The 56,984-nt window shown below is 60.6% G+C and carries 45 protein-coding genes and 1 tRNA gene; 29 read left to right on the top strand and 17 right to left on the bottom strand.

The window, feature by feature from the left end; genetic code table 11:
• Positions 1-25 precede the first annotated feature (25 nt).
• The 3 genes from DWX39_RS05600 to DWX39_RS05610 form a co-directional block, all read right to left on the bottom strand.
• The gene (locus tag DWX39_RS05600) at positions 26-2,707 is read right to left on the bottom strand and encodes an RNA helicase (RefSeq protein WP_117758781.1); all 2,682 of its coding nucleotides are present in this window, start codon (positions 2,705-2,707) and stop codon (positions 26-28) included.
• 311 nt (positions 2,708-3,018) lie between these two features.
• Entirely contained in the window at positions 3,019-3,858 is an 840-nt protein-coding gene (locus DWX39_RS05605) for a tRNA (guanosine(46)-N(7))-methyltransferase TrmB (protein WP_117758782.1), read from the bottom strand.
• A gap of 117 nt (positions 3,859-3,975) precedes the next feature.
• Positions 3,976-4,848: a hypothetical protein gene (locus DWX39_RS05610; protein WP_117758783.1), complete on the bottom strand. Its 873-nt coding sequence runs from the start codon at positions 4,846-4,848 to the stop codon at positions 3,976-3,978.
• A 267-nt stretch (positions 4,849-5,115) separates the two neighbouring features.
• Here DWX39_RS05610 and DWX39_RS05615 point away from each other — a divergent pair, with 267 nt between their 5' ends.
• The 4 genes from DWX39_RS05615 to DWX39_RS05630 all read left to right on the top strand — a co-directional run bounded on the left by DWX39_RS05615 (position 5,116) and on the right by DWX39_RS05630 (position 9,619).
• Entirely contained in the window at positions 5,116-5,838 is a 723-nt protein-coding gene (locus tag DWX39_RS05615) for a helix-turn-helix domain-containing protein (RefSeq protein ID WP_117758784.1), read from the top strand.
• Positions 5,838-6,734, top strand: coding sequence for a DUF4097 family beta strand repeat-containing protein (locus DWX39_RS05620; protein ID WP_158562939.1), 897 nt, complete (start codon positions 5,838-5,840; stop codon positions 6,732-6,734). Before DWX39_RS05615 ends, DWX39_RS05620 begins: the two co-directional genes overlap by 1 nt.
• 98 nt (positions 6,735-6,832) lie before the next feature.
• Entirely contained in the window at positions 6,833-8,740 is a 1,908-nt protein-coding gene (locus DWX39_RS05625; protein WP_117758786.1) for an elongator complex protein 3, read from the top strand.
• The gene (locus DWX39_RS05630; RefSeq protein WP_117758787.1) at positions 8,741-9,619 is read left to right on the top strand and encodes a spermidine synthase; all 879 of its coding nucleotides are present in this window, start codon (positions 8,741-8,743) and stop codon (positions 9,617-9,619) included.
• A gap of 26 nt (positions 9,620-9,645) precedes the next feature.
• Here the strand turns inward: DWX39_RS05630 and DWX39_RS05635 are convergent, their stop codons facing one another.
• The 9 genes from DWX39_RS05635 to DWX39_RS05675 all read right to left on the bottom strand — a co-directional run bounded on the left by DWX39_RS05635 (position 9,646) and on the right by DWX39_RS05675 (position 19,367).
• Positions 9,646-12,090 carry a DEAD/DEAH box helicase gene (locus DWX39_RS05635; protein WP_117758788.1) on the bottom strand — a complete coding sequence of 815 codons (2,445 nt, stop codon included), beginning with the start codon at positions 12,088-12,090 and terminating at the stop codon, positions 9,646-9,648.
• 116 nt (positions 12,091-12,206) lie between these two features.
• The gene (locus DWX39_RS05640) at positions 12,207-13,511 is read right to left on the bottom strand and encodes an ATP-binding protein (RefSeq protein WP_117758789.1); all 1,305 of its coding nucleotides are present in this window, start codon (positions 13,509-13,511) and stop codon (positions 12,207-12,209) included.
• Positions 13,504-15,258 (bottom strand): TerB N-terminal domain-containing protein, encoded by a 1,755-nt coding sequence (locus DWX39_RS05645; RefSeq protein WP_233508868.1) that lies wholly within the window; start codon positions 15,256-15,258, stop codon positions 13,504-13,506. The genes DWX39_RS05640 and DWX39_RS05645 overlap by 8 nt, the downstream gene beginning before the upstream one ends.
• Before the next feature lie 88 nt (positions 15,259-15,346).
• Positions 15,347-16,063: a DUF554 domain-containing protein gene (locus tag DWX39_RS05650; protein WP_199411451.1), complete on the bottom strand. Its 717-nt coding sequence runs from the start codon at positions 16,061-16,063 to the stop codon at positions 15,347-15,349.
• A gap of 118 nt (positions 16,064-16,181) precedes the next feature.
• Positions 16,182-17,594, bottom strand: a complete 1,413-nt coding sequence (locus tag DWX39_RS05655; RefSeq protein WP_117758790.1) for a hypothetical protein — start codon at positions 17,592-17,594, stop codon at positions 16,182-16,184.
• Between the two features lie 41 nt (positions 17,595-17,635).
• The gene (locus tag DWX39_RS05660; protein WP_117758791.1) at positions 17,636-17,893 is read right to left on the bottom strand and encodes a hypothetical protein; all 258 of its coding nucleotides are present in this window, start codon (positions 17,891-17,893) and stop codon (positions 17,636-17,638) included.
• On the bottom strand, positions 17,877-18,476 hold the full coding sequence (locus DWX39_RS05665; protein ID WP_117758792.1) for a hypothetical protein: 600 nt from the start codon (positions 18,474-18,476) through the stop codon (positions 17,877-17,879). The genes DWX39_RS05660 and DWX39_RS05665 overlap by 17 nt, the downstream gene beginning before the upstream one ends.
• 88 nt (positions 18,477-18,564) lie before the next feature.
• Complete coding sequence (locus DWX39_RS05670; protein ID WP_117758793.1) at positions 18,565-19,074, bottom strand: hypothetical protein; 510 nt, start codon at positions 19,072-19,074, stop codon at positions 18,565-18,567.
• Positions 19,071-19,367: a hypothetical protein gene (locus tag DWX39_RS05675; RefSeq protein WP_117758794.1), complete on the bottom strand. Its 297-nt coding sequence runs from the start codon at positions 19,365-19,367 to the stop codon at positions 19,071-19,073. Before DWX39_RS05675 ends, DWX39_RS05670 begins: the two co-directional genes overlap by 4 nt.
• A 345-nt stretch (positions 19,368-19,712) precedes the next feature.
• On the opposite strand from DWX39_RS05675, the gene DWX39_RS05680 reads away from it, so the two are divergent.
• From DWX39_RS05680 to DWX39_RS05690, 3 genes are read left to right on the top strand one after another with little or no spacing between them, the layout of a single operon-like run.
• Positions 19,713-21,314 carry an FAD-binding oxidoreductase gene (locus DWX39_RS05680; RefSeq protein WP_117758795.1) on the top strand — a complete coding sequence of 534 codons (1,602 nt, stop codon included), beginning with the start codon at positions 19,713-19,715 and terminating at the stop codon, positions 21,312-21,314.
• A 2-nt stretch (positions 21,315-21,316) separates the two neighbouring features.
• On the top strand, positions 21,317-22,132 hold the full coding sequence (locus DWX39_RS05685) for an electron transfer flavoprotein subunit beta/FixA family protein (RefSeq protein ID WP_117758796.1): 816 nt from the start codon (positions 21,317-21,319) through the stop codon (positions 22,130-22,132).
• Positions 22,133-23,338 (top strand): electron transfer flavoprotein subunit alpha, encoded by a 1,206-nt coding sequence (locus DWX39_RS05690; protein ID WP_117758797.1) that lies wholly within the window; start codon positions 22,133-22,135, stop codon positions 23,336-23,338.
• On the opposite strand, the gene DWX39_RS05695 is transcribed toward DWX39_RS05690, so the two are convergent.
• Positions 23,335-24,147, bottom strand: coding sequence for an HD domain-containing protein (locus DWX39_RS05695; RefSeq protein ID WP_117758798.1), 813 nt, complete (start codon positions 24,145-24,147; stop codon positions 23,335-23,337). The two genes, DWX39_RS05690 and DWX39_RS05695, sit on opposite strands and share 4 nt — an antisense overlap.
• A gap of 137 nt (positions 24,148-24,284) precedes the next feature.
• Between DWX39_RS05695 and DWX39_RS05700 the strand changes: the two genes are divergently transcribed.
• The 4 genes from DWX39_RS05700 (at position 24,285) to DWX39_RS05715 (ending at position 27,786) form a co-directional block, all read left to right on the top strand.
• Complete coding sequence (locus tag DWX39_RS05700) at positions 24,285-24,977, top strand: AzlC family ABC transporter permease (RefSeq protein WP_158561622.1); 693 nt, start codon at positions 24,285-24,287, stop codon at positions 24,975-24,977.
• Positions 24,967-25,290 carry an AzlD domain-containing protein gene (locus DWX39_RS05705; protein ID WP_117758800.1) on the top strand — a complete coding sequence of 108 codons (324 nt, stop codon included), beginning with the start codon at positions 24,967-24,969 and terminating at the stop codon, positions 25,288-25,290. The genes DWX39_RS05700 and DWX39_RS05705 overlap by 11 nt, the downstream gene beginning before the upstream one ends.
• 142 nt (positions 25,291-25,432) lie before the next feature.
• Positions 25,433-26,455, top strand: a complete 1,023-nt coding sequence (locus DWX39_RS05710) for a 2-keto-3-deoxygluconate permease (protein ID WP_055250648.1) — start codon at positions 25,433-25,435, stop codon at positions 26,453-26,455.
• A 188-nt stretch (positions 26,456-26,643) separates the two neighbouring features.
• The gene (locus DWX39_RS05715) at positions 26,644-27,786 is read left to right on the top strand and encodes a diguanylate cyclase (protein WP_117758801.1); all 1,143 of its coding nucleotides are present in this window, start codon (positions 26,644-26,646) and stop codon (positions 27,784-27,786) included.
• A gap of 100 nt (positions 27,787-27,886) precedes the next feature.
• Here the strand turns inward: DWX39_RS05715 and DWX39_RS05720 are convergent, their stop codons facing one another.
• A complete protein-coding gene (locus tag DWX39_RS05720) occupies positions 27,887-28,822 on the bottom strand; it encodes a DMT family transporter (protein WP_117758802.1) in 936 nt (311 codons plus the stop codon).
• A gap of 98 nt (positions 28,823-28,920) precedes the next feature.
• On the bottom strand, positions 28,921-32,667 hold the full coding sequence (locus tag DWX39_RS05725; RefSeq protein ID WP_117758803.1) for a phosphoribosylformylglycinamidine synthase: 3,747 nt from the start codon (positions 32,665-32,667) through the stop codon (positions 28,921-28,923).
• Between the two features lie 184 nt (positions 32,668-32,851).
• Here DWX39_RS05725 and DWX39_RS05730 point away from each other — a divergent pair, with 184 nt between their 5' ends.
• Positions 32,852-34,414, top strand: a complete 1,563-nt coding sequence (locus tag DWX39_RS05730; protein ID WP_117758804.1) for a cation:proton antiporter — start codon at positions 32,852-32,854, stop codon at positions 34,412-34,414.
• 270 nt (positions 34,415-34,684) lie between these two features.
• Here the strand turns inward: DWX39_RS05730 and DWX39_RS05735 are convergent, their stop codons facing one another.
• Positions 34,685-36,028, bottom strand: a complete 1,344-nt coding sequence (locus tag DWX39_RS05735) for a homoserine dehydrogenase (RefSeq protein WP_117758805.1) — start codon at positions 36,026-36,028, stop codon at positions 34,685-34,687.
• A gap of 250 nt (positions 36,029-36,278) precedes the next feature.
• On the opposite strand from DWX39_RS05735, the gene DWX39_RS05740 reads away from it, so the two are divergent.
• The 8 genes from DWX39_RS05740 (at position 36,279) to DWX39_RS05775 (ending at position 44,351) form a co-directional block, all read left to right on the top strand.
• Complete coding sequence (locus tag DWX39_RS05740; RefSeq protein WP_117758806.1) at positions 36,279-37,445, top strand: ABC transporter substrate-binding protein; 1,167 nt, start codon at positions 36,279-36,281, stop codon at positions 37,443-37,445.
• 271 nt (positions 37,446-37,716) lie between these two features.
• The gene (locus DWX39_RS05745; protein ID WP_117758807.1) at positions 37,717-38,904 is read left to right on the top strand and encodes an ABC transporter substrate-binding protein; all 1,188 of its coding nucleotides are present in this window, start codon (positions 37,717-37,719) and stop codon (positions 38,902-38,904) included.
• A 139-nt stretch (positions 38,905-39,043) separates the two neighbouring features.
• Positions 39,044-39,925 (top strand): branched-chain amino acid ABC transporter permease, encoded by an 882-nt coding sequence (locus DWX39_RS05750; RefSeq protein ID WP_099432746.1) that lies wholly within the window; start codon positions 39,044-39,046, stop codon positions 39,923-39,925.
• Positions 39,926-39,934: 9 nt separating this feature from the next.
• Positions 39,935-41,014, top strand: a complete 1,080-nt coding sequence (locus DWX39_RS05755) for a branched-chain amino acid ABC transporter permease (protein WP_117758808.1) — start codon at positions 39,935-39,937, stop codon at positions 41,012-41,014.
• The gene (locus tag DWX39_RS05760; protein ID WP_055287178.1) at positions 41,004-41,864 is read left to right on the top strand and encodes an ABC transporter ATP-binding protein; all 861 of its coding nucleotides are present in this window, start codon (positions 41,004-41,006) and stop codon (positions 41,862-41,864) included. The genes DWX39_RS05755 and DWX39_RS05760 overlap by 11 nt, the downstream gene beginning before the upstream one ends.
• Positions 41,865-42,578: an ABC transporter ATP-binding protein gene (locus DWX39_RS05765; protein ID WP_199411351.1), complete on the top strand. Its 714-nt coding sequence runs from the start codon at positions 41,865-41,867 to the stop codon at positions 42,576-42,578.
• 294 nt (positions 42,579-42,872) lie between these two features.
• Entirely contained in the window at positions 42,873-43,550 is a 678-nt protein-coding gene (locus tag DWX39_RS05770; protein ID WP_117758809.1) for a copper homeostasis protein CutC, read from the top strand.
• Positions 43,551-43,553: 3 nt separating this feature from the next.
• Positions 43,554-44,351 carry a DUF4931 domain-containing protein gene (locus DWX39_RS05775; protein ID WP_117758810.1) on the top strand — a complete coding sequence of 266 codons (798 nt, stop codon included), beginning with the start codon at positions 43,554-43,556 and terminating at the stop codon, positions 44,349-44,351.
• Between the two features lie 30 nt (positions 44,352-44,381).
• On the opposite strand, the gene DWX39_RS05780 is transcribed toward DWX39_RS05775, so the two are convergent.
• On the bottom strand, positions 44,382-45,380 hold the full coding sequence (locus tag DWX39_RS05780; protein ID WP_117758811.1) for a bile acid:sodium symporter family protein: 999 nt from the start codon (positions 45,378-45,380) through the stop codon (positions 44,382-44,384).
• A 276-nt stretch (positions 45,381-45,656) separates the two neighbouring features.
• Between DWX39_RS05780 and recJ the strand changes: the two genes are divergently transcribed.
• The 9 genes from recJ (at position 45,657) to rplT (ending at position 56,696) form a co-directional block, all read left to right on the top strand.
• Positions 45,657-48,944 carry a single-stranded-DNA-specific exonuclease RecJ gene (gene recJ / locus DWX39_RS05785; RefSeq protein ID WP_117758812.1) on the top strand — a complete coding sequence of 1,096 codons (3,288 nt, stop codon included), beginning with the start codon at positions 45,657-45,659 and terminating at the stop codon, positions 48,942-48,944.
• Positions 48,945-48,959: 15 nt separating this feature from the next.
• Positions 48,960-51,320 (top strand): bifunctional (p)ppGpp synthetase/guanosine-3',5'-bis(diphosphate) 3'-pyrophosphohydrolase, encoded by a 2,361-nt coding sequence (locus tag DWX39_RS05790; protein WP_117758813.1) that lies wholly within the window; start codon positions 48,960-48,962, stop codon positions 51,318-51,320.
• 88 nt (positions 51,321-51,408) lie between these two features.
• Positions 51,409-52,092: an MBL fold metallo-hydrolase gene (locus DWX39_RS05795; RefSeq protein WP_117758818.1), complete on the top strand. Its 684-nt coding sequence runs from the start codon at positions 51,409-51,411 to the stop codon at positions 52,090-52,092.
• Between the two features lie 194 nt (positions 52,093-52,286).
• The gene (fba, locus tag DWX39_RS05800) at positions 52,287-53,153 is read left to right on the top strand and encodes a class II fructose-1,6-bisphosphate aldolase (protein WP_117758814.1); all 867 of its coding nucleotides are present in this window, start codon (positions 52,287-52,289) and stop codon (positions 53,151-53,153) included.
• Between the two features lie 352 nt (positions 53,154-53,505).
• Positions 53,506-54,939, top strand: coding sequence for a transglutaminase-like domain-containing protein (locus tag DWX39_RS05805; protein WP_117758815.1), 1,434 nt, complete (start codon positions 53,506-53,508; stop codon positions 54,937-54,939).
• A 39-nt stretch (positions 54,940-54,978) separates the two neighbouring features.
• Positions 54,979-55,065 (top strand) — tRNA-Leu (locus tag DWX39_RS05810).
• Positions 55,066-55,496: 431 nt separating this feature from the next.
• Positions 55,497-56,066, top strand: a complete 570-nt coding sequence (gene infC, locus DWX39_RS05815; protein WP_089573296.1) for a translation initiation factor IF-3 — start codon at positions 55,497-55,499, stop codon at positions 56,064-56,066.
• A gap of 32 nt (positions 56,067-56,098) precedes the next feature.
• Entirely contained in the window at positions 56,099-56,290 is a 192-nt protein-coding gene (rpmI, locus tag DWX39_RS05820) for a 50S ribosomal protein L35 (protein ID WP_006234422.1), read from the top strand.
• A gap of 46 nt (positions 56,291-56,336) precedes the next feature.
• On the top strand, positions 56,337-56,696 hold the full coding sequence (gene rplT / locus DWX39_RS05825) for a 50S ribosomal protein L20 (protein ID WP_006234421.1): 360 nt from the start codon (positions 56,337-56,339) through the stop codon (positions 56,694-56,696).
• Positions 56,697-56,984: the final 288 nt, after the last annotated feature.

A 56,984-nucleotide genomic window follows, 5' to 3' on the forward strand; every position in this document is an offset into this window, starting at 1 on the left:
GCTTCGTTTCGTTCCATTATGTTGGCTAGTCTTCGAGCAAGTCCTCGATAAAGCCGACGCGGTAGTTCTTGAAGATGACCTCGCCACCGTCTTGCGTGGCGTCCAGATCGACATCGCCCATGATGCCAAAGTCGTGGTCGCCGTCCTCGTCGGCAAAAATCTGGTGCACGTGCCACACGTGGAGCGCCTTCTCGTCGGACTCGTCGATCGAGAACATAGCAGAGGAGCGCGCGTCGCCGTCGGTGAGAATCTCCTCGTGCTGCTCGTGGTAAGCGTCGAGTGCTTTTTGCCAGCGGATCTCGCTCATGCCCCAGTCGTCGTCGAGTTCGCCCAGGTCGCGCACATGCTCGCGGGCGGCAAGAGTCACGCGGCGGAAGAGCGCGTTGCGCACCAACAGCGTGCAGCCGCGACGGTCCGCCACGACCTCGTCGATGCCCTGCGGCGGCGCGGCGTCGAGGGCTGCCGGGTTGCCAGCGTTTTCCCACTCGTCTACCAAGCTCGAGTCGACCGAGCGCACCACAAAGCCCAGCCACGAGATAATGTCGCGCAGGCGCTCGTCGCGCTTCTCGATGGGTACGGTGCGGTCGAGCGAACGGTAAGCCTCTGCCAGGTAGCGCAGCAAAATGCCCTCGGAGCGGGCGATGCCGAGCTTTTGAATGTAGCCCTTAAAATCGCTCGCGCTTTCCAGCATATCGCGCAGGACGCTCTTGGGAGAGAGCTGGTAGTCGTTTGCCCAGGGTACTTCCTGGCAGTACTTGTCAAAAGCGGCGTCGAGCAAATCCTCGAGCGGCTTTTCGTACGTGACGTCTTGAATGCGCTCCAGACGCTCCTCATACTCGATGCCGTCGGCCTTCATCTCGGCCATAGCTCGATCGCGTGCGGCACGCTCCTGCGCACGCAGCACTTGCTTGGGATCTTCGAGCGTCGCCTCGACCATTGAGATTAAATCCATGGTATAGGTCTCACTCTCGGGGTCGAGCAGCTCCAGCGCGGCAAGCAAAAACGGCGAGAGCGGCTGGTCGAGCGCAAAGTCCTCGGGCAGGTCGACCGTCAGCGCGTAGTCGATATCCGGCGCGGCGTCAGTCGGGGCGTCGGGTGCGGGCGGCACCTCGGTGCGCACGACGACGCCGGAATCGATGAGCGTGGCGAAGATTTCGTCGGCGCGAACCTCGAGCTTTTCCTTTTCCTCGGGCGTTTGCAGGCTTGTCTCGATGAGGTCGTGCACGCGGGCGCGAGCGTTGCCGCCCCGCTCGACCACGCTAATCACCATGGAGTGCGTGATGCGCAGGCGCGGCTTGAGCGTTTCGGGCTGCGTCTCGATCAGGCGCTCGAACGTCTGCTTGTTCCAGGTGACAAAGCCCTCGGGGGCCTTCTTCTTTTTAATCTTGCGGAGCTTTTTGGGGTCGTCGCCCGCCTTGGCCATAAGCTTGGCATTCTCGATCTCGTGCTCGGGTGCCTCGGCGATGACCATGCCCTCGGTATCGAAGCCCGAGCGACCGGCGCGACCGGCAATCTGATGGAACTCACGGGCGCGCAGGCGACGCATCTTGTAGCCGTCGAATTTGGTGAGCGCGGTGAGCACCACGGTATGGATGGGCACGTTGATGCCGACGCCGAGCGTATCGGTGCCGCAGATGACGGGCAACAGGCCCTGCTGCGCCAAGCGCTCGACCAGCAGGCGATAGCGCGGCAGCATACCGGCGTGGTGCACGCCGACGCCGCAGCCGAGCAAGCGCTTGAGGATCTTGCCAAAAGCCGTGGAGAAGCTCGTGCCTTTGGCGGCTTCCTTAATAGCCTTGCGCTGCTCCTTGCTGGCAATGCCAAAGTTGGCGAGGGATTGCGCCGTTGCAAGGGCGGCATCCTGGCTAAAGTGTACGATATAGAGCGGGGCCTCGCCGCGGCGCATGGCGAGCTCGACGGTGCCCTCGAGCGAGGTCGTCACATAGTCGTAGCTCAGCGGAACAGGACGCGGGGCATCGACGACCAAGTCGCAGGTAGCGCCGGTGTGTTCCTCGAGCGAAGCGGCGATCGCGGTGACATCGCCGAGCGTGGCGCTCATGAGCATGAATTGCGTGTGAGGCAGGGTGAGCAGCGGCACCTGCCAGGCCCAACCGCGATCGGGGTCGGCAAAGTAGTGGAACTCGTCCATGGCCACGCAGCCTACGTCGGCGCCCTCGCCCTCGCGGAGTGCATCGTTGGCAAGGATTTCGGCCGTGCAGCAGATGACGGGCGCCTTGGTGTTGATATGCGTGTCGCCGGTGATCATGCCGACGTTATCGCGGCCGAGCACCTGTACCAGATCGAAGAACTTCTCGCTGACCAGAGCCTTGATAGGAGCCGTGTAATAGCAACGTTTGCCCTGCGCCATGCCCATAAAGAGCATGCCCAGCGCGACAAGCGACTTGCCCGATCCGGTCGGTGTTCCCAAAATGACGTGATCGCCGGCAGCCAGGTCCATGAGGGCCTCTTCTTGGTGGTCCCACAGCTCAATACCGCGATTGCTCGTCCATTCAAAGAATCGCTCGAAGGCCTGGTCGGGCGTGAGCCATGGCTCGGGCTCGCTGCCGTCTTCGGGTTCCCACCAGGTGGGGGAGAGCGCGCCGAGCGAACCGAACTCTGCCTCGGTTCCCGTGCCGCCCGAGAATGAACTGGCAGCGCCGGCGCCGGAAACGGTGTTGGCAGCGGTATCTGTCGTGGTCTGTACCATGTGTGGTTGCTTTCTCTCGCGTTTGTCCGCCAACTATTATGGCGTAGCAACGATGCAGGGCGCCGGCACGCGAGAAAATGCAGGAAATGGGCGTTCTGCCCAGCCGTTTGGTGCAGTTGCCAGCTAAGTGAGTAGGCTTTTTGCAATATCGCGAGCACATGGCTTTTGCGCAAGCGCTCTACCTGCGGTTTTAGTTTTCGCTATGCGGGTTGTGCTTGGCTATTGCAAAAAAGTCTACTCACTTAGGCTCGAGGGTCGTTCGTTGGCGCCTATTCGCGCTTGTTTGCCGACGCCGCGACCATCAGAAGCCCCTAGGACTCCTGCGGTAAGCGCTTCTTGCCCTTGCGGGCGCGGTTTCTAAAGTTCTCGACGGCTTCTTCCATGCCCAGAGGCACATAGGCGAGCTCATCGAGGTTATCGGGCAGGTAGCAGGCTAGGCTTTGCTCCTGCGCGCGGCCCGCCGCGAGCTGTTCATCGCTGGGCTGCGCGCCGGGTGTGGCGCAAATGCCATAGACGGCGGCGCCCATCTCGCGCGTGCGGCATTCATATTCGGTCTCGGGGTACTCGGGATGGTCGCGGCGCACGTCGTCACTTGTCCAAAGCGTGTCGTAGCCGGCCGCGGCAAACTGCCCCAGGGCGTAGTCGCGCAATGGCTTGCTGTCGGTTCGCAGGGTGACGGTGGCGCCGGCTGCAAGGAGCGGGCGGTAGAGCATCAGATGGTCGACATGGACGAGTCGTTTTTTGGCGTACTTGGCCTTGGGTTGCGGCGTGGGAAAGTTGATGGTGATGGCATCGAGCTCACCTGCGGCAAATAGCTGCGGCAGCGATGCGGCGCCTCGGGGCAGGACGAGTGCGTTGGTCAGTTTCTGCTCGCAGATTTTCTGCGCGGCATAGGCGATGCAGATGGGCTCCTGGTCCATACCGATAAAGAGGGTGTTTGGCTCGCGGACTGCGCGCTCTACAAGGTACGTTCCCTTGCCACAGCCAAGATCCAGGTGAAGGTGCTCGAAGGGCTTGCTGCCAACTGGCGCGCAGGCCTTGCGCCAATCTCCGGCATAGGCCTCGGGGTTCGTCTCAATCGCATCGGCGTAGCGCTCCAGGCGCTCCTCGAGCACAAAGTTCTTAGGCGTGCGAACGTGGACGGCTCCCATGAGGCTCCTTGGTCATAAGTATGGAACGCATAGCTACGCGTTCCGTCAATGGGTTGAAAAGGGCGGGCATAGCTTGCCCAAAAGATGCGATGCGGCTCGGCGGCGAGTCGTCGGTGCCTACAGGCGCTTGAGAATCACATAGCGGTTGAGCTCGCCGCTGCGACCGTCAGCATGGAAGCGCTCAAGCTCGCGCACGGGAACCTCGCCGCTCTTGTAGAACGTGCGGACACCGCGCACCAGGTCGGTGATCTGCTGATCGTCAAAGTGATGGCAATAGCGGTAGGCGTGGCGGTCGTTTTGCCAGCCAATGAGGTGGTCACCGGCTTCAAACTGCGCGGAATCGTAACCCTCAAACGGCGGGGTGAGCTCGGCGCGGGCCTCGGCGCGAACAGCCTTGCGCGCCATGCGCTCGTCGTTCATAAACTCCCAAAAGCTGATGGCGATGATGCCGCCCGGGCGCGTCTGGCGCACCAGGGCGTCGAGCACGCGTACGCGGTACTCGCACGACGGCACATGGTGCATAAAGCCAAAGCAGACCGAGATGTCGGCGAGCGGGGCGTCGAAAAGCACGTCGGGTGTCTCGGCGGGGTTGAGCTTCATAAGGGCGTCGAGTACGTCGAGTTCCTGGAAGTGCAGGTTGGGAATGCGCAGGGCGTGGCCGCGTGCATCGATGGCCAGGTCCTGGCACGAGTCGACACCATAGAACTCGAAGGGGCAGCTGGCGTCTGCCGAGGGGCTCGTGCCGTCCACGCCTTTGGCAGCCAGCGTGCCGCCGGCGGCAAAGTTCTCGAAGCGCATGTTGCCGCAGGCAAGGTCGAAGACGCGGACGGGATGCTCGATCGTGGCGACGTCGAGCTGCTCGAGCGCAATGTCCATGGTGCGCACCCAGCCGGGCCACGGGGCCTGACGCGTATCGGAAAAGGAGGCGGAGTGCTCGCGATAGAACGTGTTGTTGAGCTGGATGAGCGATGAGGCGAAATCGCGGTTCACGGCGCGGAACTCCCTCCGTTGGCGGTGCGGAATAAACAGTACGACCATACTACCGTTAACGCCGCAACGGGGACAACCGGGCTAGGTGCCATTGCTTCGTTTGGACACATTTCCGCAGCTCATATGCACCCGCAACCGCCGGTTGTCAAAAATCTCACTAGAATAGGTGGCATGCTTTTGGCGGTGGCGGATAGATTTTTAACTGTGCAAGGCGCCTTAAGAACAAAAACGGTCCGGCGGCACGGCTGGCATCACATAGGAGGAACCATGAATGTAGAAACTGCGCAGCGGCTCGCCGACCTTCGTCGCAGCAAGGGTTTTAGCCAAGAAGGGCTGGCACGAAAGCTGGGACTGTCGCGCCAGGCGGTCAGCAAATGGGAGCGCGCGGAGAGCTCGCCCGATACCGAGAATCTGATCTCGCTCGCCAAACTCTATGGCGTGAGCCTGGACGAGCTGCTCAATCCGAGCGATGAGATCGAGGACGATATCGAGTTTGAGAACAAGGACCGCGCCCGTCAGCGCGAGGCCGAGGCGGCGGAGCGCGCCCGCACCCATGAGGCGGCGGCACGCGCCACGGAGGCAGCTACGCAGGCAAGTGATGCCGCGGCCAAGGCGGCGCAGGCGGCGAGTTGGAGTGCGCAGGCCGCCAATGCCGCTACGGCGCAGGCGACGAGTGGCGCCGCGGTTGGCTCGACTCCGGTGAAGGGCCCGTTCCAGTCGTTCCCGTATTGGGCCGTGTGCTGGCTGCTGTTCTTTTTGCTGATGTTCCTGTTTGGTGCCGGTCCCTTTGCCGCGCTGATCTTCTTTACGATTCCCATCTATCACTGGGTGGCGCGTGCGCTCGATGGCGATTGGGCGCGCGGGGATATTCAGGTTGGCCCGGCGTCGGTGGCGATCAAGGCCCAGGGGAAGGATACTTCTGCGGAACCTGATGCTGGCGTGGCTACCGCGGCCACCGCTGAGCCATGTGCCAAAGAGGGTGATGAATGATGAAGCTTTCGCATGAATCCAAGGTACGCTTGGGCGTTGGCATCGGAGCGTTCGTGTTTATCATCGGGCTTGTCTTTGGCACTTCGCGGCTATTGGCTCATTCCGATATGGTGCGTACAACCGGTATTCTATCTGGCCATTTGTCTGATTTTGACGATATGTTTGACGACGATGATCTCTTGGATAGCGGTAACTATTCCGCTCGGCCTCAACAGCTTTCGAGCGAAACGTTTGATGCCGACGCGTTCACATCGCTTGACTTGGACGTGACGTCGGGCACGGTCGAGGTTAAATGTGTCTCTGGCGGCCCGGTGCGTGTTATCGAAAGCGGCCGCGTTGCGAAGGGAACGTCTGCTTCTGATGCGGCTACCCGGAACCTTGCTGAGGTCAAGGGATCTACGCTCAAGATCAGTCAGTTCGACTACGATGATAAGCGCGCGATTGACCGCACAATTACCATTGAGCTGCCGCGAGATGTTGCGGATAACCTGGTGGGCATTACGGCGAATGTAGGGTCGGGCGACCTGGCGGTCGCGGACATTGCGTGCCATGATCTGGATATAACGTTGAATTCGGGAGACGTTGAGTTTACGGGCACCGTGACCGACACCCTGAATGCCGAGGTTGGTTCGGGTGACATGACGTTCGAGCTCTACCAGGCGCCCGCGAAGTCGATGGACGTGAGCGTGGGCTCGGGCGACGTGGAGATGACGGTTCCGAGCTCGACGGGCTTTAAGGCGAGCCTCACCGTGGGCAGCGGCGACTTCGAGAGCGATTTCCTTCCGCTTGGCTACGATGGCGAGACCATATTGAATCTTGAATTCGACAACGGCGATAAGTCTGCCACGTATCGTTTTGAGGTCGGTTCGGGCGACATGTCGTTTGATCCAGAGTGACGGGTGGTTATCGAAGACTTATAAACCATAGACGCGCTGTTTGATGGAGGCGCCGGAGCCGTGACGGGCTTCGGGGCCTTTGCCTTTACAATGGGGGCATGGAACAGATTATCTTGAACATACTCGAGGCCCTGCGTTGCGGCGAGACCGTAGACGACAAGGCGCTCGTCAAACTGATACATGCCGAGGCGCGCCGCGAGGGTGCCGACAAACGCGATTTGGCCAAGCGCCGTCTGCTGCCGTTCTACCAGCGGGTTAAACGTGAGGAGCCGGCTCGTTGGGCTGGATGGAATGTCGATGCGGAGCTGGAGCGTCAACTGCTGCAGGTGCTACGCATGAAGCCTCGTCGCACGGCTTCGGGCGTGGCGACCATTACCGTCATCACCAAGCCCTGGCCGTGCTCGGGCGATTGCCTGTTTTGCCCCAACGACCTGCGCATGCCTAAAAGCTATCTGCACGCCGAGCCGGCATGCGCCCGTGCGGAGCAAAACTGCTTCGACCCGTATCTGCAGGTGAGCGCTCGCCTGACCGCGCTTTCGCAGATGGGTCATGCGACCGATAAAATCGAGCTTATTGTGCTTGGCGGTACCTGGAGCGACTATCCGCAAGGGTATCAGACGTGGTTTATGTTGGAGCTCTTCCGTGCGCTCAATGATGATGCGGTGGCGGGCGTGGCGGCAAATCCCATGTTGGCGCGTCCGGGCATCAGTCGTGCCGAGGCGGGGCGCCTGCTCGACGATGCGCCCGCCGATGCCCTGCCGCCGGTGGTGGCGGGGCGTCGCGAGCGCTACCGGGCTGCCGGCATTGCGACAGACGAGGCCGAGCTCGCGAGCGGTGTTGCAGGAGAGCAGGAGCGCGTGGATGTTGCTGTGGGCGGCTACAACCGTGCGGTGCGTCGTCTGTACGGCCCTGGCACGCCGTGGGGCGAGGTTGCCGAGTGGCAGGCGGCAACGATGGAGGAACTTGAGCGTCAGCAGCGCATCAACGAGACGGCGAAGCATCGCGTGGTGGGGCTCGTTATCGAGACACGTCCCGATGCCGTAACGCCGCAGGCCCTCACACTTATCCGCCGCTTGGGCTGCACCAAGATTCAGATGGGTATTCAGAGTCTTGACCAGCATCTACTCGATATCAACGAGCGCCGCATTTCGGTGGCGCAGATCGAGCGGGCGTTTTCGCTCGCGCGCCTGTTTGGCTTTAAGATCCACGCGCACTTTATGCTCAACTTGCTGGGCGCCACGCCTGATGGGGACAAGCGCGACTACGAGCGCTTTATGACCGAGGGCGCCTTTATGCCCGACGAGGTCAAGGTCTACCCGTGCGCGCTCATCGAGGGCTCGCGTCTGGTGGGCTGTTACGAGCGTGGCGAGTGGCGCCCCTATACCGAGGACGAGCTGCTCGATGTGTTGGCCGACGACATCGTGGTGACGCCGGCGTTCTGCCGCATCAGCCGCATGATCCGCGACTTTAGCTCCGACGACATCATGGTGGGCAACAAGAAACCCAACCTGCGTCAGCTCGTCGAGAACCGCCTGGCTGCTCGGGGGGATGGTGCGACGGTGCGCGAGATTCGCTATCGCGAGATCAGCACGGCTGGTGCCGACTTGGATGAGCTATCTCTTGATGAGGAGGTAGCATACGAGACGCCGGTGACGCACGAGCGCTTTTTGCAGTGGGTGACGCCGCAGGGCAAGATCGCGGGCTTTTTGCGGTTGTCGCTGCCCGACCATTCGTTTGTTGCCGCGCATGCAGACGAGTTGCCGACGACGCCGGACGAGGCGATGATTCGCGAGGTACACGTGTATGGCATGGCGGCACGCGTGGGGGATCAGGGCCAGGCGGCGCAGCATCACGGGTTGGGACGTTTGCTCGTAGAGCGTGCGTGCGAGATTGCCCGGGATGCTGGTTATGCACGTATCAACGTGATTAGCGCGATTGGCACACGCGAGTACTATCGCCATCTTGGATTTTATGACCATGGCCTTTATCTGCAAAAGGAGCTCTAGATGAACAAGCCGAGTGTTTCTGCCGGCGTCGTTGCCGGCGTTGCTCTGGGAGCCGCGGCGCTTGGTGCGGCCGCTGTCGCTGTTCGTGCTGCCTGTCTGCAGGTTGCGCGAACCCGCAATGGGTTGGCGCGCGTGAAGCGCATGCACGATGAGGGCGGTGACGAGGTCCGTGTGCTCGTGCAGGGCGGCGTCTACCAAAGCGCGAGCTATGCTGGCGATCGTTGGGCGGAGCCGGTCTTTGCGTACTATCGTGCATTTGACGATGTGTTTGAGGCCGAGGACGCAATGCGTGATGCTTACGGGCATGGTATCGACCGTATGCTCATGCTGGGCGGCGGTGGGTTTGCCTATCCCAAGTTCGCGTTGATGTCGCACGAGAGTTTGCGCATGGACGTTATCGAGTATGACGGAGAGATTACGCGCCTGGCGCGCCGCTGGTTCTACCTGGACGAGCTGGAGCGCGCGGTGGGCGACCGCTTGCGGGTGATTACCGCTGAGGCGCGTTCGTACCTGGGCGTGATGAGCGTGGGCCATCGTCGCTACGACGTGGTCGTGAGCGATTGCTTTGGCGGTGTCGAGCCCGTGCGCGAGCTGGCGACGGTTGAGGCGTTGCGTTTGGTGCGAGGCAGCCTGAACCCCGGGGGCATCTATGTTGCCAATATCGTGAGTGCGAACAGGGGGAGCGACGTGACGTTCCTGCGCGATTGCGTTGCCGCGGCACTCGAGGTATTCGCCCACGCCTGGGTGGTCCCATGCGGCGATGCGGAGTTCGGCGGCGAGGAGAACTACCTGCTCATCGCCAGCGACGGCGACTATGTCTTTGCCGAAGCTGTGCCCTTCGACACCGACTTCCTCGGCACCGTCCTTCACGACAAGTAAGTCTCTCCGTCCCAAAAAGACGGGTCTTAGGCGTGGTCGCTCCAGCTGCGGACACGCTGCTTCATGCCCTCTATGTCGAGCACGCCTTCGGCAAAGCCCTTGCGCACGAGCTCTTCGGGAACAAACTCGTCGTAGCGGTCAAAATAAGGCACCTCGCCGGGATAGACGAGCTCGATGGGATCGAAGTCCTTCTCGGCCTCGGCGGCGAGCACCTCAAAGAACGTCTCCTCGTCGGCCTTCATCTTAAACTGCATAAAGTACGGGCGTGATGGGTCGAGTCCGCGAAGGCCCAACTCCGCGGCACATTTAATCTTGAGCATGCGCTCGAGGGCCAAAAAGGCGTAGCTGCCCAGCCAGGGGAAGAGCACCCAGGTATCGCCGCCCAGGTTAATGAGCGGTTTAGTTCCCGCGCCCGAAATCTCGGCCGTATGACGAGCCTGCGCAAGGCGGGCCCGTGCGTTACCCATAAGGTACGGATACGCGGCGTGTTCGTTGAGCGCCTTGCGCATGCGCTCGAGTACGTGTGTATTGATGTCACCGGGACAGTCGCCAAAGTAGGCCGGCACCCGGCCCTTGACCTGCGTGGCAAAGACGGTATGACGCTTCCAGTCCACTTCCTCGACAATCCAGCAGTGTCCGGCGATGGCGATGCGCTCACCGGGCGGTGGCGGATTGACGATCGTGCCCAACTCGGCCGACTCGCTGCGAACGGTGAACTCCTCGTTTTCCTGGAACACGGCGTAAAACTTAAAGTTGTTAATGATGCGCTCGCCCGCGAGGCCCACAATGAGCCCACCGCCCTCGGTGACCTGGATGTGGTCGATCTTGATGAGGTGGCGCAGCAGTACGCGATAGTCATCGGCCGAGACGCGGTGGAAATAGCTGAGCGTGAGCACGCGCTGGGCAAGTTCGGCAGGCGTGAGTTCGCCGGTGCTGGCGAGGGTCGACATGGTCTGGTGATAGAGCAGGCTGTAGGGGAGTCGATCGAGCTCGGGCGGCTCGACCCACTTTTCCTCGCGATAGAGTTGTACGAGCGCGATGCCCTGGAGGAGCTTCCAAGGTATCGTTTCAGGCATCATCGTGCGCGGCTCGGGCTCTTCCTCGCGCATGACAAACCACATCTCGGGCGGAAGATCGCGGCGTCCCGTGCGCCCCATGCGCTGCAAAAAGGAGCTGACGGTAAACGGTGCATCGATCTGGAACGCGCGCTCCAGGCGACCGATATCAATGCCGAGCTCCAGCGTGGAGGTGGTGACGGTTGTCTGTGCCTGTTCCTCGTCGCGCATGAGCTCTTCTGCCGTCTCGCGTAGCGATGCCGAGAGGTTGCCGTGATGGATAAGGAAGCGGTCGGGCTCGTGCCGGCTCTCGCAGTAGCTACGCAGCATGGAGCATACGGCCTCTGCCTCCTCGCGCGAGTTGGCAAAGACCAAGCACTTTCGGCCGCGCGTGTGCTCAAAGATATATCCCATACCGGGGTCGGCGTTGTCTGGTGCTGTATCGGTGGGGTTGAGTAATGCCTGTTCGGGTGCTTGGGGGATGTCGACTTCGCCCTCGGGGGCCGAGGAAGCTTGGCGGTCCTTGGGAGCGGCCTTGCCCTGTGCCCGCTCACGACGTTGACGGCGCTCCTCTTGTGTGAGCTGTCCGCTGTGACGCATGTCTTGGGCGCCGGCGGGCAGTGCCGCGGATGCCGCCGCATCGATGCGCTCGCACGCAAGCACTTCGGCCTCTTGAGGACCTGTACCCATGAATCCCCGCTGCTGCGCCTGGGGGCCCGAGTTGTAGAAGTGCTCCATGGAGATGCGCCACACGCGGCGCGGTTCTTCAAAGCGGGGGATAACGCAGTCGCGCCCCGTTCCCTGTGAGAGAAAAGCGCCCGTGCGCTCGGGGTCGCCGATGGTAGCCGAAAGGCCAATGCGGCGAGGCTGCACGCCGGCCATGCGCGAGAGTCGCTCGATAAGGCAGAGCGTTTGCCCGCCACGGTCGCCGCGCATGAGCGAGTGGACCTCATCGATGACCACGTAGCGCAGGTCGCAAAACATGCGCGGGATCGCCATGTGCTTATGGATTAAAAGCGCTTCGAGTGACTCGGGTGTAATCTGCAGGATGCCGCTCGGTTTTTTAATGAGCTTAGCCTTGTGCGACTGCGAGACATCGCCATGCCAGTGCCAGACAGGGATATCGGCCTCTTCGCAGAGGTCGTTGAGGCGGACGAACTGATCATTGATGAGCGCTTTGAGGGGGCCGATGTAGAGGGCGCCCACGCTCGCGGGCGGGTTCTCCCAAAACTCGGTCAGGATGGGAAAGAAGGCTGCCTCGGTTTTGCCGGAAGCTGTGGATGCCGTTAGGAGTACATTGTCTTGTGTGTTAAAGATGGCATCTGCCGCCGCAACCTGGATAGAGCGCAGACTCTCCCAATCGTGGGAGTAGATGAAGTCTTGGATAAACGGAGCATATCGGTCAAAGGCGTTCACGGGGCCTCCCCTCAAATACGAACCTCTCAATGCGGTTGGCAATGGTTTGCTGCATTGCTGTCTCAACGTTTGTGCAGATAAAAGCTGCCAAAATAGACCTGTCCCTTTTTGGCAGGTTAGATGGTGAATTCGGCGAAGTTGCGGTCGCCGTCTGCGGTGCCGGTGTCGCCTGTTGCGGCTGCCGGTGCCAGCGCGTCGCCGCCGACGCTTTGCAGCAACTCGGCCACGTTTGCATCGGGGTTCTGGCACAGGATATCGAGCAGCTCGATAAAGTCACGGATGACCTCACGCGGCGTCAGGTGCGTATCGGCTCCCACGCGGCCAAACTCAATCTTGAGAAAGTCTACCAAGTCGTTCTCGGTAAGCGTGGGCGTCCAGCCAAAGTATCCGGCATGGATCTGCATGAGTTTTTCGATCAGCACCAGCAACTCCTCGTAGGTGAGTGGCTGCAGGCGGATGATGGGCGCGAGCATGTCCTTAAGGTCCTCGCGTGCAAAGCGGCCCTGAGCGAGTCGACTTCGCAGGGCCTCGTAGGAGAACACGCCACGGCGGCGGTCTTCGATGGAGGTTGGCGTGCCGCCCATGATCATGCCCAGGTACTGCGCCTTGCCCTGGAGCGTGTCGTTGTACATGGTCAGGATCTTCTCGTAGTTGTATTGGCGCGTGATGGCGTTGGGAATCTTATACAGATTCACGAGCTCGTCGATGAGCACCAGCATGCCCTTGTAGCCGCTGCAGACCAAAAAGCGCGCAATGAGCTTAACGTAGTCGTACCAGTCGTCATCGCTGATGATGGTCGAGGAGCCCAGCTCGGCGCGTGCCTCACTCTTGGTGCGGTACTCGCCGCGAATCCATTTGGTCACGCGGCTCATAGCTTCTTCGTCGCCCTCGGATACGGCCGCGCGGTAGCGGCGGAGCATGCGGGCGAAGTCGAAGCCGTGGACCATTTCCTCGAGTGGGGCCAGTTGGGCATTGACGGCAGACTCGTCGGCATCGGCACACGAGGCGACCCAGCGATCCAGGATAAGGTTGAGCGCACCGCCCTCGGGGCGCGTCTTGGTCGATATGTTGCGGATGAGCTCACGGTAGGTGGCAAGGCCCTGTCCCTGGCCGCCCTGCAGACGGCGCTCAGGGGATAGGTCGGCATCGGCCACGACGAATCCCTCGCCCATGGCGTGCGTGCGGATGGTCTGGAGCAAAAAGCTCTTGCCGGCGCCGTAGCGACCGACTAGGAAACGGAAGCTTGCGCCGCCATCGGCGATGAGGCTCAGGTCGGTGAGCAGAGCACGGATCTCGACCTCGCGCCCCACGGTGATATAGGGAAGGCCGATGCGCGGGACCACGCCGCCCTTGAGCGAGTTGAGAATGACGGCGGCGACGCGCTTGGGCACGCGGGGTGCTGCGGATGCGGTATCACTCATGGTCTAGGTATCCTCTCACGTCTGCTTCGTAGTCCTCGATAATCTGCGGTCCTGCTGAGCCAAATTCAATAACGGTGTCGCCCACCAGGTCAAAGAGCGCTTCGTTGATGCTATCGACGAGCATGTCCTCACTCTTGCCCGACTGTGCCACCGCCAATGTGGCCTGCGCCGTGTTCCGCTCGAGGAGCGCGCGAAGGAAGGCATCTGCGGCGGGCGCGAGTTCGGTTGCGGTGCCAGCGGGTGCAGTCGATACGACCACTGGCGTCGGTGCGAGGAGCGGTGCCACGACGCCAAACTGTTCGGTGGAAATGGTTGGCTCGTCGGCTTCGTTGCGCTCCGTGGGCGCCGCGATCGGCTCGACCATCACGCCGGCCGCGGGTTTGGCTTCCGGCTGCTCGGAGCCCTCCGTATCGACCTCTGTGGGCACATCGTCCTCGCGCTCCTCATCAATTAAAAGTGCCTCACGTGTTTGTGCGGCGGCGCTCCGAATGTGTCCCAGCTGACTCAGGTCGATATCGATCTTGACGGGCTGGTGCGCGGCGTCCCACGAAAGCCATGCCACGATCTCGTCGTCGATGATCTTGGCCAGATATTTGGGGACCTTCTCCTCCTTCAGGGGGTGGGTGGGGTCTAGGGCCAGGCGCAGGCGTTGGTCGCAGGCGCGCATCATCTCGCCAAGCTTGCTGCTCTTTTGCCTGCTGCCGTGAATCCGCATGCATTCCCAAAAACCGTTTTGGCAACGGTAGATATGGATGGGATCCAAGCGGTATTCGCAGTCTTCGTGGCGATTGGGCGCAAAGAACACGGCCGAGGCAAACATGGTATAGGGCATGGCCGTCTCCTCCCCAAACAAGCTCGCCACGATACCGGTCTTTCGGTGCGTGTCATAGTAGCGCGCCATACGGACATACACGGCGCATGCCACGTGGCGCAGGTCGCGATGGTGGCTGCGATCGAGCCGTGAGTTATTGAGGTTATACGTGGAGAGGGCGTTGATGGCGGCCATGAGTCGCTCCTCGCGAGCCTCGTCGGGCGGAAGGGGGAGCGTGGGCTCGGAGTTCTTGCGACGCGCGGGCGCCAGGTCCGACGGTGCTGGTGCAAGGTCTCGAGCCGAGCGCCGCAGCTCGATAAGGGCGTTGTCGAACATGACGGTTTTAGAATCACGAAGCAGCTTGGGGTCGAGTCCGTGGAACACGGCGTAGTCCTGCAGCCACACGCGTGCGAACCGGTCGATGCCGGGTTCAAAGGCGCGATAGGCATCCCAAAAGGCCTTGATTTTGTTAAAACCATCGAGTGGGTCATCTACGCCAATGCCGCAGATCAGCTCATAGAGATACAGAAAGGCAAAGGACGTAGACGTTTCCTCGACGGTTCCGCGGCGCACTTGGGTGCGCCAGGTAAAATAGCCGCGCAGCTGCCGATCGCTCATGGCGTTATAGGTGGGAAAGTACGACTTGAATGTGCCGTTGTAGGGACAGTCGTCCTCAAAGTCGGCCATCAGCAGGCCTTGGCGGTAGAAAAGCTCGGCTTCCGAAAGCCAACGTCCCGCGCCACCCTTGGGGTCTTCTTGCCAACGCGATATCTCACGCATTTTGCGGTACTGGTCGGGAAGGAAGTTCTGCATCTGACGACCGGTTTTGAGAATCGGCTCGTCAGCATAGACTTCGTTTGAGAAGCGAGCAGACTGATGGGTCCGGGCCTCGGCCATAATGCGCTCGATGAGCATCTTGATGTCCTGGTCGGCCACCGTTTCTCCTCTCCTAACGCAGCTTCGGTGACCTCATATCATAGCACAGCATCAAACAGGTGTTCGAGATACCGTTACGTAGATAGATTTAGAACAGGAGGGCGTAGATGACGGCTATGACAACGGAGGGGAGCATATTGGCCGTGCGGAAGGTCTGAGGACGGATGAGGTTGACGCCGACGCAGAAGATGAGTATAGAGCCCACGAGCGATAGACTGTCGAGGGCGGCGGCGGTCATGATGGGGGAGAGCGCGCCGGCAAACAGCGTAATCGTTCCCTGGAATACGGCAACGGGCAGGGCGGAGAAGATGCAGCCGCGGCCGAGCGAAGCCGTCATGGTGCAGACGATGATGCAGTCCAACGCGCCCTTGAGGGCAAGCGTGGACCAGTCGCCGAGCAAGCCGTCTTGGATTGATCCCACGATAGCCATGGCACCGATGCAGACGGTCAGCGATGTCGAGACAAAGGCATTGGTGAACTCGTTGTCTCCCTCGCTGCCGGTTTTGCGCTTGAGCCATTCGCCCAGGTTTTCGATGCCGGCTTCCAGGTTAACGGCCTCGCCGATGAGCGAGCCGAGGGCAAACGAGACGATGAGCATGGTGGTGCCGGTGGTCTCCAGCGCTTTCCCGTCAATGACGAGCATCTTTTGCATGGTGCCGCCCAGTCCGATAAACAAAACGCACAGCCCCGACGCCTTCATGAGCGTGTCTTGGATGCGGGGTGTGATAAAGCGTCCGCCTATAAGGCCCAGCAGTCCGCCCGCAATCAAAAGTGCGACGTTGATGACCGTTCCCAAACCCGGCATGAACCCTCCCATATTGATGCCAACCTGGCAATCGTAGCAGAACGGGCTGCAGGGTGCGTCATGCCTCATCCTATACGTTATATAAGTGGTATTAATGACGGCATTTGGTGCCCAAGCCTCAGCCTCCCATCACGACATAGGGGCTGTAATCGAAGCACAGCGTCATGAGTCGCTGCGGGGACTCAATGGCCGCGGCGATGATATCGGCATCTCGAGCTCGGTCAAATCCCACGAGCTCAATTTGATACGAGACGTCTTCCATTTTATGGAGTATCCGGTTATTCAGGAGGTTCTCACCGTCGAATTCCTCGGTTTTGCCTCCGTCCGAGGTTACGGCATACAGGTGCAGTTTTGCGGTGGTCGCAGGGTCGGCGACCGTGAGGTTGTCGATTTGGTTGGCCGTGCCCTTTGCCCCAAGCAAGGTGAGCAAGGTGGGGGCTACGACCTCGCCCGATGGCAGAAAAACAACTTCGACGGTTTTAGGGAATGCGATAATGGCTGCTTTGCGGACGGGCTTATCGGCAGCGGTGGCCTCAATGCTCGCGGCGTCGACGGTTTCCGTGCGGTCGAGCGCGACCATCATGCAACAATTGCCCTCGTCGATGTCTGCCGGCATGGGACACCCCAAGTTTTCGCCAGCTTGCGTGCAGCCCACTGCGGTGGCTGTTTCGCTTGGCTCGCTGAAAGTGGCTGAAGGACCGCTCGATGGCGGTGTTATGCCGCCTGGTGCGCCATTGTCCCCAGGCGCTATTTCACCGCTGCTCTCGCTGGAGTCGCTTGCGATGTCACCCGTCGAGGGGGCGAGTCCGACCGCTCCTACTCCGCTCCATTCCATCTCGAGGAGCGCCGGATCGACAAGGACGTGATGCACATCTTGCGTTTCGGCACTGATATCGACAGGACCGGGATCTGCCCCTCGCGTCAGGCTGAGCGATCCGGTCCGCTGTTTGCCCCGAATCTCCTGGCTTTCTGTGCCGCTCGCGTAGAACATCAGAGCGATCTCGCCATTTGCCGTGGCGTCGGTGCCCGCCTTGGTCATTTTCAGCGATGCGGTGAATGAGATAGCGGGCTGCGTGCCATCGGCGCTCGAGGGGACGCAGCCCAGGCATACACCCCCTCCGTTTTCGAAAAACGTGCTGTCGAAGGCGACTGTTGCCCCGTCCGCCGAGTCATCGGACAGGGTGATGTCGAGGCGCAGCTCCACGTCGCAGGAATCGCCATCGGCATCAGTTGCAGCTGCGCGCCATGTGCAGATAATGCATCCCGTTAGGGGGCCGTCCGCTGTGCTCGAGCGCTCGGTATCCACGACTATCGAGCTGTTCGTGCAGCGACGGAGGCACCCCGAGGCCGAAATGCTTGCCTGCGCAAGCGAGAAGCGTTGGCGCGCGATGGTGCTCATCTGGTTTGTGGCGAGACAGTTGACGGCAGGTAAGGGGACGTCCACGGCGGGTGTCGCTAGAGCGGCGACGGGCATGCCGGTGGCAAGCGCACTGCAGAGCGCGGCAACGGGCAAAAGGTTCTTTGATGCCATGGGTTCTCCTTACCTGTTCTGGACGGTCTCGATTATCGCGGCTACTGGCTGCGTTTGATGCGCAGACCAAGGCCGATGGCGCTAGCGCCTGCCGTGGCGATTCCTGCTGCCAGGAGCTGTCGCGTGTCGCTCGTTTGCGCTAGGGGTTCATGTTGGCCACTGCGTTCGAGTTCCGATAGATCGACAGTTACCTGCGTGGCAGCCTGCGCCTGCTCTTGTTGGGCAAAAGCGGCGATCGGGGCAAACGTTGCAACGCCGATGATGACGGCAAGGACAATTGCCTTAGGCCGTGTGCGCACCGGGCTCGACCGTCCACGTAATGGTTGCGACCTGGTCGCCCGTGCCGGTCACATGGAAGATGTCTCGCGTGACGCGGGCGACAGCGCCGCTCGTCTTAAGCTTAATCTTGTCCGTACCATCGGCGATGCCCTGGTAGCCCATGTCGAAGGATGCATTTTTGGAAAGGTCGAGGCCCGCTTCCTGCGTCGCGGCGTGGGCGTCTTGGAGTGCCTTGTCTGGGCCGACCTTAAAATCGATGGAGTTCTGGGCGGTCCCCGTCTTGGCGTCGGCGACGATGCTCCAGGACTTCTGGGCGGCAATCTTCATGTTGGTAACATGGATGCCATAGGCCGAAAGATTGTCGATGGTGGTTGTATTCTCGGAAGGGCCCTGGAGCGTGCCGTCTGCCTTAGCGACGAACGGAATGACGGTCGGGGCTTTGAACTTGATGTTGTCGATTTCGGTCCTGATGGTCACGTTGGTGGTTCCAGTGCGTCCCTCCGCCAGGGCGGTGGTCGGCGCGGCGCCCATTGCGAGTGCGAGCGCCAGCCCTGCGCCCGCGACGAGCACCCTGGCCCCGCTCAAATTCCCGGTGATGTCCATAATCGTTCCTTTCTATTCGTCACGGACCGTTTCCGTGAGGGTTAGACGAAAGCGGCACGGGTGCGCATTTTCATAACAGGTGGCAGGTCTAGTCTTCTGTCTGCGCAACCCGCACCTTGATGCGCGTGGGATTGCCATGGGCGTCGTAGGTCTTGGCGTCGAGCGCTTGAATCTCGATATACGCCTCGCCTTCTTTGATGTCGCCTGCGGGGCAGGTCTCAACGGTCTTGCCGGTCTCGACCACCCCCGATTCATAGATGGTCTCGTCGTTTTGGATCACGCGGAAACGCTGGGGAAACTTGTTATCCTGGACGTTTTGCACGTTGACGCGCAGCTTGCCGCCTTTTTGTAGCTGGGCGACCGGTGCGACCGAGATTGTCATCATGTTGTCGCGGACGATGGCATCGAGCTCGTCCTGGATTTCCTGGCGCGACTTACCCTCCGCCGCTGTGACCGAGGCACCTGTCTCGGCGACAGGCTTTGACTGCCAGGCGTAAAGGCCGACGGCGATAAGGGCGCAGGCGATGGCCAGGCAGACAACGCCGAGCCTTTTTCGATGTTTTGACCCTAGGGGGCTCGACTGCTTCCTTACGCTCATGCGGCATCCTTAGTGGTATAGACGCGCGCGAACGTGGACGGATCGGCGCCAAAGAGCATGTGGAGCATGAGGCGTCGCGAGTAGATGAGCTCGTCGAAGTTTGGGTCGAGTTTGATGTCGTGGATGTGGGCGATGTGGTGGGCGAGTGCCGAAAACGATTCGGGATCGCAAATCACGTCGGTGGTGACGTGATAGACAACCGCATCGGGAAATGCCTCCTCATCGAAGGGCAGAAGATATGGGTCATCGTCAACTTCGATGGCGATGCCGTACTGGGGCCAGTAATATGCCATGGGAACCTCCCTGTTTTTGGGCCAAACCTTCTATTGGTTTTGGCTGTCGATGCCGACCGTATCAGCCACAACTTGACCAATTTCTGACCAAATGCTTGACGGGTTTACATCGCCGCAGGTGAGAGACGCTAAAAAATATCTCAAGTTTTTTCGAGCGCCAATTGTGTGCGTGGCTGCGATGGAAAGGAGCGCGTTAAATAGAGCGCCTGCCGAGAAAACGCCGCCGCTCGCCGAATTGCGCAAACGTAAAATTCGCCAATTATGGAGACGGTCTCAGTCACGTCGACGAAACGATGCGGTAACATCTCCCTGCAAACACTGTAGTTAACTAAAGGGGGAGTTCGCGTGTCTGCAGCCATCAAACCCTTCGGCGACGAGTTCGAAGAATATGGTCGCGATGAATCTCGCACATCGGGCGAGGCGTCGAGCATCTCGTTTCCGACAACGGAGGACGAAGTTCGCGCCATTCTGCGAAAGCTCCATGCCGAGCATGTTCCGATAACGGTCCAGGGTGCTCGGACCGGTCTGGCTGCCGGTGCCGTGCCTCACGGCGGACATATCCTCAACACTTCTCGTATGAATCGCTACCTGGGTCTTCGCCGCGACGAGCGAGGCCGTTTTCTGCTGCGCGTGGAGCCGGGCGTCGTGCTTTCGGAGTTGCGCAAGCAGCTGGGTAAGAAGGCATTGCCGACCGCTGACTGGGATCAGGTGTCGCTTGAGGCCTATGAGGAGTTCCAGGCAGCTCCTGAGCAGTTCTTTCCCACCGATCCCACCGAGGCATCTGCCTGCCTGGGTGGCATGGCGGCGTGCAATGCCTCCGGTGCCCGCAGTTACGCCTACGGCCCCATGCGCCCGCACGTTACGGGGCTTCACGTGGCACTGGCGGACGGCGACCTGCTTGAGCTTCATCGAGGTCAGGCGCACGCTGACGCACGCCACTTGTCGCTCGTGACAGCGGAAGGCCGCGCGCTCGAGCTGGATCTTCCTGGCTATACCATGCCCAAGACCAAAAACGCGTCGGGTTATTTCGTTTCGGACGATATGGACGCCATCGACCTCTTTATCGGTGCGTGCGGCACACTCGGCGTCATTACCGAGCTCGAGATTGCCTTGCAGGCGGCACCTTCGGTCGTATGGGGTGTGAGCTGCTTTTTCGACAGCGAGGACAAGGCGGTGTCCTTTACCGATTCCGTGCGCCCCGTGCTGTCCCATGCCGCCGCTATTGAGTATTTCGATGCCGGCGCCTTGGATATCCTTCGCCGCCAGCGCGAGCAGTCGACCGCGTTTGCCTCGCTGCCGGCACTCGACGATGAGGCAAAGGTCTGTGTTTACGTGGAACTCGACTGCGACGACGAGGCGCAAGCGACCGAGGAGCTGTACCACCTGGGATGGGTTTTGGAGCTTGCGGGCGGCCACGACGACGCGACCTGGGTTGCACGCACCGAGGTCGATCGCGAATGCCAGCGGTTCTTCCGCCACGCCGTTCCCGAGAGCGTCAACATGCTCATCGACGAGCGCCGCCGCACCGACCCCACCATTACCAAGCTGGGGTCGGATATGTCGGTGCCCAACACGCGCCTGGCCGATGTCGTTGCCCTCTATCGCCGCACGCTGGCCGAAAGCGGGCTTGAGTCTGCCGCCTGGGGACATATCGGCAACAACCATCTGCATGTGAATATCCTGCCTCGCGATGCGCAAGACTACCGTCGCGGCGGTGAGCTGTTTGCCCAGTGGGCTGCGGAGGTAACGGCTATGGGCGGCGCCGTCTCTGCCGAGCACGGCGTCGGCAAGATCAAAGCGGGCTTTTTGGAGACGATGTACGGCCACGAGGCCATGGTTGAATCGGCTCGACTCAAGCTGCAGCTCGATCCTGCCGGGCAGCTGGGCCGTGGCAACCTGTTTTCGGAGAAGCTCTTGGATGAACTCGTCCAGAAAGGGGGCGCGTGAAGATGAGTGATTTCCATATGGTGGTGTGCGTCAAGGCGGTGCCGGGAAGCACCGAGGTCAAGATGGACCCCAAAACCAATACCATCGTGCGCGATGGCAAGCAGGCGGTCATTAATCCCTTCGATGCAAGTGCCCTCGAATGTGCGTTGGCGCTCAAGGACGACTTTATCGGCTTTGGCATGGATGTGCGCGTGACGGTGGTATCGATGGGTATCCCTGCAACCGAATTGCTACTGCGCGACTGCATCGCCCGCGGCGCCGATGACGCACTGCTGCTAACCGATCGCGCCTTTGCAGGTGCCGATACCCTGGCAACCACCTATGCCCTCAAGTGCGGCATCGAGGCGCTCGACGAGGACTTCGACCTGCTCATCTGCGGCAAGATGGCGGTGGACGGCGATACGGCCCAGATTGGTCCCGAGCTTGCCGGTGCCTTTGAGATTCCCTGCGTGACCGACGTGAGCTGCGTGCAGAGCGCGGGCTTTACGACCTGTGGTTCACTGGCGCTTGTTCACGGCTGCGATGCCGGCGAGGAGACGGTGTATCTGGAGATGCCGTGCGCGATGACGACCGCCAAGGAGATCGGCCAGCTGCGCATGCCGAGCATCGCCGGCATTCGCGCGGCCGAAGATGCGGATGTGCGGGTGGTCAGTGCTGCCGATGTGCATGCCGACCCTTTGCGCTGCGGCCTTACCGGATCGCCGACGCAGGTCGTGCGCTCGTTTGTGCTCGACCGTGACCAAACGTGCGAGGCCATCGAGGGCACGCCGGTCGAACAGGCGGCAAAGCTTGCCAAGATTATCGAGGGGATGGCATAGATGAGCGGACTGATAATCGATAGCGAGGCATGCGTTGGCTGTGGCCGCTGCGTTCGCGCCTGTGCCTCGGGTGGCATTGTGGTGGAGGGCGAGCGCCCCAACCGCTGCGCCCATGTGACCGACGGCTGCATCTTGTGCGGCGGGTGCGTCGACGCCTGTCCCGTCAACGCCATTTCGATCGAGCGCGACGAGGCCGCCGGCGCGGTTGACCTCGATGCGTATCGAGACATTTGGGTATTCGTTCAGACCGACGAGCACGATGACGTGGCCCCGGTGGCCTACGAGCTCATGGGCAAGGGCCGCGAGCTTGCCGATGCACGCGGCTGTCGCCTGGTGGCGCTGGTCGGCATGGGCCCCGAGGGCTCGCTTGAGGACCTGGAGCATCTGGTTTGCGCCGGTGCGGACGAAGTTCTGGTCTGTCGTGACGAGCGCCTGCGTCAGAACGACGCGGAGGTCTATGCTCGCCTCATCTGCGATTTGGTAGCCGAGCGCAAGCCCGAAGCCATTCTGTACGGTGCGACCGCTTTTGGCCGCGAGCTGGCGCCTGGCGTTGCCGTGCGCCTGCGGACGGGCCTTACGGCCGACTGCACCGTGCTTTCGATGGATACGGAGACGGGCCTGCTGCAACAGACGCGTCCGGCGTTTGGCGGCAACTTGATGGCCACCATTATCTGCCCCAACCACCGTCCCCAGATGGCAACGGTGCGCCCCGGCATTTTTAAGGCGCCCGACTTTGACTATAGCCGCTCCGGAACGATTACCCAGGTATTACTTGCGGAAGACGCCAAGGCTCGTGTCGAGATTTCGATTCCCGCCGAGGAATGGGGCCAGCAGGCTTCGATTGCCGATGCCGAGCGTCTAGTTGTTGTGGGTCGCGGTATTGGCTCCAAGAAAAACCTACCCTTGATGCGAAAGCTCGCCGAAGCCCTGGGTGCCGAGCTCGGCTGCACGCGACCCGTCGTGGAGGCGGGCTGGCTGGAGTATCGCCACCAGATTGGCCAGACGGGCGTGTCGGTTTCGCCCAAGCTCCTTGTGAGCATCGGCGTTTCGGGTGCCATCCAGCATCTTGCCGGCATCGGCGGTGCGGAGTGCATCATCGCCGTCAACGAGGACCCAGATGCCCCCATCTTCGGCGCTGCGCAGTATAAAGTTGTCGGCGACGCCGTCGAAGTCGTCGAAGAGCTCCTGGCCCAGCTCGAACACTAGGCGCCGGTCAGCCAAGCGCGCATCTCCTTCTTTAAGCGCTCCCAGGTCGCTTGCGTGGCGGGATCGGTAAAGGGGCGCGTGATACCAAAGGGCGCGTCGAGCAGGCGGTAGATATCGCCCTGCTCGCGCGCCAGCGCGCGGCTTGCCGGATAGACAAGCTCAAACATAAAGCAGATAAGCCCCACCAAGTAGTCCGCGGGCTCATTGCGCTCATCGCGCGTGACGCAGCGGTGCTCGTCAAAGGCGGCCAGCGTCGGTGCCGAGAAGTGGCTGGCAAGAAACGCGTCCTCATTTACTTTGAGGATGGTGTCGACGGTACTGTCGGCGATGGTGCGCATGATGTCGATCTTGTCGCCATCGCGCACAATATCGCAGAAGCGCCGCGTGCGCTCGCCGAGCTGCGCGGGCAGACGGAAATCGCTGTGATAGGCAATGCTCGCTCGAATGAGTTCGTCTTCTACCGGATCGTCGATAAAGTCGCGGATACTTGTTGTCGCGGGCGTGTCTGCAGGGTTTTCGCCAAAGAGAACCTCGACGCCCAACGCCGCATGGCTCATGCTCTCGGCATCCTTAAACGTATCCCAGCGTCGCAGCTGCTCAAAGCGGCCCATATCGTGCAGCAGGCCGCAAAGCCACGCCAAGTCAATGTCCTGCGGTGACCAGCCCTGTTCGCGTGCCACGGCATCGCATGCCTCGGCAACGTGGTACGTATGCTCGATTTTGAGCGCGATACGCGGATTGGCGGCATCGTAGGCATCGGTGTAGGTCTTGAAGGCCGCGGCAGCCCGCGTTCGATCGATAGCTGTCATAATGACTTCCTAAAAAGTTGTGTCTTTCTGTGTCTTTCGATCCGGTGGCAATTGTAGGTGAACTCGGTTGCCATCGGGCGATGGTTCTGCCGTGTCGTTGAATGCGGCTCGGAAATCTTGTCGGGACGAGGAACGCTATGGTGCTCAAAATCGTTAAAACCGTCTGGCCGGTGATGCTTACCTATGTTGCGATAGCCGCGCCGTGCGGAATGATTATGGCGCAGACGGGAATGGAACCCTGGATGGTTTTTGCTCTGAGCAGCACGTTCGTGACGGGCAGCGGGCAGTTTATGATCTGCAATCTGTGGCTGGCGGGTGTGCCTGAGGCGTCGATCGTCGCGAGCGTCGCCGCAATCTCCTCGCGCTTTGCGCTTTACTCGGCATCGATCGCACCGCATCTGAGGGGTGCCTCGAAGCGTCAGACGCTGGCTGTTGCCGCGACGCTTACCGAGGAGGCATATGGCATCTCGCTTGCCAAGTTGGTTAAAGGGGAGGATTGGGGTCCGCTCGAGTCCTTTGTGCTCAGCGTGATCCTCATCGCAATATGGGGCGTTTCGTGTACGACGGGCGCCATCGTCGGCGCCGTTGTCGATGTTCCCACCGCTATTGCGGGTTTTGTCTGCACATCGCTCTTTATCTGCCTACTCTTTTCGCAGCGACTGTCGCGCGGCAATGTCGTAGCTGCCGGTTTGGCTGCGGTGTCCGTCGCCATATGCAAGTTCTGGGGGTGGACGAATATCGCCGTGCCGGCAAGTGTACTCGTCGGCGTTGTCACGGCACTCGCGTGCGATGTCCTCGCCGAGGGAAGGGGCGCTCGCGATGCCCGTTAATGAGTTTTTGGTCCTATGGCTATCGTCATGGGCGGCCATCGCGTTTTTCCGCATTGCCCCGGCGTTTGCCTTGCGCGGGAGAACGCTGTCGCCCCGCGTTACCGAGGCCTTGGGTTATATTCCGCCTGCCGCCTTTGCGGCGCTGGTCGCCAACGATTTGATAAGCCCTGGCGCTTTCGACGCCGGCTTGTGGCAGGGCTTGATTCCCTGGATTGCGGCCGCCGGCGTCGTGGCGGTGGCAATCAAGACAAAGTCGATGTTGTGGTGCTGCGTCTCGGGCATCGTGTTCTATATCGTTTTGAGCCTCATATAAGAGCGGGGCACGTTTAGCGTCCCGGCACAACGAATCGAATTTCTCACCGAGGCGGTCTGCTTCTTCTGGTACCATGGTCAAACTTTACTGTAGCAAAGTGTGACGTGGGCTTTTGTTCTGCGTCGGCGGAAATGGGGGTTTCATGGCACAGGAAGCGACCGCCAACGAGCAAAAGAAATTCAAAGTCCCGCGTATCCCGGGTGACATCATGATCTACCCGATGATCGTTGGCCTTTTGCTCAATACCTTCTGCCCGCAGGTCTTTGAGATCGGCGGCTTCTTTACCGCCGCCTGCCGCGGTGGTTCCAACACCATCGTTGCCGCGATCCTGCTGTTTGTGGGTGCCGGCATCAGCTTTAAGTCCACGCCGGGCGCTATCAAGACCGGCATCGTCGTGCTGATCCCCAAGCTTGTTGTTGCGGCCGCGTTGGGCCTGGGCGTCGCGTACTTCTTTAACGATAACCTTTTGGGTCTGAGCTCGGTCTCCATCATCGGCGGCATTACGTTTTGCAACATGGCGCTCTACACGGGCATCATGGGCGAGTTCGGCGATGAGTCCGAGCAGGGCGCCGTCGGTATCCTGTTCTTTACGGCCGGCCCCGCCGTCACGATGATCATCCTCGGTGTCTCGGGTCTCGCCAACATCCCCGTCGGCACCATCATCGGCTCCATTTTGCCGCTCGTTATCGGTATGGTTCTGGGCAACCTCTTCCCGTTCATCAAGAACCTGCTGGTCCCCGGCGCCAATCCCGCGATCGCTGTCATCGGTTTTCAGCTCGGTGCGTCCATGAGCCTGTCGAGCTTTATCACCGGCGGCATCTCGGGCATCCTGCTGGGCCTCATCACGCTCTTTATCGTCGGCCCCATCACCTTTGCGTTCGAGCGCCTGTGCGGTGGTAACGGCAAGGCGGCAGTTGCCTGCTCCACTATCGCCGGCACGGCTATGACCACGCCGGTCGCCCTCGCCGAGGTCGCTCCGCGCTATGCCGAGCTTGCGCCCACCGCGTATGCGCAGATCGCCACCGCCGTCATCATCACGGCAATCATGGCCCCGATTCTGACCGGCTGGGTCGACAAGAAGTTCTGCCAGGGCAAGGAGGATCTGTCGCCTGCCGGTGTCGAGGCCATCGAGGAGGCCGTCGCGACCGACATCGATGGCGAATAGCAATCGCTACCAATCAATGATGCCGGCGTGCAACTCGCGCCGTTTGAGCGTCCGAACGAAAGCTGTCTTGCAGTGACGTTCGGGCGCTCTGCTATGATTCCCCTTACCCCTGCGGAGTAGGGGGTGTTTGTTGCCCAGATTCGAATTGGGCGATTCTGACCACTTGGATATTGAAGGGATGGCGTCTAGTGGTTAAGGCACTCAAGATTGAGATATTCCTGCTATGCATGATTGTTCTTATCGGGCTTGCCGCGCGAAGTCGTCGCTCCTTGTTCTCGAGTACCCAGCAGCTCTTGTTTAGCATGCTCGGCTATACCTCTGCTGCCTACATTTTCTTCGATATGATCTGGACGCTCTCGGACGGCGTGAGCACTCCTGTAGGCATCACGGCCAACTGGATTTCCAACGCGGTCTCGTTTTCGCTGTTCGCCATCGCGTGCCTCATTTGGTTTTTCTATTCCGAGACAGTGCAGGGCTCTCGCCTTTTGACCGCGCGCTATAGGGTTGCGATCGTGACGTTGCCAACCGTATTGGTGGTCGTGCTGGCATTTACCAGCTACTGGACGCACACTATGTTCTATATCGATGCGCAGGGCGTATATCGTCGCGGAGCGCTTTATATGATTCAACCTATCGTGAGCTACTGCTACATCATATATACGTCCTTGCATGCCTTTATTCAGGCTCGAAAAGTCGAAAGCTTGCAAACGAAGGCCATTTATCGCACCCTCGCCTTTTTTGTGGTTCCCGCTCTGGTGGGCGGTACCTTCCAGGTTTTGTTTTCGGTACCGGGCCTTTGTGTCGGTATAACGCTGAGCATCCTGCTGCTCTACATCATCTACCAGGAGCAGCTGATCTCGACCGACCCGTTGACTGGCCTCAACAATCGCAACCGTTTTGAGACCTATATGCTGTCGCTCTTTTCAAATGTGGATCAGGCCGAAGATGTATATCTGCTTATGATGGACGCTGACGGCTTTAAGCAGATTAACGACCGGTATGGACATGTTGAGGGCGATCATGCCCTCCAGGTCATATCTGCTACGCTCAAAGAGGTCTGCTCGGCGTCTGGTGGCTTTATCGCACGTTATGGCGGCGATGAGTTCGTGGTGCTTCAAAAGGTGACGGCGGAGCAGGACATCATGCGTCTGTGCGCGACAATCAACGACGAGCTCGCACGCGCCGAGGTTCCGTATTTGTTGCGGATGTCCATCGGCTATGCACGGGTCGGTGACGGTGTCGATACCTGGCAAGACTTACTTCGCGCTGCCGACGCGGAGCTCTACCGCGTCAAGGCCGAGAAAAAGAAGTCCGGCGTCCAGATACGCTAGAAAAAGGGGCACACGCTTGCGTGCATGGTGGCCCTCGGCTCTCCGATGTACTCCATTAAACTAAAGTATATGAATCCCCTCTGCTAAATAGGGCAGCTCGTTAGACCTTTTTGGGTTTGTTGACGATGATGATGCCGGCGCAGACCAACAGTAGGGCAACGATGACGGTAACGGGGCTCGTGCCAGCGCCCTCGCCGAGCAGCAGCGCGCTCAGCACCACACCAAAGACGGGGTTCATAAACCCAAAGACCGAGACGCGGCTGACGGGGTTGACGGCAAGCAGGCGCGACCACAGCGAGTACGCGACTGCGGAGATGAGTGCCATATAGATGATGAGTGCGATGGCGGGGGCAATCGCCGTGGGGGAGAGCGCACCGCCCATCAAAAAGCCGATGGCGGTAAGGACCAAGCCACCGACTAAAAACTGCCAGCCGGCGAGCAAGACGCCGTCGTGCTCGCGCGAGAAGATGCCAATGAGGCAGGTCGAAAGGGCACCCGCGACGGTGGAGGCTAGGATAAAGCCCTCGCCGTCGAGCGTAAAGCCAAAGGTGCCGTCTGCGCCCGAAAGGTTGACGAGCGCGACGCCGGCAAAGCCCAGCATACAGCCAAGCACCTTGGCCGTATCGAGCTCCTCGGTGCGAAACGCCAGGGCGGCAAAGAGGATTGCGAGGAAGTTGGCGCTGGCTTCGATGATGGAACTCGACATGGCGCTTGCACGGGAGAGTCCCAGGTAGAAAAAGAAGTACTGCCCGATAGTCTGGAAGAGCGACAAGATGCAGATGGGTTTGATATCGCGCGCTTGCGGAACGAGTGGACGGCGCTGAGCCGCGCTCATCCCGACGATAACCAGGGCGCCGGCAAGCGTAAAGCGCAAACCTGCGAAGAGCAGCTGCGAGGCGCCGTCGTGCGAGGGAATGCCAAAGAGGCCGTAGCCGATCTTGATGCAGGGGAAAGCCGATCCCCAGAGCGCGCAGCAGACGAGGCAGCCCAGGACGAGTCCGGGCAGGGTGGCGAGATACGGCTTGCGGCTTTCCATGATGTCCTTCCTGTATGCGTGAAGCAAAAAAGAACCCGCCACCGGGTGTGCCGGTGGCGGGTGTTGTTACCCGAGGGGATTGTACCCGATGGGACGCATTAAGCGAAGTAGGCCACGCCGCTCTCAAAGATCGGCATGAACTTATCGCCAGGGACATGCTCGGGCACGTTGCGGTACAGGTTGTCGCCGCGACGCTCGGCATGGCCCATCTTGCCCAGGACGCGGCCGTCGGGGCTCGTGATGCCCTCGATGGCGAGTGCGGAGCCGTTGGGGTTGACGGAAAGATCCATGCTGGGCTTGCCGTCTTCGCCCACGTACTGCGTGGCGACCTGGCCGTTGGCGATGAGCTGGGCGAGCACCTCGTCGTTGGCGACAAAGCGGCCCTCGCCGTGGCTGATGGCGACGGTGTAGGGGTCGTCCAGGCTGCACTGCGACAGCCACGGGGACAGGTTGGACGAGATACGGGTGCGCACCAGACGGCTCTGATGGCGACCGATGGTGTTGAACGTCAGCGTGGGCGCATCGGGCGTGGCGTCGACGATGTCGCCGTAGGGCACCAGGCCGAGCTTGACCAGGGCCTGGAAGCCGTTGCAAATGCCCAGCATCAGGCCGTCGCGGGCCTGGAGCAGGTCGCGGACTGCTTCGGTGACCTCGGGAGCGCGGAAGAACGCCGTGATGAACTTCGCGGAGCCATCGGGCTCGTCGCCGCCCGAGAAGCCGCCGGGGATCATGACGATCTGGCTTGCACGGATGCGGCGGGCAAGCTCGTGGGTGCTCTCGGCGACGGCCTCGGGCGTGAGGTTGTTGATCACGAAGGTGTCGGCCTCGGCACCGGCGGCACGGAAGGCGCGGGCGCTGTCGTACTCGCAGTTGTTGCCGGGGAACACGGGGATGATCACGCGCGGGCGGGCGATCTTGGCGCCGCCGTACACGTGGATGTCCTTGGCGCGGAAGTCGATGGTCTCGACCTCGGGGGTCTCGCCGGCGCTGCGGTAGGCGAAGACGCTCTCGATGCCGCTCTCCCAGGCTTCCTGGAGCTCGGCGAGCTCGATGACCTCGGAGCCGGTGTCGATGACATAGCCCTCGACGGTGGTGCCCAGGGGCTCGACGACAACGCCGTCGGCGACCTCGGGCAGCTCGGCGTCCTCGGCGAGCTCGACGATAAAGCTGCCGTAGAGCGGGGTGAAGAGGCTCTCCACGTCCACATCCTCGGCAAGCTCGATGCCGATCTGGTTGCCGACGCACATCTTAAAGAGGCTCTCGGCGCCGCAGCCGTAGCCGGGCGTGGAGACGGCCAGGGCGTCGCCAGTGGCGGTGAGCGCCTCGACGGCGTCAAACGCGGCGAGCAACTGCTGGGCGTCGGGTCGGTAGTCCTCACCGTAGGTAGCGGGGGCGATGCGGACGACGCGGTGCGTCAGGCCCTTGAACTCAGGGGAGACGGCGCGCGCCGCGCGGCCCACGGCCACAGCGAAGCTGATCAGAGTCGGCGGAACGTTGAGCTCGCCGGCTTCGTCCTCAAACGAGCCGCTCATGGAATCCTTGCCACCGATGGCGCCGGCACCCAGGTCGACTTGGGCCATGAGGGCGCCCAGGACGGCCGCCGTGGGCTTGCCCCAGCGTTCGGCCTCGGTGCGCAGACGCTCGAAGTACTCCTGGAAGGAGAGATAGGCGCGCTTGTGCTCAAAGCCGGCAGCCACGAGCTTGGCGATGGACTCGACCACGGACAGGTAGGCGCCAGCAAACTGGTCGGCTTCCATCAGGTAGGGGTTGAAGCCCCATGCCATGGCGCTTGCCGTGGTGGTCTCGCCGTCCACGGGGAACTTGGCGACCATGGCCGAGCTCGGGGTGAGCTGCGTCTTGCCGCCAAAAGGCATGAGCACGGTCGCGGCACCGATGGTGGAGTCGAAGCGCTCGGAAAGGCCCTTGTTGGAGGCAACGTTGAGGTCGGTGACAAGCGAGGTCATGCGCTCGGCAAGTGTGGTGCCGGCCCAGCTGGGCTGCCACACGCTGCGGGCGCACACGTGGGCGACCTGGTGCTTGGGTGCGCCGTTGGAGTTGAGGAACTCGCGGGATAGGTCGACGATGGCGACACCGTTCCAGGCCATGCGCATGCGCGGCTCGGCGGTAACCTCGGCGATAACGGTCGCCTCCAGGTTCTCCTCGGCGGCGTAGCCCATGAACTCCTCGACGTCACCGTCGGCGACGGCGCAGGCCATACGCTCCTGGGACTCGGAGATGGCGAGCTCGGTGCCGTCCAGGCCGTCGTACTTCTTGGTCACGGTGTCCAGGTCGACATACAGGCCGTCGGCAAGCTCGCCCACGGCGACCGAGACGCCGCCGGCGCCAAAGTCGTTGCAGCGCTTGATCAGGCGACAGGCGTCGCCGCGGCGGAAGAGGCGCTGCAGCTTGCGCTCGACCGGGGCGTTGCCCTTCTGGACCTCGGCGCCCGAGGTCTCGATGGACTCGGTGTTCTGGGTCTTGGAGGAGCCGGTGGCACCACCGATGCCGTCACGGCCGGTGCGGCCGCCCAGCAGGATAATCTTGTCGGTGGGGGCGGGGCACTCGCGACGCACGTGGTTTGCCGGGGTAGCGCCCACGACGGCGCCGACCTCCATGCGCTTGGCCACGTAGCCGGGGTGATAGAGCTCGTTGACCTGGCCGGTGGCAAGGCCGATCTGGTTGCCGTAGCTGGAGTAGCCGGCGGCGGCGGTGGTTACGAGCTTGCGCTGCGGCAGCTTGCCCTCGAGCGTCTCGGAAACCGGGACGGTGGGGTCGCCGGCGCCGGTGACGCGCATGGCTTGGTACACATAGCTGCGGCCCGAGAGCGGGTCGCGGATGGCGCCGCCCACGCAGGTGGCGGCACCGCCGAAGGGCTCGATCTCGGTCGGGTGGTTATGGGTCTCGTTCTTAAAGAGGAACAGCCAGTCCTGGTCCTCGCCATCGACATCGACCTTTACCTTGACGGTGCAGGCGTTGATCTCCTCGGACTCATCGACATCGGTCATGACGCCGGTCTTCTTGAGGTACTTGGCGCCGATGGTGCCCATGTCCATGAGGCAGACGGGCTTGGCGTCGCGGCCGAGCTCGTGGCGCATCTCCATGTAGCGGTCGAAGGCCTGCTGCACCACGGCGTCGTCGATCGTCACGTCATCCAGGACGGTGCCGAAGGTAGTGTGGCGGCAGTGGTCGGACCAATAGGTGTCGATCACGCGGATCTCGGTGATGGTGGGGTCGCGATCCTCATCGCGGAAGTACTGCTGGCAGAAGGCAATGTCCGCCTCGTCCATAGCAAGGCCGCGATCGGCGATAAAGGTGGCAAGGCCGGCCTCGTCGAGCTCGCGGAAGCCGTCGAGCACCTCGACGGGTTGGGGCTCGGGCGTCTCCATGTACAGCGTCTCGGGCAAGTCGAGCGAGGCGATGCGCGCCTCGACGGGGTTCACCACGTAGTCCTTGATGGCCTTGATGGCGGCTTCGTCCAGAGCGCCCGAGATCATATAGACCTTGGCGGAGCGCACGGCGGGGCGCTCGCCCTGGCTGATGAGCTGCACGCACTCGCTGGCGGAGTCGGCGCGCTGGTCAAACTGGCCAGGCAGGAATTCGACGGCAAAGACGGCGCTATCGCTTGCGGGGAGCTCGTCGTAGGTCACATCGACCTGGGGCTCGCTAAAGACGGTCGGCACGCAGGAGCGGAAAAGCTCCTCGTCGATGCCCTCGACGTCGTAGCGGTTGATGATCCTCAGGGCCTCGATGCCCTTGATGCCGAGAATCTCGGTCAGCTCGCCCTTGAGCTGCTGAGCCTCGACGTCGAACCCGGGTTTCTTCTCCACGTAAATACGAGAGACCATTGGTTCCTGCCTTCCTGATCGGTTGGGCGTACGGTACGGTATGCGGCAGCGGTCGGTTTGCGGGGTCTGCCCTGCGGTCGCCTTGAGCCACATGTTTGTAAACCTCACTATGATACGACAGCTCGCGGCGCGTTGAGGACGGCGAGGGTGCTACAGTGATGCGCAAACAAGAGAAAGGCATCACATGGCATTCGTTTCACTCGCCATCATCGCGCTCGTGGCCTTTGCAAGCCCCTTCATCGCCTCGGCGATTCCCGGAAAGCCCGTTCCCGAAACGGTCTTTTTGCTCGTGTTCGGCGCAGTGCTGGGACCCCATATGCTCGGCGTCATCCATGTAGATGCCGAGGTCTCGCTCGTGTCAGAGCTCGGTCTGGCATTTTTGTTCCTGCTTGCCGGCTTTGAGATCGATCCCAAGAACATCACGGGCATCGAGGGCCGCTACGGTATGGCCACGTGGGCTGTCACATTTTGTATCGCCTGGCTTGCCGTGCGCTTTACCCCGTGGTTCTCGGTCAGCCATTTCGACGGTATCGCCGTGACGCTCGCCTTGACCTCGACGGCGCTTGGGGCGCTCATGCCCATCTTGCGCGAGCGGTTGCTTGCCGGAACGCGCGTCGGTGATTCGATTCTTGCCTATGGTACGTGGGGCGAGCTCGGCCCCGTGCTCGCCATGTCGGTACTGCTGTCTGCCCGTACGGGCATCGAGACGCTGCTGATCTTGGGCTTATTTGCCGCCGTGTGCGTGCTGCTTGCCGTGGTCCCCAGCCGCTCCAAACGCGTCGGCAGCCGCTTCTTTGCGTTTGTCGAGGAGCGCGCCGATACCACGTCGCAGACCTTCGTGCGCCTGACGGTGCTCATCCTGGTCACACTCGTGGCTTTCTCGGCCGTCTTTGATCTCGACATTGTGTTGGGTTCTTTTGCCGCCGGCTTTGTCTTGCGCTACATCATCCCCGAGGGCAACCATACGCTTGAGACCAAGCTCGACGGCCTGGCCTACGGCTTTTTGATCCCGGTGTTCTTTACCGTGTCGGGCGCTAAGATCGACCTGACGGCCGTGGTGTCGCGCCCCGGGCTGCTCGTGGGCTTTATCTTGGCGCTGCTGATCATTCGTGCCGTGCCCATTCTCATCTCTATGAGCATTTGTCCCGTGACGCGCGATGTGTCGGCGTATGGCCGCATTACCGTGGCGCTCTACTGCACCACGGCGCTGCCGATCATCGTTGCCGTAACGAGCTTGGCCGTCAACGCGGGCGCGCTGTCGCAAGATATTGCGTCGGTCATGGTTGCCGCCGGTGCCATCACAGTGTTCTTGATGCCATTGCTCGCGCAGCTCTTCTACCGCGTAGTCGACGCCGCGCCGGTCGCCGCCGTGGCAGAGGTTGCCGAGCATCCATCCGATGCACTTGACATCCTGCGCGCCCATCACGATTTGGCGAGCCTGCTCGCACGCGAGCACGAGCTGCTGACCTCGCATGGCCATGGTCGCGTATTCGAGGGCCTGCCTACGCTCGATACGATTGCCGAGCGTCTTTCCGCCGAGGCGGCGAGCGGCCACATCGATGCCCGCATCGTGGACGCGGCGCACCTACTTGCCGATAAGACCTATGGAGACGAGGTCGACCCGTCCGAGCTGACCCCACGCGAGCGCCGCCGTCTGGAGCGCGCCAAGCTCGCCGTGCGCGAATACCGCCGCCGCATGCTGGAGCTCTATGCAAGAGAAGAAGCCGAGGACGACGACGGCAGGTAGCCAACGCCGCCGCGGAAAATGCATCCCGGAATTGGCGTCCAGAGTGGGACGTGCTTTCCGCGAGAGGCCCGTTGCGGAAAGCGTGTCCCAGAATCCGCGCCCAGAATGGGACATAGTTTCCGAAAAAGGCCCTGAGGGAAGCTTCGCCCCGTTCTGAGCTGAAATACCGGGACGCAGCTTCCCCTGCAAACAGAAGAAGGCGCGCTGCCTGTGGTTGATGCAGGCAGCGCGCCTTTTGCGTTGAGCTTCGTTGAGGTTCGAAGTAGTGGACTAGTTGGCCATGACGCCTTCGGTCCAGGCCTCAACGTCCTCGATGCGCAGGACGTTGGCGACCTCGGCCACGCAGTCGACGCTGGCAAGCTCGGCGGCGGCAGCCTGGACGTCCTTCTCGAGCGCGCGGTGCGTCAGGAAGATGACCGAGCAGGCATCGCTGACGCCCGGCTTGCCGTCCTCGACCTGGTTGATGAGCGAGATCGAGATGTTGTGCTTGGCAAAGATGTCGACCGTCTCGGACAGGGCGCCCACGCGGTCGGCGACCTTCAGGCGCACATAGTACTTGGTCTGGAGCTCGTCCATAGGCTTAAAGGCGAGGTTGTGACCATAGGGCTCAATCTCGGGCAGCGGAGCCACGCCGCGGCTGATCTGCTCGGAGAGCGACAGGATATCGCCCACGACGGCGCTCGCGGTGGGGAAGGAGCCTGCGCCGGCACCGTAGAACATGGTTTCGCCCACGGCGTCGCCTACTACGTAGACGGCGTTCATGGCACCGTTGACCTTGGCGAGCATGTGGTCGGCGGGGATCAGCGTGGGATGCACGCGGACGTCGACGCCGGCGTCGGTGTTGCGGGCGATGCCGAGCAGCTTGATGGTGTAGCCGAGCTCGCGGGCCTGGGCGATGTCCTCGGCGCCGATGGTGCGGATACCCTGCTGGTACACATCGTCGGTGGTAACGCGGGTGCCAAAACCGATGGAAGCGAGGATCGCCGTCTTGCTGGCGGCATCGAAGCCGTCGACGTCGGCGGACGGGTCGGCCTCGGCATAGCCCTTGGCCTGTGCGTCGGCGAGCACATCGGCGTAATCGGCGCCTTCGGCATCCATGCGCGACAGGATATAGTTGGTGGTACCGTTGAGAATACCGGCGATGGTCAGGATCTTGTTGCCCACCAGGTCGTGCTCGAGCGTGCTCACGATGGGGATGCCGCCGCCGCAGCTGGCCTCGCACTTAATCTGCACGCCGCACGCGCGCGCCTTCTCGGCGAGCGTCTCGACATGGCGGCCCAGCAGGGCCTTGTTGGCAGAGACGACGTGCTTGCCGTTCTCGAAGGCAGTGGTGAAGATCTCGGTTGCGGGATGCTCGCCGCCGATCAGCTCGACGACGATGTCGACGGCGGGGTCGGCGACGACGTCATGCCAGTCACTCGTAAAGGCCTCGCGCTCAATACCGGCTGCTTCGGCCTGCTCCCAGGCAAGCGCGCAGGCGCGGGTCAGTTTAAGGTCGATGCCGTAGGCTGCCAGGTACTCATCGTGGTGGCTCTTGATCAGACGGGCCACGCCGCCGCCGACGGTTCCCAGACCGATCAGACCGACGTTCACGGTGCGCAGGGGTTCGCTCATAGATAGCTCCTTGGTGCATCTTATGGATGGATTAACCGCTTAAAGGTTGAGTGCATTCTAGCGTGAACCGAGAGCGCGTGCTCGCCAGGCAACAGGAGTCGCACAAAACGGCACCCCCGAAACGCTGCGGAAACATTGGAAACATGCTCGCTACAAACGGAACTCCGTAACAAACTGTCAACGTTTGCACCATAAGGTTTGCCCTGTACCGCAAGACGGCCGCACCGCGGCCAGCGAAAAGGGGGATACCATGTTTAGCATCAATAACGTACTTAACCGCAGGAGTTTCTTGGCTGGTTCCGCGGCGTTCGGTAGCACCGCGGCACTCGCTGGTTGCTCGTCGGGTGGCTCGGACGGCGGCTCCGCCGATGACGGCAAGACCTTCAAGATTGGTGTCATCGGCCCTCTGACCGGCGCCGCGGCAACCTATGGCGTTTCGGCCGAGAAGGGTGCCAAGCTCGCCGCCAAGGATTTTTCGACCAAGGACCTCAAACTCTCGCTTAAGTCCGAGGACGACGTCGCTGACGGCGAGAAGGCCATCAACGCCTTCAATACCCTGTGCGACTGGGGCATGCAGGCGCTCGTCGGCCCCGTCACGACCGGTGCTGCCGTCGCCGTCTCGGGCGAGATCGCCGACGATATGCTCATGGTCACGCCCTCGGCCTCGTCGCTCGACGTCACCAAGGACAAGACCACGGTTTTCCAGGTTTGCTTCACCGATCCCACCATGGGCGCCAGCGCCGCAAAGTTCTTGGCCGAGAAGTACGCGGATGCCAAGATCGCCCTGTTCTACAACTCCGGCGATACGTATAGCTCGGGCGTTGCCGACGCTTTTGCCGAGCAGGCCAAGGCGTCCAAGCTCGACATCGTCGATACCGAGACCTTTAAGGACGACTCTTCCACGAGCTTTACCAACCAGCTCACCAAGGCCAAGGAGTCCGGCGCCACGCTCATCTTTGCGCCGATCTACTACACGCCGGCGTCCGTTTTGCTCAAGAACGCCAAGGACATGGGCTACGACATGACCCTCATGGGTACCGACGGCATGGACGGCCTGCTCTCTGTGGAAGGCTTCGATACCTCTCTTGCCGAGGGCGTACTGCTCATGACCCCGTTTTCGGCTGACGATGAGAAGAATGCCGACTTCGTCAAGGCCTATAAGGATGCCTACGACGAGACGCCCAACCAGTTTGCCGCCGATGCCTATGACTGCGTCCACGCGATTGTCGAGGCCATCGATAAGGCAGACATTGACATTACGGCCGACGGCGCCGACATTGCCGGCGACCTTGCCAAGGCCATGCGCAAGATCAAGATCGAGGGCCTGACGGGCGAGTTGACGTGGAACGACAAGGGCCAGGTTGAAAAGCCCGCTACGGCCTATGTGATTCAGGACGGCAAGTACATCGCCGCCTAGGTGCGTACAAAACGCGACCGGTGAGGGTGTTTTAATCAGGGCAGGGGCGCTTGTAACAGAATGGAAATATTACTTTCACACAATAAAGTGGCTAAACTGCATAAATCGATAGAAATACGCATAATTATGGATAAATGGACAAAACAAAAGAAAAGTTGAAATAATCGTCACTTTTCTCAACTAAAGCGTCTACTATTTTGCGAACGCCGAACACGGCGAAGGATGGCCTGTCGGGTAACCGAAACCCGACGAGATTTGAGAGGAGAGCCGCATGTCGAGCCTCACCGGTAAGTCATTGAACCCTGTTATGAATCGCAGGAGCGTTATCGCGAGCGCAGCAGGTCTGGGGGCGATGTCCATTCTAGCTGGCTGCTCCTCCAACGGCGGCGACAGCGGTTCCGCGTCGGGCGACGCTTCGTTTAAGATCGGCACCATCGGCCCGCTGACCGGCGCCAACGCGTCCTACGGCAAGTCCGTTACCCAGGGTGTCGAGCTTGGCTGCAAGGATTTCTCGACCAAGGAGCTGCCGCTTGCTAGCAAGGCCGAGGATGACCAGGCCGATGGCGAGAAGGCCGTCAACGCCTTTAACACCCTGCTCGACTGGGGCATGCAGGCCCTCGTCGGCCCGACCACCACGGGTGCGTCGGTTGCCGTTGCCGCCGAGTGTGGTAACGACCCCAAGACGTTCATGATCACCCCGTCCGCGTCCTCCGAGGACGTCACCGACGGCAAGGATTGTGTCTTCCAGGTTTGCTTCACCGACCCCAACCAGGGTGTCAACGCTGCCAAGTTCCTGGCGCAGAAGTATGCGGACGAGAAGTTCGTGCTGTTCTATAACTCCGGCGACGCATATTCTTCGGGCATCGCAGATTCCTTTAAGGCCCAGGCCGCTGAGTCCAAGCTCGAGATTGTTGACGAGGAGACCTTTAAGGACGACTCCGCCACGAGCTTTACGAACCAGCTGACCAAGGCCAAGCAGGCCGGCGCCACCATGATCTTTGCGCCGATCTACTACACGCCGGCGTCCGTCCTGCTCAAGAACGCCAAGGACATGGGCTACGACGTCAAGATGATGGGCTGCGACGGCATGGACGGCATCCTGGGCGTTGAGGGCTTCGATACCTCTCTTGCCGAGGGTCTGCTGCTCATGACCCCGTTCTCCGCCGACGACGAGAAGAACGCCGACTTCGTCAACGCTTACAAGGATAAGTACGGCGATACCCCCGACCAGTTTGCCGCCGATGCCTACGATGGCGTGCACGCGGTGGCCGAGGCCCTCAAGGAGGCCGGTCTTGGCGTCGACGCCGATCCGACCGAGGCCGCCGAGAAGCTGTCCAAGGCTATGCTCAAGATTACCGTTGACGGTCTGACCGGCAAGCTCACCTGGAACGATAAGGGCCAGGTCCAGAAGGAGCCCACGGCTTACGTCATCACCGACGGCAAGTACGTACAGGCCTAATTGGCCGCCTTACATAGAGCGGTTTTGATCCCAAGCAGGGGAGGTTTTGGCCTTCCCTGCTTGCTTGGTATCTAGGGACGATGTAACGTCCCTGTTTCATACATCAACTGGAAACCTATTCGAAAGGGGGATGTGGAACATGACGGTCTTTATCCAATACCTGGTCAACGGCCTGTCCATGGGCAGCGTCTACGCCATCATCGCGTTGGGCTACACCATGGTCTACGGTATCGCCAAGATGCTCAACTTCGCTCACGGCGACGTCATCATGGTCGGTGCCTATGTCTCGTTCTGTGCCACGTCGTATCTCGGCCTCCCGGGCTGGGCATCTGTAGTTCTCTCTTGTGTGGTCTGCACGGTTCTCGGTGTTCTCATTGAGGGTCTGGCCTATAAGCCGCTGCGCCAAGCAGGCCCGCTGGCCGTTCTGATCACGGCTATCGGCGTGTCCTACTTCCTGCAGAACGCCGCGCAGCTTCTGTGGGGCGCCACGCCCAAGAACTTTACTTCGCTCGTCACCTTCCAGGTGCCGGAGTTCTTGGCCAAGTTCAACGTAAGCGCCGTCTCGCTCGTCACCATCGTCGCCTGCCTGGTTATCATGGCCGGCCTGATGTTCTTTACAGGTAAGACCAAGATGGGCAAAGCCATGCGCGCCGTGTCCGAGGACAAGGCCGCCGCTCAGCTCATGGGCATCAACGTCAACCGTACCATCTCGATGACGTTCGCCATCGGCTCTGCCCTTGCCGCCATCGCCGGTGTGCTCCTGTGCTCCTACTCGCCGGTGCTGCAGCCCACGACGGGTGCCATGCCTGGCATCAAAGCCTTCGACGCCGCCGTCTTCGGTGGCATCGGCTCCATCCCCGGCGCCTTTGTCGGTGGCATTCTCATCGGCATCATCGAGGCGATGGCACAGGCTTACATTTCCACGAGCCTTGCCAACTCCATCGTCTTTGGTGTTCTGATCATCGTCCTGCTCGTCAAGCCTGCCGGCCTCTTGGGCAAGTACGTCCCCGAGAAGGTGTAGGTGAGCGTTATGAAGTTTCTTAAAGACAAGCAGACGCGTCACGACTTTGTTACGTACGCCATGTGCATCGTGGCCTTCGCCATCGTGTTCTTTATGCAGTCGAACCACATGATTCCGCGCATGATCGCCGGTCAGCTGGTTCCCATCACGGCCTATATCGTCATGGCCATTTCCCTCAACCTCGTCGTCGGCATCGCGGGCGACCTGTCGCTGGGTCATGCGGGCTTTATGAGTGTCGGTGCCTACACGGGCATCGTCACCGCGGTCGCCCTCGAGAGCGCCGTTCCCTCCGATCCTGTGCGCCTTATCATCAGCATCGTGGTCGGCGCCATCGCTGCCGCCATCCTGGGCTTCTTGATCGGTATCCCGGTCCTGCGCCTGAGCGGCGACTATCTGGCCATCGTGACCCTGGCTTTTGGCGAGATCATCAAAGAGATCGTCACCTGCCTTATTGTGGGCGTCGACTCCCGCGGCCTGCACGTGATCTTTAACATCACGGGCAACTCTACGATCGACGACCTGCATCTGCTCGAGGACGGCACCGCCATCATCAAGGGCGCGCAGGGCGCATCGGGCGTGTCGACCTATTCGACCTTCCTCGCCGGTGCCATCCTGGTCATGGTCGCACTCGTGATCGTGCTCAACCTGGTTCGCAGCCGTACCGGCCGTGCCATTATGGCCGTGCGCGATAACAAGATTGCAGCCGAGTCCGTAGGCATCTCCGTCACCGAGTACCGCATGATTGCCTTCGTGGTTTCCGCTGCCCTCGCCGGCGCTGCCGGAGCCCTCTTCGGCGGTAACTTCTCGCAGCTTTCCGCCACCAAGTTCGACTTCAACACGTCCATCCTCATCCTGGTATTCGTGGTCCTGGGCGGTCTGGGCAATATGCGCGGCTCCGTCATCGCGGCGGCGTTGCTCACGGTGCTCCCCGAGCTGCTCCGTCAGTTCTCGGACTACCGCATGCTCATCTACGCCATCGTGCTGATCCTGGTCATGATCTTTACCAACAACCCGCAGCTCAAGGCGTTCTTCGGTCGCGTCAAGGACCGCTTTGCTTCCAAGAAGGAGGTGGCAGCCGATGCCCAGTAAGTTTGAGTTCAACAAGGGCAAGATGGTCCCGTATCCTTCTGGCGCCATCGTTCCCGACCGCGACCTGGGCGAGCGCCCGGCACTCGAGTGCATCCACCTGGGCATTGAGTTCGGTGGCCTTAAGGCAGTCGACGACTTTAGCCTGACTATCGGCAAGACCGAGATCGCCGGTCTCATCGGCCCCAACGGTGCCGGTAAGACCACGGTCTTCAACCTGCTCACCAAGGTGTATCAGCCCACGCACGGCACCATCCTGCTCGACGGCGAGGACACCTCTGGCAAGTCGGTCTATCAGGTCAACCGTATGGGCATCGCCCGTACCTTCCAGAACATTCGCCTGTTCAACACCATGACGGTGGAGGACAACGTTAAGGTCGGCCTGCACAACCAGGAGCGCTACTCCGGCTTTGAGGGCGTGCTGCGCCTGCCGACGTATTGGAAGCACGAGAAGGCCGCCCACGAGCGTGCCATGGAGCTGCTGTCCATTTTTGACATGGAGCACCTGGCAAATGAACAGGCCGGATCGCTGCCTTACGGCGCTCAGCGTCGTCTGGAGATCGTCCGCGCGCTTGCCACCAACCCCAAGCTGCTGCTGCTCGACGAGCCTGCCGCCGGCATGAATCCGTCCGAGACCGCGGAACTCATGGAGAACATCGTTAAGATTCGCGACACCTTCGGCATTGCCATCATGCTTATCGAGCATGATATGTCGCTCGTTATGAACATCTGCGAGGGCATCTGCGTGCTCAACTTTGGTAAGGTCATCGCCAAGGGCACGGCAGAGGAAATCCAGAACAACGACGCTGTTATTGAGGCATATCTGGGCAAGCAGGATAAGGGGGAGAACTAAATGGCAGAGCTGATGCTTTCCGTCTACAACATCAACGTCTGGTACGGCGCCATCCACGCCATTAAGGACATCTCCTTTAACGTTAACGAGGGCGAGATCGTGGCCTTGATTGGTGCCAACGGTGCCGGCAAGTCCACAACGCTCAAGACCGTCTCGGGCCTGCTGCGTTCCAAGACCGGTTCCATCAAGTTTATGGGCGAGGACATTACTCATACGCCCGCTGATAAGCTGGTTGGTAAGGGCCTGGCTCAGGTTCCCGAGGGTCGTCGCGCCTTTTTGCAGATGACGGTCGAGGAGAACCTGGAGATGGGTGCCTATACGCAGCCCAAGTCCACGGTGGCTCCGGGCTTGGAGCGCGTCTACGAGCAGTTCCCGCGCCTGAAGGAACGTCGTCGCCAGGTCGCCGGCACCCTTTCAGGCGGCGAGCAGCAGATGCTCGTTATGGGGCGCGCCCTTATGAGTAACCCCAAACTGCTCATGCTCGACGAGCCTTCCATGGGTCTGGCACCGATTCTGATCGAACAGATCTTCCAGATTGTCGAGGACTTGCACAAGGCCGGTACCACGGTGCTTCTGGTCGAGCAAAACGCGCAGATGGCGCTTTCCATCGCCACACGCGGTTACGTGCTCGAGACCGGCAAGATCACCATGACCGGCACTGGTCAAGAGCTGCTGCACGACGACAACGTCCGCAAAGCTTACTTGGGCGGTTAGGCGGTTCCGCCGTTCTACCGAACGGCGGACCAGTCGACGCTGCGCGGGCACCAGAGCGACAGCTTGTCATTCAAAGAGGGCGGCATGACCAGAAGGTCTATGCCGCCCTCTTTTCATGCCAATCTGTTCGCTCTGGTGCCCGCTCGCTGTCCGTCCTCTGCCTGCGGCGTTGGAGGTAGTCGTTGGGGACGTTTTCCTTCGTCCCCACCAAATCATTTTGCTCTGTCATGCGGGTTGGTTTTTAAAGTGCGACAATGCCGTGTGGAAATAGAAATGTCATCTGGGGGTCTATCTATGGTGTACGAGTTTTGTGCCGAGAACTTTGAGCGGGTGCCGGCGGCTATCGATGCCGGTGCAAGGCGTATCGAGCTGTGCGACAACCTTGCCGTTGGTGGCACCACGCCTTCGGCCGGCGTTATCAGCGCTACGACCAACTATGTCCACGAGCACGATGCACGGGTGATGTGCATGATTCGCCCGCGTGGCGGCGACTTTCACTACGACCAGGACGAGCTGCGCATGATGGAGATGGACCTGGGCCTTGCTGTGAGCGCCGGCGTTGACGGCCTGGTCTTTGGCTGCTGCAAGCCCTGTGCCAGCGGCTGGGCGCTCGACGATCTTACGCTGGGCGCTCTCGTGATGGCTGCGGGCTGCGCGACCGAGGAGTGCAAGCGTGAGCCCATCGACATCACCTTCCACATGGCATTTGACCAGCTCTCGCCCGAGGCTCAGCTCGATGCGATTGATACGCTTGCCGACTGCGGCGTTACGCGCATCCTCACGCATGGCGGCGCTGCCGGCACGTCGATCGAGGATAATTTCGATCACCTGGCTCGTTTAATCGAGTATGCGGGCGATCGTTTGACCATCCTTCCCGGCGGCGGCATTACTACGGCAAATCGCGACGCGGTCGCGGCGGCGCTAGGCGTCTCCGAGCTCCATGGCACCAAGATCGTGCCGCTGGAGGTATAACCCGTGGCGCTGGTATTTGACGTTCAGCAGGCGAGCGGCAAGCCCGACGATAATCGTCGCCTTGGCACCGCGTGCCCTTTTTGCGACACGGAGGGGCTCGCCAACATCATCCAGCGCGATGGTGACTGCATCTGGCTCGAGAATAAGTTCAAGACCTTGCGGGCCACCCGTCAGACCGTATTGATCGAGTCGGCCAATCACGACGCCGACCTGGTGACCTATGAACCGGATGAGCTGCATCATGTGATGCGGTTTGCCCTGGGCTGCTGGCAGCAGATGATCGATTCCCAACAGTACCGCAGTGTGCTCATGTACAAGAACAAAGGCCCGCTTTCGGGCGGCAGCCTCGTCCATCCACACATGCAGATTGTGGGCTTGGAACAGGAGGACGGCTATGCGGCGCTGACCTCAGCCAACTTTGAAGGCATCGATGTTTGGCGACACGGGAGGGTCGCGGTCAACATCTCAACCGAGCCGATCATGGGATTCTTTGAGGTCAACGTCTCGGCTCCACAGGGAATCGCCGCCAGCGACGACGCCCGCGACCAAGCCGAAGCGGGCCTGTTTGCCGATGCGATCCAGGTAGCTCTGTGCTATATCCTGCACGAGCACCACGGCGGTCGTGCGGAGTCGTACAACTTGTTCTTCTACCACATGGACGGCCGGACCATTGCCAAGGCGCTGCCACGTTGGGTGGTTTCGCCCTACTTTGTGGGCTATCGTTTGGCCCAGGTCAATGCCGAGACAACGCTCGATGTCGATGCCGAGCGCCTACGCGCGCATCTGGAAACGCTCGCGTAGCAAGGCGAGTGCCTGCGAAAAGCGTGCTGCCTAGCTTGCCATCGCGTCGCGGCCGGCCTTGACCCGCTTGCGCTGTTTGGCGCGCTCCTCGCCGGTCAGGCGCTCAAAGAGATGTCCGATAATCGAGGCCAGCACCTGTTGAAACAGCGTACCGCACATGACGGGGAATACGACCTCGCCGGGAAAGTACTGTGTGGCGATGACGGCGCCCGAAGAGATGTTACGCATGCCGCAGGTAAAGCACATGGTGGTCGTCTCGCTATACGGCAGATGCAGGGCACGTGCGACCAGGATGCCGATGATAAAGCCACTGATGGCGAACGAAAGGATAAAGAGGGCGACTTCCAGGCGCACCGCGTTCATGTGCAGCACGTACTCGCTCATGGCGGTGGAGTTGGACGCGATGACCCCCATCATCATGAACTTGCAGGCGGGCGAGAGCGCGGGGGAGAGTTTCTCATGACCCCAGCCGCGCGTGAGTTCATTGATCACGATGCCGAGCACGGCGGGGATGGCGATCATAAAGGCCATGTCCTGCATCATGCTCGGCACATCGATCGAGACGGTGGCGCCCAGCAAGAGCTTGAGCGTAAGAGGAATCGTCACAGGTGAGATGACCGAGGACGTCAGGATGATGGTGAGCGCGAGCGGGCCGTTGCCGCCGAACATGCTAATCCACATAAAGGCAGTGACTGCCACAGGTACGCTGTACTCGAGCACGATACCGCAGACAAGGTTGGGATTGGAGCCAAAGAATAACGATCCCATGGCATAGGCTGCGATAGGGATAAGCACCGCCGAGACGAGCAACGCCAAGACCAGGTGCAGCGGACGGCGGAACACCTCGGTTACCTGGTGGAAGGTGTTGCTGAGCGCACCCTGAAACGTCATAAAGGCAAACAGGGCGGGAACGATAGGCTTGAGTACGCCAATCTGCTGGGGAAAGAGCACACCGAGCGCCACGCAAATCGGAACGATGACCTGCATGTATCCCGCGAGAAATTTGCCCAGTCCAACCCATTGCTTCATATGCGCTTGCGACTCCCTTTGCTCGTGAATCCGTTTTGAATGGATATGCTAGACGCTCGCATGCGTCCGTGCGTCAGAAACGCTCGAATATTTCGAGGCTATTACCGGCATCGTTTACCGAAACCGCGGCGTGCTGCGGCGATTTGCGTCCGTGCTGCACGGTATAATAAATCCGTTCAACAGATCTGCCTGCCGAAGCGGGCATACACAGAGGACTCATCGCTATGAACCGTGAGAGGTATCGCGGCGACCTGCCCCTATCGGGGGTGGGCGCCTATGTCATCGCTTAAGACGACGCATCGCTGGGCGGTCGCTCAGCAAAACCCCGAGCTCGAAAAGGAGCTTTCGGTTGGCCTGGGCATTCCCGGGCTGGTGGCGCGCATTATGGTTGCGCACGGCATTACATCCATCGAGGAAGGCCAGCTGTTTTTGACGCCTTCGCTCGATCGCGACTGGGCCGACCCACTCATTATCCCAGGCATGTCGGTCGTTGCCGACCGCGTCGAGCATGCTATTCGCAACCACGAGCATATCGCGGTCTTTGGCGATTTTGACGTTGACGGTATTACGTCGACCTGCCTGTTGACCGAGGCGCTGCGCACGTTTGGCGCCGATGTTACGCCGTTTATTCCACATCGCTTTGACGAGGGCTACGGTCTTTCGCGCGCGGCGCTCGACCGCGTTAACGAGCTCGCTCGTCCCCAGCTGATCGTGACCGTCGATAACGGCATTGCCGCCAAAGAAGAGGTTTCCTATCTGGAGAGCCTGGGGATCGATTTGGTGGTCACGGACCATCACGAGCCCTCCGATCAGGTGCCGCAGGGCGTGCCCCTGACCGACCCTAAACTCGAGGATAAGGGCCCCTCGCGTGAACTTGCCGGTGCCGGTGTGGCGCTCAAGCTGGTGCAGGTTTTGGGCGAGCGTCTGGGCAAGCCGTCGTATTGGCGTTCGCTGATTGAGGTCGCGGCACTGGGTACCGTGTCCGACATGATGCCGCTCACGCCCGAGAATCGCGCACTGGTCGCCGAGGGCATCCAGCAGATGCGCGTGACGGCTCGTCCCGGTTACATCGCGCTTGCAGCGCTCGCCAAGGCCGATCTGGCTACCATTACGGCGGACGGTCTATCGTTCTCGCTCATTCCCCGCTTAAACGCCGCCGGCCGCATGGCCGATCCCAAGCTGGCGCTCGACCTGCTGCTTGCCCGCGATCCTATCGAAGCAAGTGCACTGGCGGCCGAGCTCGAGGAGATCAACCGTCAGCGTCGCGAGATTGAGGCGGAGCTCACGCGTGATGCCATGGCAAAGGTCGAGGAGACCTATGATGGCGGTCGCGCAATCGTCGTGGGTGGCGAGGGCTGGCACGAGGGCGTTAAAGGCATCGTGGCGAGCCGCCTTACCAACCGATATCACGTGCCGGCGTTGCTCTTCTCTATCGAGGACGGTATAGCACGTGGCTCGGGCCGCTCGGTGGGCAAGGTCAACCTGTTCGAAGCCGTCGAGCGCTGTTCCGACCTGCTGATTCGCCGCGGCGGGCATGCCGGTGCGGTGGGCGTGACCATCGAGGCGTCCAAGCTCGACGAGTTCCGTCGTCGCCTTTCCGCCGTGTTGTCCGAGCTTCCCGCCGAGGACTTTGAGGACACCGATGAGGTTGCCGCCACGGTCGACCTTTCCGAATTGAATATCGAGACCATCGAGCAGATTTCTCGCCTTGAGCCGTTTGGCCAGGGTAATAAGGTGCCGCTGTTGGCTGCCGAGGGCGTGACGATGTGCGATCGCGCCGTGGTGGGCAAGACCGGCGAGCATATGCGCTTCGTGGCGACGGATGGCGCCACGAGTGTGCCGGCCATCATGTTTCGTGTGCCGCAGATCGATAGGCTTATCAATTGCGATAGCGCCGTCGATTTGGTGTTCGAGGCCGTGGCCGAGCATTGGCAGGGACGTGTGAAGCCCAAGCTCATGATCAAAGATGTCTTGGTGCGCGATACCACGGCACCCAATATCGACGATCCGGCATGTGAGCTTCGCCGCGGCGTACAACCGGCGGATTCTGGCCTGCGCCTGGAGTCGCGTAAACGCGAGACGCTTGCCCAACTTTCCTATACCGAGCTCACGCGCTCGCTCATTCACAGCTTTATCGGATCGAACCAGCCGCACCGCGCGCAGGTCGAGGCGCTCGATGCCCTGGCCGATCACCAAAGTGTTCTGGCCGTTATGGGAACGGGGCGCGGCAAGTCTCTTATCTTCCATGTGCATGCCGCGCGCGAGGCGGTTCTTCGCGGGCGTGCGAGTATCTTTGTCTATCCGCTGCGCGCGCTCGTTGCCGACCAGGCCTATCACCTTTCCTCGACGATGGCCGCGCTCGGCATTGGCGTTGGCGTGCTGACCGGCGAGACCGTGGAGGCGGCGCGCGATGACGTGTTTGCCGGCCTGGCTTCGGGCCGCACCGGCATTGTTCTCACGACGCCTGAGTTCCTGTCTATCCATCGCGATCGCTTTGCACGTTCTGGACGCATCGGCTTTGTCGTTATCGACGAGGCGCACCATGCCGGTCTTGCCAAAGGCGGCGACCGGAGCGCATACCTCGACATGCCCGATATCCTCAAAGCCCTGGGCGACCCCGTTGTCATGGCGGCAACGGCTACCGCGACGGCCCCGGTCGTGGCGGAGCTTGCTCGTGTATTGCCGATTACCAGGACGGTGGTCGACGAGACCGTTCGCGAGAACCTGCAACTCGAGGACGACCGTGACCTTGCGAGCCGCGAAAATCGCCTGGTGTCGATCGTGGCGACGGGGGAGAAGACCGTTATCTACGTGAACTCGCGCGACCAGTCCGTGGCGCTTGCCAAGACGTTGCGCAAACGCGTTCCCGACTGTGCGACCCATATCGCGTTCTATAACGCCGGGCTTGCGCGCTCCGATCGCCGCCGTGTTGAGGAAGCCTTTAGAGACGGAAGTCTCAGCTGCATCGTTTCAACTTCGGCCTTCGGTGAGGGCGTCAACCTGCCCGATATCCGTCATGTCGTGCTCTACCACATGCCGTTTGGCGCCATCGAGTTCAACCAGATGAGCGGACGTGCCGGCCGCGATGGCCAGCCCGCCGTGATCCATCTGCTCTATTCGTCGCGCGACGCCCGCATTAACGAGCGCCTGCTCGACTGCTATGCGCCCGAGCGCGACGAGCTCGTCACGCTCTATCGCGCGCTGCAGACCATGTGGCGCTCCAACCGCGGCAAAACCGGGGACGATTCCTTTAGTGCGAGCGATATCGACATCGCGCAGATGTGCCTTGCCATCGATGCTCGCACGCCGGTCGACGAGCGTTCGGTGGAAAGCGGCCTGGGAATCTTCGAAGAGCTTGGTTTCTGTCGAGTTTCGGGGTTTGACGACACTCGTCGCATCGCGATGGCCGAAAACCCCGGCCGCGTGCAATTGAGCAGGTCAATTCGCTATTTGGAGGGCTTGCGCTCGCGCATGGAGTTTTCGGCTTTCCGGAGCTGGGCGCTCGATTCGTGCGCTTCTGATATGCTAGCCAAAGTTAACCGCCCGATCGTACCGCGGGCCTAGGGGAAGGGGACCTCGATGGATGCCGCAGCCCGTACCGCCCATGATTCCACCCTCCAGCCGTTTTCGGAGATGGAGCACTATAAGCATGCCGATGAGCTGCCGCCCGAGATTATGGCGGACAGCTACGACAAGCTGGAGCGCCTGTGCCTCAAATATATGAATGAGGACGACTTTTCTAAGGTTGAGCAGGCCTACTGCTTTGCCGCCGAGAAGCACTGCAACCAAAAGCGCCGCTCGGGCGAGATGTACATTAACCATCCCGTCGAGGTTGCCATCATTTTGGCCGATCTCAAGATGGACTGCGATGTGGTGTGCGCCGCGCTGCTGCACGATACTGTCGAGGATACCGAGACCTCGCTCACCGATGTTTCCGGCCTGTTTGGCGATACGGTGGCCGAGCTCGTCGATGGCGTGACCAAGCTCACCAACATCGAAGTCGACAGCATGGACGAGAAGCAGGCGCTCACGCTGCGCAAGATGTTCCTCGCCATGTCCAAGGACATCCGCGTCATCATCGTTAAACTTGCCGATCGTCTGCACAACATGCGAACGCTGGCAGCCCTGCGCGAGGATCGTCGCCTGTTTAAGGCTCGCGAGACCATGGACGTGTACGCGCCCTTGGCCGACCGCCTGGGCATGAGCTCTATTAAGTGGGAGCTCGAGGACCTGTCCTTCTTCTACCTGGAGCCCGATGCCTACCAGCGCATCGCGCGTATGGTAGCTGAGTCGCGCGAGGTCCGCGAACGCTACCTTGCCGAGACCATCAAGACGCTTACCGATGAGCTCAACCGCATTGGTCTGGAGGACTTCCAGATCAACGGCCGCTCCAAGCACTATTGGTCCATCTACCAAAAGATGAAGCGCAAGGGCAAGGAGTTCTCCGAGATCTACGACCTGGTGGCGCTGCGTGTAATTACCCATTCGGTGCGCGATTGCTACTCCACGCTCGGTGCGGTGCATACGCTGTGGCACCCCATGCCTGGTCGCTTTAAAGACTATATCGCCATGCCTAAGGTCAATAACTACCAGTCGCTCCACACGACGGTCATCGGCCCTACGGCTCGTCCGCTCGAGATTCAGATTCGAACCTACGAGATGCATGAGCAGGCCGAGTACGGCATTGCCGCCCACTGGCTATATAAGAAGTCGGGCGGATCGTCTGCTTCCAAGACCAATGACGCTCAACGTTTGGACGACCAGATCAACTGGCTCAAGCATTCGCTCGATTGGGCGGCTTCCGACGAGATCACCGATGCCAAGGAATACCTGCACTCGCTGAAGGTCGATCTGTTCGATCAGGAGATCTTTGTCTTCACGCCCAAAGGCGAGGTCATGGCGCTTCGTGCCGGCTCCACGCCGCTCGACTTTGCCTATGCCGTTCACACCGAGGTGGGAAACCACTGCGTCGGCGCCAAAATCAACGGTGCGGTGGCTCCGCTCACGCACGAGATCAAGACGGGCGACCGCGTTGAAATCCTGACTAACAAGAGTTCCAAGCCGTCGCGCGATTGGCTCAAGATCGTTAAGACACCTTCCGCCAAGTCAAAGATCCGCCGCTATTTTGCCGCCGCGACCAAGGACGACGACGCTGCCGCCGGTCGCGATATGCTGGCCAAGGACCTGCGTAAGCGTGGCTATGGCATTTCTACGCCGCGTTCGACGCGTGCACTCAACGCCGTGGCGGAGCAGTTTAACTTCAAGCAGCTCGAGGACCTGTTTGCCGCCGTCGGCGCCGGCAAGGTTGCCCCGCGCGCTGTGGGCAATAAGGTCGAGCAAATCTTGGACCCCAAGCCCGAGGAACAGCTCACCAAGGCCGAGGCTATCGCCGAGGTCGTGAAGCAGCCCGCTCGCGGCTCCAACCGCAAGCCGCAAAAGCGCGGCAAGAGCGCCAGTAACGGCATTATCGTCAAGGGCGAGAGCAACAGCGGCCTGCTGGTCCGTCTGGCTCATTGCTGCAACCCCGTGACGGGCGACGACATCGTCGGCTTCATCACGCGCGGTCGCGGCGTTTCGGTGCATCGCGCCAACTGCCCTAACGTCAAGGGTCTCATGGAACATCCCGAGCGCATGATCGATGTGGAGTGGGACGGCGCTGCCGACACCCTCTTCCAGGTCGAGATCGTGGTCGAGTGCCTGGACCGCATGGGCCTGCTCAAGGATGTCACCATTGCCATTGGCGATGCGGGCGGTAATATCCTTTCTGCCGCCACGTCGACCAACCGCGAGGGTATTGCAACCCTGCGCTTTATGGTCGAGATCTCGGACGCGAGCGGTCTGGATCCGCTGCTGGCTTCCATCAGCAGTGTCGATTCGGTCTACGACGCTCGCCGTCTTATGCCCGGCGAAGGCGGAGCTCAGCTCAAGCGCCGTGTGTAGGTGCGAGAGCCTCTCAGCATCATAGATATTGGTTACGTTCGAGGCATCGTTTGGTGCCTCGAACGTATTTTAGAAGGAGGGTATGCGCATGGGCGATATGACTTTGGACCTGACACCCCGAGGTGCAGCTTCGATTGAGGCACTCGTCAACGGCCCGATTCAGACCAACAGTTACGCCGTGATTTCGAATGACGAGTGCTTAATCGTCGATCCGGCGTGGGAGGGCGAGCGTCTTGTGGAGCATATCCGCACCGCGCATCCCGAAGTTCGCGTACTCGGCTCTGTCTGCACGCACGGTCATGCCGACCATGTTGGCGGGGTCGCCGGGGTTCGAGCTGTCGTTGGCGACAGCGCACTATATGAGTTGTGCGCTAAGGACGTGACGGTGCCTCGCGCAAATATCGAGGAGCAGCGCGCCATGTGGGGTATTGAGACGCCCGATCCGGGCGAGCCGACGCGGCTGCTTGCCGAGGGCGATACGATTGAATTGGGCGATATCTGCCTGCAGGTGATCGAGACGCCGGGGCATACGCCGGGCGGCATCGTCCTGTTCGCCGCGACCGAGCAGGGGAACATCGCCTTTGTGGGCGACACGCTTTTCCCGGGCAGCCACGGTCGTACCGATCTTTCTGGCGGTGACGAGGCGGCGATTATGCGCTCGCTCTCCAAACTTGCCAAGACGCTTCCGCCCGATACCGTTTGCTTGACGGGCCATGGCGATTCGACCACGATGGCGCGCGAACTTATGCAGAATCCGTTTATGCAGATGTAGGCTCGAAGCCGTCTTTCGAATCACGAAGACCGCTCAATCGTCAAGCTATTTTCCCCAGTGGGTCGATTCTGTGGGGCAAACGGTCAAAATTTGTCCAATCGGATGGTATTCGTGAACAAACGAACGTTTATGCTCGGGTATGTCGTGGTAAAATCTCAGGCGTTATCGGAGCAACCTTACAGGAGGTTTCTTTTATGCTCGTCAACGCAGCAGACATGCTCAAGAAGGCCGAGGCCGGCAAGTACGCTCTCGGTGCCTTCAACACCAACAACCTCGAGTGGACCCTGGCTATTCTCCAGGCCGCCGAGGAGGCCAAGTCTCCGCTGATCCTTCAGTGCACCGCTGGTGCCGCTAAGTGGATGGGCGGTTTCAAGGTCTGCGCCGACATGGTCAAGGCTGCCGTCGAGGCCACGGGCGTTACCGTTCCCGTCGCCCTTCACCTCGATCACGGTTCTTACGAGGACTGCTTCAAGTGCATCGAGGCCGGCTTCACGTCCATCATGTATGACGGCTCTCACGAGGAGACCTTCCAGCTTAACCTCGACCGCACCAAGGAGCTCGTTGAGCTTGCCCACTCCAAGGGCATGTCCATCGAGGCCGAGGTCGGCGGCATCGGCGGCACCGAGGACGGCGTGACCTCCAGCGGCGAGCTCGCTGATCCTGCTGAGTGCAAGCAGATTGCTGACCTGGGCGTCGACTTCCTCGCCTGCGGTATCGGCAACATCCACGGCGTGTACCCTGCCGACTGGGCTGGCCTTTCCTTCGAGCGCCTGGGCGAGATTAAGGCTCAGACCGGCGACCTGCCCCTCGTCCTGCACGGTGGCACCGGCATCCCCGAGGATCAGATCAAGAAGGCCATCTCCCTGGGTATCTCCAAGATCAACGTCAACACCGATCTGCAGCTCGTCTTCGCCAAGGGCGTTCGCGAGTATATCGAGGCTGGCAAGGATCAGCAGGGCAAGGGCTTTGACCCCCGCAAGCTCCTCAAGCCTGGTCGCGAGAACATCGTTGCCCGCACCAAGGAGCTCATGGAGGAGTTTGGCTCCGTCAACAAGGCGTAAGCGTCGCTAAACTTCCCGCCGGAAGCCCCGTCTCCCTACACTGTTTCCTTTGCGCTCACCTGGCTTCGCCAGAAGTCGCGCCAAGGAAACAGTTCCGGGGGACGGGGCTTCCTTCGTTTAACGCCGCAGGGTTACGAGTCTGAATTAAGGTGGCTACTGGCTTCGCTAGAAGTCGCGCGACGGAATCAACTCCGGGGAAACGGGGCCTCCTTCGTTAACTCGCTACAGGGTTACTGGGCTGAATTCATTTTTTCTAGGTACCGTTTATCGGTGTTGAGGGTTCCTTTATTGGGGCTTTCTTTTTTATCTCGCTACAATGGGCTTCAAGAGTTCTAATGACTTGGAGTTTGGTATGGCTGTTATTAATGTGCTGCCTTCGGATGGGAAGGTTATTGACGAGGGTCCAGTTGGTTGCTCTGCTGATGTTCGCTGTGATGACTTTCGTCATCTCGATGTTGGACTGCCGCCCGAGATTTTTCGTCTTAAGGATGCCGGGTATTTGACGCAGGCTGTTGCTGCCTGCGATCGCCTTTTGGAGCAGAACCCCGAGCCTTCGCTGGCTGCTTGTGTTCGTGCCGAGCGGTATCGCATGCTCGAGACGCCGCTTCATTTTTCGGTGTCGCGCGATCAGGCTATTACGATGATTCGCGAGGAGTGGCCTGAGTTTACCGAGGAGCAGTTTGACGATCTGATTGACCGTAAGCGTATTGACTGGCGCTTTATCGATGGCGAGCTGTTCGTTCTCGACAACTTCCTCGATTCGCTTCGCGTATATCCCAAAGAGGTCCCCGGCATGCGTCCCGATCCTACGGACGGAATTGCACTGCGCAACGAGATGCTCAAGGAGATGGAGTCGCAAAACGGATTGGCTCGCGTCATTACGCTTAAAGCGTCTGTGTCTGTCCCCGGCGCTCTAGAGGGGGAGACCGTTCGCGCTTGGCTTCCCGTTGCCGCCACCTGCCGCCAGCAGTCTCGGGTCGACATTCTCGACATGACGCCGGAGGGTGCTGTTGCTCCCGCGAACGCTTCGGCGCGTACCGTCTCGTGGTCTTCTTCGAGTGAGCGCTCATTCTCGGCGACCTATCGCTATCACATCGATGCTGCTTATTGTGATGTCTACGGTGGCACACTTCCGGTTCATCCGCGTATGGACGCGCCTCTGCCCGAGGATATTTCCGAGGACCGTCCGCACATTGCATTCACGCCGTATCTGCTGCAGCTGACGGCCGGTGTTGTTGACGGACTCGAGGATCCGCTCGATCGCGCCCGTGCTATCTATGATTACCTGACGCAGCATATCGACTATCGCTATCAGCCGCCGTACTTGCTTTTGGGATCTATTGTCGATGACTGCGCGCATTCGCTCCGCGGCGATTGCGGCGTTATGGCGCTCACGTTTATCACCATGTGCCGTATCGCGGGCGTGCCTGCCCGTTGGCAGAGCGGCCTGTACGTTGCGCCCGATTCGGTGGGGTCGCACGACTGGGCAGAGTTCTATACGCCGCAGACCGGTTGGCTCAACGCCGACGTGTCATTTGGATCTTCTGCTCGCAGGATGGGGGAGGAGTGGCGCCGCCGTCACTACTTTGGCAATCTCGACCCGTGGCGTATGGTGGCCAACAATCGATTCCAGGCAGAGTTTGAGCCCTCTTTCGACGGCATGCGCGAGGACCCTTACGATAACCAGATGGGTGAGGCTTCGGTCGACGGTCGCGGATGCCGTCGGCGCGAGATGCTCCGCACGGTCGAACTCATCGAAATGCTCGAAGTTCCATTTTCGGACTAATCGGTAGAAAGCTGTGATAAACTAACTCACGCATTGCGTGCCCGAGTGGCGGAATTGGCAGACGCAGTGGACTCAAAATCCACCGTTGGCAACAACGTGCGAGTTCGAGTCTCGCCTCGGGCACCATACATGCAAGTGAGCGTTCAAGGGGGTTGCGGCCCCCTTTTTCGTGCCGAACTCGCGTGAGCGCGCGAAGCGTTAAGCAAACAGGCCTGTGGCCTGTTTGTAGCGGAGCGTGGCGAGGGCGCCACGCGCCCGAAGCCCGGGGCTTCGCGAAGCGAAGGCCCTTCGAGTCTCGCCTCGAGCACCATACATGCAAGCGAGTGTTCAAGGGGGTCAAGGTCCCTTTTTCGTGTACGTAATGTGATAACGCGCTGTACGTGTTATTATTCGCAAGGCGTTGTTCCCACAATGCCCTAAAGAGGAACCTGAGGGTTCCCACCTTTTGGCGCCAATGAGCAGCTGGCTGGTCATACAACTTAGATTCCCTTCCTCAAATCGAGGAAGTCTATGTGTACGACCTGGTTGCTGAGAAGCGCCGGGTTATTTTTTTATGAATGGAGGTAGGGAAAATAGCTAAGTCTGATGACACCCGCATCAACGACGAGATCACTGCATCTTCGTGTCGTTTGATTGGCGTCGATGGCTCTCAGCTCGGCCTGTTCGCCATCCGCGATGCCCAGCGCGTCGCCGACGATCAGGGTCTCGACCTGGTCGAGATCGCTCCCAACGCGGAGCCGCCGGTCTGCAAGGTCATGGACTACGGTAAGTTCAAGTACCAGCAGGCCATGAAGGCCAAGGCTGCTCGTAAGAACCAGTCCAAGGTCGAGGTCAAGGAAATGAAGTTCCGACCCAAGATCGACGTTGGCGACTACGAGACCAAGAAGGGCCACGTTCTGCGTTTCCTCAAGAAGGGAGCACGCGTTAAGATCACCATCATGTTCCGCGGCCGTGAGATGGCTCACCCGGAGCAGGGCCTTAACGTTCTCGAGCGTCTCGCCGAGGATCTCAAGCCTTACGCTACGGTCGAGTCCAAGCCTAAGATGGAAGGCCGTAACATGCTTATGCTGCTCGCCCCGATTAAGGGCGCCTTCGATGAGGATAAAGCGGCAAGCGATAGCAAGTAACTAGTGTTCTGTAACCGATTAAGGAGTATTTCATGCCTAAGATGAAGTCCCACAGCGGCACCAAGAAGCGTTTCCGCAAGACTGGTACCGGCAAGCTTATGCGCGCCAAGGCTTTCAAGAGCCACATCCTGAGCAAGAAGTCCACCAAGCGTAAGCGTGGCTTCCGTCAGGAGACCGAGATCGCCGCTGCCGACCGCAAGGTCATCAAGTCGCGTCTCGCCTAAGTTCGCGTTCCCGTTTTTCGTTTTACCGTCTAGGAGTTGATAGAACATGGCACGTATTAAGCGCGCTGTTGCCGCCAAGAAGAAGCGCCGTACCGTTATGCACCGTGCGAAGGGTTACTACGGTGCCGCTTCGCGTACTTACAAGCATGCTAAAGAGCAGGTCCAGCACTCCCTGCAGTATCAGTATCGTGATCGCCGCAACAAGAAGCGCGAGATCCGTTCTCTCTGGATCACTCGTATCAACGCTGCTGCTCGCCTGAACGATATTTCTTACTCTCAGTTCATGCACGGCCTGAAGGTTGCCGGCATCGAGCTCGACCGCAAGGTCCTGGCTCAGATGGCTTACGAGGACATCGAGTCCTTCAACGAGCTGGCTACCATCGCCAAGAAGGCTCTCGAGGCCTAATAGATTCTCTTGAATCGCTAGGGGAGTGTCGCGTTGTGCGCGGCGCTCCCTCTTTTTATCTGAAGCGCGGTTTACATTGCTAAAAGCGCGGGTAGATAGACACTTACAGGTGACCGATCTCTATATATTCCTGAACCAAAGGGTCATCATCTGATACGTGCGGAAGATCCGCACCAGTCTTTCTATTAGCTATAGAAAGCGATATGTTGTGTAGGACTTGTGAAGAGTGGAATTGACGTCCCACAGGGCTTCGCGGTCTGGCAATATATCTCCTTGCCGCGCGGCCCG

The organism is Collinsella sp. AF19-1LB (assembly GCF_003459655.1).
Lineage (GTDB): Bacteria > Actinomycetota > Coriobacteriia > Coriobacteriales > Coriobacteriaceae > Collinsella.

Bases quoted from the DNA above. Each gene is read 5' to 3' on its own strand.
- DWX39_RS05725 (WP_117758803.1), bottom strand. From the start codon at position 32,667: ATGGTCTCTCGTATTTACGTGGAGAAGAAACCCGGGTTCGACGTCGAG.
- DWX39_RS05695 (WP_117758798.1), bottom strand. From the start codon at position 24,147: ATGACAGCTATCGATCGAACGCGGGCTGCCGCGGCCTTCAAGACCTAC.
- rplT (WP_006234421.1), top strand. From the start codon at position 56,337: ATGGCACGTATTAAGCGCGCTGTTGCCGCCAAGAAGAAGCGCCGTACC.
- fba (WP_117758814.1), top strand. From the start codon at position 52,287: ATGCTCGTCAACGCAGCAGACATGCTCAAGAAGGCCGAGGCCGGCAAG.
- DWX39_RS05625 (WP_117758786.1), top strand. From the start codon at position 6,833: ATGGAACAGATTATCTTGAACATACTCGAGGCCCTGCGTTGCGGCGAG.
- DWX39_RS05670 (WP_117758793.1), bottom strand. From the start codon at position 19,074: ATGAGCGTAAGGAAGCAGTCGAGCCCCCTAGGGTCAAAACATCGAAAA.
- DWX39_RS05630 (WP_117758787.1), top strand. From the start codon at position 8,741: ATGAACAAGCCGAGTGTTTCTGCCGGCGTCGTTGCCGGCGTTGCTCTG.
- DWX39_RS05640 (WP_117758789.1), bottom strand. From the start codon at position 13,511: ATGAGTGATACCGCATCCGCAGCACCCCGCGTGCCCAAGCGCGTCGCC.
- DWX39_RS05760 (WP_055287178.1), top strand. From the start codon at position 41,004: ATGCCCAGTAAGTTTGAGTTCAACAAGGGCAAGATGGTCCCGTATCCT.
- DWX39_RS05600 (WP_117758781.1), bottom strand. From the start codon at position 2,707: ATGGTACAGACCACGACAGATACCGCTGCCAACACCGTTTCCGGCGCC.
- DWX39_RS05750 (WP_099432746.1), top strand. From the start codon at position 39,044: ATGACGGTCTTTATCCAATACCTGGTCAACGGCCTGTCCATGGGCAGC.
- DWX39_RS05755 (WP_117758808.1), top strand. From the start codon at position 39,935: ATGAAGTTTCTTAAAGACAAGCAGACGCGTCACGACTTTGTTACGTAC.
- DWX39_RS05620 (WP_158562939.1), top strand. From the start codon at position 5,838: ATGAAGCTTTCGCATGAATCCAAGGTACGCTTGGGCGTTGGCATCGGA.
- DWX39_RS05770 (WP_117758809.1), top strand. From the start codon at position 42,873: ATGGTGTACGAGTTTTGTGCCGAGAACTTTGAGCGGGTGCCGGCGGCT.
- DWX39_RS05650 (WP_199411451.1), bottom strand. From the start codon at position 16,063: ATGCCGGGTTTGGGAACGGTCATCAACGTCGCACTTTTGATTGCGGGC.
- DWX39_RS05795 (WP_117758818.1), top strand. From the start codon at position 51,409: ATGGGCGATATGACTTTGGACCTGACACCCCGAGGTGCAGCTTCGATT.
- rpmI (WP_006234422.1), top strand. From the start codon at position 56,099: ATGCCTAAGATGAAGTCCCACAGCGGCACCAAGAAGCGTTTCCGCAAG.
- DWX39_RS05675 (WP_117758794.1), bottom strand. From the start codon at position 19,367: ATGGCATATTACTGGCCCCAGTACGGCATCGCCATCGAAGTTGACGAT.
- DWX39_RS05730 (WP_117758804.1), top strand. From the start codon at position 32,852: ATGGCATTCGTTTCACTCGCCATCATCGCGCTCGTGGCCTTTGCAAGC.
- infC (WP_089573296.1), top strand. From the start codon at position 55,497: ATGGAGGTAGGGAAAATAGCTAAGTCTGATGACACCCGCATCAACGAC.
- DWX39_RS05665 (WP_117758792.1), bottom strand. From the start codon at position 18,476: ATGGACATCACCGGGAATTTGAGCGGGGCCAGGGTGCTCGTCGCGGGC.
- DWX39_RS05705 (WP_117758800.1), top strand. From the start codon at position 24,967: ATGCCCGTTAATGAGTTTTTGGTCCTATGGCTATCGTCATGGGCGGCC.
- DWX39_RS05710 (WP_055250648.1), top strand. From the start codon at position 25,433: ATGGCACAGGAAGCGACCGCCAACGAGCAAAAGAAATTCAAAGTCCCG.
- DWX39_RS05765 (WP_199411351.1), top strand. From the start codon at position 41,865: ATGGCAGAGCTGATGCTTTCCGTCTACAACATCAACGTCTGGTACGGC.
- DWX39_RS05745 (WP_117758807.1), top strand. From the start codon at position 37,717: ATGTCGAGCCTCACCGGTAAGTCATTGAACCCTGTTATGAATCGCAGG.
- DWX39_RS05720 (WP_117758802.1), bottom strand. From the start codon at position 28,822: ATGGAAAGCCGCAAGCCGTATCTCGCCACCCTGCCCGGACTCGTCCTG.
- DWX39_RS05685 (WP_117758796.1), top strand. From the start codon at position 21,317: ATGAGTGATTTCCATATGGTGGTGTGCGTCAAGGCGGTGCCGGGAAGC.
- DWX39_RS05805 (WP_117758815.1), top strand. From the start codon at position 53,506: ATGGCTGTTATTAATGTGCTGCCTTCGGATGGGAAGGTTATTGACGAG.
- DWX39_RS05605 (WP_117758782.1), bottom strand. From the start codon at position 3,858: ATGGGAGCCGTCCACGTTCGCACGCCTAAGAACTTTGTGCTCGAGGAG.
- DWX39_RS05780 (WP_117758811.1), bottom strand. From the start codon at position 45,380: ATGAAGCAATGGGTTGGACTGGGCAAATTTCTCGCGGGATACATGCAG.
- DWX39_RS05740 (WP_117758806.1), top strand. From the start codon at position 36,279: ATGTTTAGCATCAATAACGTACTTAACCGCAGGAGTTTCTTGGCTGGT.
- DWX39_RS05690 (WP_117758797.1), top strand. From the start codon at position 22,133: ATGAGCGGACTGATAATCGATAGCGAGGCATGCGTTGGCTGTGGCCGC.
- recJ (WP_117758812.1), top strand. From the start codon at position 45,657: ATGTCATCGCTTAAGACGACGCATCGCTGGGCGGTCGCTCAGCAAAAC.
- DWX39_RS05655 (WP_117758790.1), bottom strand. From the start codon at position 17,594: ATGGCATCAAAGAACCTTTTGCCCGTTGCCGCGCTCTGCAGTGCGCTT.
- DWX39_RS05790 (WP_117758813.1), top strand. From the start codon at position 48,960: ATGGATGCCGCAGCCCGTACCGCCCATGATTCCACCCTCCAGCCGTTT.
- DWX39_RS05615 (WP_117758784.1), top strand. From the start codon at position 5,116: ATGAATGTAGAAACTGCGCAGCGGCTCGCCGACCTTCGTCGCAGCAAG.
- DWX39_RS05700 (WP_158561622.1), top strand. From the start codon at position 24,285: ATGGTGCTCAAAATCGTTAAAACCGTCTGGCCGGTGATGCTTACCTAT.
- DWX39_RS05735 (WP_117758805.1), bottom strand. From the start codon at position 36,028: ATGAGCGAACCCCTGCGCACCGTGAACGTCGGTCTGATCGGTCTGGGA.